The organism is Empedobacter sp. UBA5924 (assembly GCF_002431085.1).
Classification (GTDB): domain Bacteria; phylum Bacteroidota; class Bacteroidia; order Flavobacteriales; family Weeksellaceae; genus Empedobacter; species Empedobacter falsenii_B.
This window is the reverse complement of the sequence record NZ_DJDM01000007.1, coordinates 57,672-115,342: the sequence shown is the minus strand read 5'-3', so window position 1 is coordinate 115,342 and position 57,671 is coordinate 57,672. Positions and strand designations below refer to the sequence as shown.

The window sequence follows — 57,671 nt, the reverse complement described above, 5'->3', positions numbered from 1 at the left end:
ATGTCTATGCTTTTGATGTTCGGAGGAATGTTCGTAATTATGTACTTTTTCATGATTCGTCCTCAACAAAAGAAAGCGAAACAAGAAAAACAATTTCAAACGGATATCAAACGTGGTGATCAAGTTGTAACAACTTCTGGTATTCACGGGAAAATCAACGAAATTTATGACGACGCTGTTATCATCGAAACTGGAGCTGGAAAAATTAAATTCGAAAAAGCTGCAATTTCTCGCGAATTAACTGCTGCACGTTATTCAAAAACGACTGACAAATCAGAAAAAGCAGTTGAAGAAAAAAACTAAGTTTAAGGTTAACATATATTTAACTGATTGCCGGAGGAATTATTCTTCGGCATTTTTTTAACTTCAAACCATGAAAAACAACCAACCTTTTGTAGCAGGAATTACTGGCGGAATAGGCTCTGGCAAAAGTACAGCAGCAAAATTCTTCGAAGAATTAGGTATTCCGGTATATAATTCTGACACAAGAGCCAAAACGATTCAAAATGAAAACTCTGAAGTAAAAGTTAAAATTATTGCAGCTTTTGGTGAAGAAGCTTACAATGAAAATGGTTTGAATAAACCATATCTATCAAAACAAGTTTTTCAGAATAATGAAAAATTGAAGCTATTAAATTCAATTGTTCATCCAGCAGTTTTCCAAGATTTTGAAAATTGGAAAAAAGCTCAAAAATCGGATATTGTGATGAAAGAAGCTGCTATTTTAATAGAAAGTGGTAGTTATAAAGATTGCGATGTTGTGATAAGTGTAGTGGTTGATATAGAAACGCGAATTGCACGAACTATAGAAAGAGATGGTTTATCACGAGAAGAAATTCTTGCAAGAATAAACAATCAGATTTCGGACGAAGAACGAATTGCTAAATCAGATTTTATCATTGATAATAATGGCGATTTAGCTCACTTGAAAAATGAAGTGGAAGAAACGTTTATCAAAATCAAAAAAATGATTTAATCGTCCAAACTTTAACAAAAAGATAGAAATTAGAAAAGATTAAACTATTTTTAATCATTCAATAAAAAATAAATGAAAAAAGGATTTTATAAAATCTTAATCGTTATCATGAGTGTTGCCCTTATAGGATTGATAATCATTCAATTCTATTGGCTAAACTTAACAATTCAGAATGGTACAGACAGTTTTAACAACAACGTGTACCAAGCGATGAATTATACAACTGAAAAAATAAATAAAAACGAATTAGAACGCTATTATAAGAAATTCAATAATATACAATCAGATTTAAAGTCAAATAAAGATAAACCGCAAGTTGTAACCAATCAAGTCATCAAAGATTCGCTTGGTGTAACGTATGCTTATGTAACGCGTTATGTGGTCGAAAAATCGATGTTGCCGTCATCTGGAAAATACAATGATAGTTTGACGAAAGCGAATATTTATTCGCAGGAGCGAGTTTTCAAGATAGACAAAGATTCTTCTGCTAGAGGAATTCCGAATCTGAATCTGAATTTTGAGCACGCTTTACAAGACGGAACATTTACGCTGGAAAGCGCTGCGCGTTGGGATGCAGGCTCTACGCCGATCGACAAACGTGTGAATTATGCAATGTTAGATTCGATTTTGAAAAACGAATTACGTAACAGAGGAATTCATCAAGCAATGCCAATTTTGGCAGTTTTGAAAAAAGATTCGACAGAAACAAATGTCAAATCAAAAGATTTTGATCGCAATAAAATCGAATTTATGGTTCCGCTATTTTTGGACAGAAAGGATCATATCGAATATTATTTGGCAGCAAATTTTGTTAACCGAAATTTAGCCATTGTTGCGCCAACAGTTCCAGTTATTTCATTGACATTTATCTTAACCATGATTATTATTACGGTTTTCTCATTGTCAATTTATTACATGCAATTGCAACGCAAGAGTTCGGAAATTAAGACTGATTTTATCAATAATATGACGCACGAATTCAAAACGCCTATTGCAACCATTAATATTGCGTCTGATGCATTGCGTAACGAAAAAATATTTACTGATCCTGAAAAGGTGAAATATTATGCAGATTTGATCAAACAAGAGAACAAACGTATGAATGCTCACGTTGAGATGGTCTTACGAATGTCAAAGCTTGATCGCAATCAAATGGATATGAATTTTCAGGAAGTAAATTTGAATGGGATTGTACAAAAAAGTGTTGAGCCGATAAGATTTATTGTAGAAGAAAGAAATGGTACAATATTTGAAGAATACAACGCAGAACAATCATTTGTAAAAGGAGATCCGTTCCATTTAGAGAATATCGTTATTAATGTATTGGATAATGCTCGAAAATACTCTCCAAACACACCGGAGATTAGAGTAAAAACATACAACAAAGACAACAATTTTTTAATTGAAATTTCTGATAAAGGAATGGGAATGCCGCAAAACGTTCTGAAAAAAATATTTGAACAATTTTATAGAGAAGAAACGGGAAATATACACAATGTAAAAGGTCATGGACTTGGGTTGGCTTATGTCAAAAAAATCGTTCAGCTTCACGGTGGACAAGTTTGGGCAGAAAGTTCAGCAGGAAAAGGAAGTACTTTTTTCATTAAAATTCCTCTAAAATCATAGATCAATGAGTGATAAACAACGATTACTTTTAGTAGAAGATGATCCAAGCTTCGGAAGTGTATTAAAGGATTATTTGGTTATAAACGATTTTGACGTAACGCACGCAATCGATGGTGAAGACGGTCTTGCCAAATTTAAAGAAAGTGATTATGATCTATGCATCCTTGATGTAATGATGCCTAAAAAAGATGGTTTTACATTAGGAAAAGAGATCAAAGAACTAAAAAGTGAACAACCAATTATATTTTTAACAGCGAAAAACATGCGCGAGGATGTTTTGAATGGTTACAAAATTGGAGCAGACGACTATGTCTTAAAACCATTTGATTCGGAAGTTTTATTGTACAAAATAAAAGCTGTTTTACAACGTAATTCTGGTGAAGAAGAAAAATTTGAACAAGAAGATTTCAAAATTGGTAAGTTTACGTTCAATGCAAAATTGAGACAATTAATTTACGATGGTAAATCACAAAAACTTTCGCCAAAAGAAAACGAATTGTTGCGTTTATTAGCTGTTTACAAAAACGATTTAATGCCTCGTGAGATTGCCTTAACACGTATTTGGCACGATGATAATTACTTTACATCGCGTTCTATGGACGTATATATTGCAAAATTACGTAAGTATTTAAAGAAAGATCCTGCAGTAGAAATCGTGAATATTCACGGTGAAGGATTCCGACTTTTAATTCAGGAATAAGATTAATCTTTATAGAAAAAAACCTCAACATAGTTGAGGTTTTTTTGTGGTATTGTACCGTCATTTACAATAATACATTTCCAATTTTGATAGGTTTGATCTAAGACTGATTGTAGACATTCGTCCATATAAATAGACTGATTGTAGCAAGGAACAATAACCGAAATAAGAGGTTGTTGCATGATGTGTATATTAAGTGTTTCTAATTTAGCTGTTTACAATGTTACTTCATTTGTAAGAATATACAAGTTATTATTTGATGGCATTGCTCTTCTATTTTTTAAGCGTATTTATTTATCATTATTTATTTTATACGATAATTAAGATATTCTTAATGAAAAGTAGATTTACTAATTATAGCTTATGCTTTCTTATTTATAGGAATGTGGTGAGTGTATAGTGAAAAGGATGAAAGAGTTTAGCTTGTTCGTTGTCTTGTGTCACAATGGATATGCCGACAAAAGGAAAAATTGTTGATGAGTTTTGTTGTTCTTGTATTTGTGGTGATAATTTAATTTCTGCAAGTGGTGTAGCAAGGTTATCTATTGGAACATAGAAATTTTGAAAATTGATAAGATTTAACTCTAATTCTTCGGTGCAAACCAACCATCCTATACTGATTTCTAAAAAAGCGTTTGGGAATTTGGATTTGTGTTGAAATACTAGGCCTGCTTGTATTTTTAATTCATTTGTTTGGGCATTATATTCCACATAAAACGGGGATAGTTTGCACTTTTTGTTGAGTGAACGATGTTGTAATTTACCATTTTTGTAGGCTTCTACTAGTGCTGTGTACATGGTAGATTGATTGGTTTCTTTTTTTATAGTAGAAAAAAATGAAACCAATTGGTTGTGAAAAGTTCCGTCTTTTTGTTTCCAGTTGAATGGTAGTATGTGTTTCTTGAATGATGCGGAAAACATCGATAATTCTTTGAAACGTCTCTTAACTTCTATTGTATTTGGATGTTGTTGTGCTGAACTATTAACAAATCCGCCTGCATATTTTTTGACAAAAGATTTACCATTACGTTGAAAAAAAATTAAATTTCCTAATTTACCATTTATATTAAATTCATTATCTGTTTTAGCCATAAATTTACTATATTTAACTATTGAAAATCAATTAATTAAATTTAGCGAATTTATTTCTATTTTTCTCCTTTTTAATTATTTTTTACTTCTTCAACTGTATTCCTAAGTTATTTTTATAGTAGTTCTATGCTACCTCTGTGCTACCTTTATGTCGCCTCTAAGCCGACTTAAAGAGGAGGTTTGTTATAGGAATTTGTGATGATACTTCATGTATATTAGCTATAATGATGCTGAATAAATTTGTGGATTGCTTAATTTTGATTTTGATTTGTTTTATACAAACAGATTGTTTAGTGTTTCTTGCTAAATGTAGATTAGTAGAGGTTAGCTATTAGGTTTTGTTGTAAAGTAAAGTTGTTACCGATTAATATGAGCTTTTTCTAATTATAGGTATTTATATCCTTTAAATAGTCCTAATTTATATAGTAATTTTAGTAATCTTGATTTTTTTAGTAACTCTAATTTAGTAGAAATGTTGTCATTTCCATTTTATTAGTTTTAAAGATGTTCTAAAGCCAATATCTTTAATATAATTTATATACGAAATATCAAACGTTGAGTATTTCAAAATAAAAAAAATATGATTTTTAATTCTTTTATGAATTAGTTTCTTTTGTGAATTATTTAGCTTTTTTTTTAAAGTTTCTTTAATTTGCTAACCTCCTTATTATTAATATTTATAAGATTTGAATGATTTTTTGCTAACTGTGAATATATTCGGAAAAAGTATAAACGGCAGTAATCTGATTGATATAATAAACTGGGATATTGTTGATAGCAAAGCTAAAAATTAAAAGTACCACCAATAGAAATGGAAAGTAGAGAAAATTAATATCTAAATTAACACCGAAATAAATTAAAAAGACGACTAACAAAATAAGTTTCAATCCTAGATTGAAACTTATTTTATACATACCAGCCATTAGAAGCGCTTCTTTAGGGAAATTAATTTTAGAAATAATTCCCTTTCCTGCGTTTACAGAAACCATAGAGCTTTGAACTGTATCAGCAAATACACTCCATAAAATTGTACCAATCACAACAAACAAAGGATAAGGAATACCAACTCCTTGTACTGAAACAACACCTGATCCATTTAAAAACAGCCACACTAATTAGTTAATAATAACTGGAGCAAATGCCAAAAAATACCCAAATAAGACTGTCTATACTGTGCTTGTATGTCCCTTTTAGCCATCTGAAAAGCTAAAAAGTGAGAATTTGATATATCTTTAAATATATTTTTTAATTCCTTGAGGAAATGTGTTTTTTTTGTCAGAAGAGTAAACTACTGTTTTTAAACTCATAAAAACTTTTTAGGTTAAGGTTTTAAGTTTATAGATTAATTTCTTCATTAACCTATAAAACCCTTTTTTAATTATATTGTTTTTCGTAATAATTTTGGTAATCACCAGACGTCACATTGTCTAGCCATTCTTGGTTCTCTAAAAACCAATCGATAGTTAGACTCAAACCTTGCTCAAAAGTCACACTTGGTTTCCAGCCTAATTCTTCGTTGATTTTAGTCGCATCAATTGCATAACGCAAATCGTGTCCTGGACGATCTTTCACAAATGTGATTAATTGTTCTGAAGTTCCTGCTTCTTTACCCAATTTTTCGTCCATTTGCTTGCACAATTCTTTTACCAAATCGATGTTTTTCCATTCGTTGAAACCTCCTACATTATAAGAACCTCCATTTTTTCCTTCGTGGAAAACTAAATCAATCGCTTTTGCATGATCGATCACAAATAACCAATCGCGTGTATATTTTCCATCTCCATAAATTGGAAGTGGATTTCCATTCAAAATATTATGAATACACAACGGAATTAATTTTTCTGGAAAATGATTTGGTCCGTAATTGTTTGAGCAATTTGTCATTACAATTGGTAAACCATACGTATCATGATATGCTCTCACAAAATGATCTGAAGATGCTTTTGATGCCGAATAAGGCGAATGTGGATCATAAGAAGTTTCTTCTGTAAAAAAACCTTCGTCTCCCAAAGCACCAAACACCTCATCTGTCGAAACATGATGAAAACGTTTCCCCTCAAAATTATCTTTCCAAATATGTTTTGCAGCATTCAATAAATTAACTGTTCCAATCACATTGGTCATCACAAATTCTAATGGATTCGTAATCGAACGATCCACATGCGATTCGGCAGCTAAATGAATGACACCATCGGGTTGATAGTGTTCAAAAATTTCTAAAATATGTTTTGCATCAACAATGTCCGCTTTTACAAATTCGTAATTTGGATACGATTCGATATCTTTCAAATTCTCCAAATTCCCAGCATATGTCAACGCATCAAGGTTGATAATCTTCATTTCAGGATATTTTAAGACAAATTCTCTTACAACGTGAGAACCGATAAATCCAGCTCCACCTGTAATTAAAATAGTTTTCATAGTATTTTATAGTTGTTATTTTTAATCGTTTCCAAACAAATCTCGGGTATAAACTTTCTCTTTCACGTCAGCTAATTCAGGTGCATTTCGATTCGAGATAATCACATCACATTCTTGTTTAAAAGCTTCAAAATCATTCATCACTTTCGATCCAAAGAAAGAATCTTCTTTCAGAACCGGTTCATAAACCACCACTTCAATTCCTTTTGCTTTAATACGTTTCATTACTCCTTGAATTGCTGATGCTCTAAAATTATCCGAACCTGACTTCATAATCAAGCGATAAACACCAACTTTTTTAGGATTTTTTGCGATGATAGAATCTGCAATAAAATCTTTTCGCGTTCTGTTTGCGTCAACAATTGCTTGAATAATATTATTCGGAACTGCATCATAATTAGCCAATAATTGCTTCGTATCTTTTGGCAAACAATATCCACCATAACCAAACGATGGATTGTTGTAATGTGAACCGATACGAGGATCTAAGCCAACTCCTTCGATAATTTGTTTACTATCCAAGTTGAATGTTTGTGCATAGCTATCTAACTCATTAAAATAAGCGACACGCAAAGCTAAATAGGTATTCGAAAATAATTTGATTGCTTCTGCTTCTGTTGAATGAGTAAACAACGTCGGAATATCTTTCTTAATTGCTCCTTCTTTTAACAAATTCGCAAAAACTTCTGCTCTTTCACTTTGTTCACCGATAATAATTCTTGATGGATACAAATTGTCGTATAAAGCTTTTCCTTCTCGCAAAAATTCAGGAGAAAAAATAATATTTTGATATTCTAATCGTGATTTTAAATCTTCAACAAAACCAACCGGAACAGTCGATTTTATAATAACTACAGCATTCGGATTATATTGTTTGACATCTTTTATAACCGATTCTACGCTTGATGTATTAAAATAATTTGTTTTTGGATCGTAGTCCGTAGGCGTTGCAACAATCACATATTCTGCATTTGCATACGCAGTTTCTTTGTCTAAAGTCGCAAGAAAATTAAGCTCCTTATTCTGCAAAAAATCTATAATTTCTTTATCTTCAATTGGAGATTTTTTTGCATTGAGCATTGCAATCTTTTCTGGAACAACATCTAATGCCACTACCTCATTATGCTGAGCTAATAAAATTGCGTTAGACAGACCAACATAGCCTGTTCCCACTATTGCTATTTTCATTTATGGTTATTTAAAATTAGTTTAAGAGAACAAATTTAGTAAAATTCTCTCAATTCGTACACCAATTTACTAAAAATGAGCAAATAGACAAGTATATTTACGTTTATAAAATTGTAAAAATTGTTATTTCATTTTCAACGAACCGTTTATCTTGTTCTTCATTTGTCAAACTGTAAAAAATATCAGTCAAAATTAGTTCTGTTTTAATATTCAAATTAACTTTACAAAAGTTAAAAATATAAACGTAATGTCTGTAAATAAAGAAATCAAACGTATCACTACCGAAACTGTGCGTAACATGAAATTTACCGGAGAAAAAATTTCGATGTTAACGGCTTACGATTTTACAATCGCTTCGCTTGTAGATGCGGCTGGAACTGAAGTTATTTTGGTTGGTGATTCTGCTGCTAATGTAATGGCTGGTCACGAAACTACTTTGCCAATTACTTTGGATCAAATGATTTACCATGCTCAATGTGTCGTTCGTGGTGCTAAACGCGCTTTGGTTGTCGTTGATTTACCTTTCGGAACTTATCAATCTGATCCGCAAAAAGCCTTAGAATCTTCTGTTCGAATCATGAAAGAATCTGGTGCACATGCGATCAAATTAGAAGGTGGAAAAGAAATCGAAGAATCTATTCGTCGTATCGTAAATGCTGGTATTCCTGTTATGGGACATTTAGGTCTTACGCCACAATCTATTTACCAATTTGGTTCGTATAAAGTACGTGCAAAAGAAGATGCGGAAGCAGAAAAATTAATTAGTGATGCTAAATTATTAGAAGAATTAGGATGTTTTTCATTAGTAATGGAAAAAATTCCAGCCGATTTAGCTGCTAAAGCAACAGCCTCTGTTAATATTCCAACAATCGGAATTGGTGCAGGTGCAGGTTGCGACGGTCAAGTTTTAGTTGTACATGATATGTTGGGATTAAACAACGAATTCAAACCAAAATTTGTTCGTAAATATTTAAACTTAGAAGATCAAATTCACCAAGCAATTGGACAATATGTTGCGGATGTAAAATCGGGCGACTTTCCAAATGCGAATGAACAATATTAAATAAGTCATGAGTAATAAGTTTTGAGTAGTGAGTTTTTCAATAACAACTTGAGGAAATTCTAACTCAAAACTTTTATCTCACCACTCAAAACTCACTCATGAATCCAAAAATTTTATTCGAAGATAATCATTTGTTAATCATCAACAAAAAAGCAGGTGAATTAGCACAAGGAGACGAAACAGGCGATATTCCGCTTATCGATAGTCTGAAGAACTATATAAAAGACCGCGATAACAAACCTGGAAATGTTTTCTTAGGATTAGTTCACCGTTTGGATCGTCCAACTTCTGGTGTGTTGATTTTTGCTAAAACTTCGAAAGCCTTAACGCGTATGAACGAAATGTTTCAGAAACGAAACATTGACAAAGTTTATCGCGCGATTGTACAGAGTAAACCTCCAAAAGACTTCGAAAGATTGGAACATTATCTAAAGAAAAATCCAAAAAATAATAAAACAACGGTTTATTCTAAACCAACGCCTGATGCTAAAAAAGCAATTTTAGAATACACCTATTTAGGCGCTTTGGATACTTTTCATTGTGTCGAAGTGAAGTTATTTACAGGTCGTTCGCATCAAATTCGCGCACAACTTTCTTCGGTTGGTTGTCCTATCAAAGGCGATTTGAAATACGGTGCTAAACGTTCTAATCCTGATGGAAGCATTTGTTTACATGCGCATCGCATTACATTTGAGCATCCTGTAAAAAAAGAAGAAATAACAATCGTAGCTCCAGTGCCGAAAGATGTAATTTGGCAAGCAACGAACAAATTTAATTCGTAAATTTGTCGCTTATTTGTTTGTCGAATGAACAGCATTTTTTATTTCATAATTTTTCAAATTTCGCGTTTACCTCTTTCGGTTTTATACAGATTTTCGGATTTTTTGTTCTTTCTGTTGTACACAGTTATTGGTTATAGAAGACGTGTCATTAGAACAAATTTAGAAAACTCTTTTCCCGAAAAATCTCAGGAAGAAATCAAAACTATTCACAAGAAATTCTATGCTAATTTTTGTGATTATTTGGTTGAAACCTTAAAAAGTTTTTCTATTTCTCAAGAAGAATTGGACAAACGATTTACATATTCTAATCTCGACATTTTTAATGAAATAAAAAATGAAAAACGAGATGTCATGATGATGTGTGGGCATATTTTCAATTGGGAATGGTTTATTGGAACGGTAAAACATTTACCAACAAAAGAAAGTTCAGCGGTTTATCATAAAATTCGAAATCCTTTTTGGAACGATAAAATCAATGCTATGCGTGGTCGTTTTGGCACAAAAGCGTTGGACATGAAAGATGTGTTGCGTTTTATGATGAAAACTCCAAATGATGGAGAATTAGCGTATTTATTTGTTGCTGATCAAAGTCCAAAACAATCAGCTGTTCACTATTTTATTGATTTCCTCAATCAGAGAACTCCCGTTTTTAATGGTTTTGATAAAATTGCACGCCGCAAAGATATGGCTGTTGTCTTTTGTCAAACCGAAAAGATAAAACGCGGTCATTATCACACAACTTTTATTCGACTACAACCTCAACAAGATAAATTTGAAGAAAATGAAATTGTTCATCAATTTTTTCATCATTTAGAACAAACCATTCAACAACATCCAGATAATTGGCTTTGGAGCCACAAACGTTGGAAATATGCCGATTTGTAATTTTAAATATTCATGAAAACAGCAATTGCAATCCTAAATTGGAATGGCGAAAAATTATTGCCTCAATTTTTACCTTCAGTTATTAACAATTCTAAAAATGCAACAATTTATGTAATTGATAATGCGTCGACTGACAATTCAATCGAATTGTTGACAACTCAGTTTCCTTCTGTCAAAATCATTCAGAACAAAGGAAATTATGGTTTTGCACAAGGCTATAACGAAGGTTTAAAACAAATTGATGTAGAATATTTCTGTTTATTAAATTCGGATGTCGAAGTAACTGAGAATTGGATAGAACCAATTGAAAAGTTATTCGATAATAATTCTGATATTGCGGCTATTCAACCCAAAATATTAGACTACAAAAACAAAGAATATTTTGAATATGCTGGTGCCGGAGGAGGTTTCATCGATAAGTTTGGTTATCCATTTTGTCGCGGACGTGTTTTTTCAACTTTAGAAAAAGATAACGGACAATATAATGATTCCACACAAATTTTTTGGGCAACTGGCGCAAGCTTATTTATTCGAAAAAAAGATTTCTTTGAACAAAATGGTTTTGACGAAGAATTCTTTGCACACATGGAAGAAATCGACTTGTGTTGGCGATTAAACAATACTGGACGAAAAATTTATTATTGTGGAGAATCGACTGTTTATCATTTGGGCGGTGCAACTTTGGATAAAGCCAATCCAAAAAAATGGTATCTAAATTACCGAAATAGTTTGTGGATGATGCTTAAAAATCTACCTGCAAACAAACTTTTTCCAATGCTTTTCACACGTCTTTCCATGGATGGAATTGCCGCTGTTGCCTTTTTACCAAAACAAGGACTTCCACATGTTTGGGCCGTTTTCTTATCGCATATGCATTTTTATTTTGGCTTTATAAAAATGTATAAAAAACGTCAAAAGCATCAAATTAAAAACTATTCTGATAAAGAATTATTGCCTTTTCAGTATTTTATCAAAAAACGTCAATACTTTAAGGATTTGAAATAATCAGTCATCAAATATTAAATCATTTCTTAAAATTTCTATAATTTTTTTAATTCTATTATTGTAGAATATAAAAATATTACTATCATTGTACAACAAATCAAACTACAATGAAAAAATTATTTACATTATTTACTTATTGCGTTCTACTTACAACTTCGTCTTTTGCACAAAAACTTGAAGTGAATTATCAAGAAATTGTAAAAGTAAATGCAGAAGAATTTAAAGGTTCTGTAAAATTTTCTACAAATGGTAAAGAAAGCCAAATTCCGACTGATGTCTACAATGACATGATTAAGAATATGCAAGAACCAAAAGATTTTATCTTAACAATCAATGAAAACGAATCGTCTTACAATAAAGTTGAAAAAATAGATAATCAACAAGGAGGAAACGGAATGAGAGTTTCGATGAGTTTTGGAGATTCAGGAAATGGGTTGTTCAAGAATTTGAATACAAAAGAATATTTGAAAAGTGTAAAATCATTTGACAAAACTTATACAATAAAAGATAAATTAACTGAATACAAATGGCAATTGACACGCGAAACAAAGAAATTAATTGGTTTTGATGTCAAAAAAGCAATCGCAATTGTGGATAGCACAACAACTGTAACTGCATGGTATACTCCAAGTATTGCGATAAAAGATGGACCTGGAGTTTACAATGGTTTACCCGGGTTGATATTAGAAGTAGAAATCAAAAATTCAAAAAATAAAGGAATAGAAAGCAGTATTATTCGCGCAACAGAAGTCAAAGAAATCCCAAACCTCAAACCAATCGAAAAACCAAAAGATAAGAATACAATCACCAACGAAGAATATAAAGCGTTGAGTGCAAAAGCCATGGAAAGATTAAAACAGATGAGTTCTGAAGGTGTGAGTAAGGATTAAAGAAAATATTTTTTATCAATCGTTAAACATTTCATACAATTTCTTGTCTAAGAACTATAAGCACATTTAAAATGAAAAAAATAATTTCAGTTTTTGTTTTACTATTTAGTTTTTCGGCCTTTGCGCAACAAGAAAAAGTAGAAGTTTCGTACACAACACGTATCATTTTACCAGACGATTTTACGTTTCAACCTCCTAGTGGTGGTAATGGACGTACGATGCCAAAAGAAATGCAAGAGCAATTCAAGAAAAACATTCAAGAGCCGCAAGAAGCTAAGTTGACTATTTTGGGAGACGAATCCTTGTATAAAATGGTTGAAAAAATATCAAATGATCAAAGTCAAGGATTACGAGGTCCACGTGGTGGCGGGATGCGAATGATGTCGATGAATGGAGATAATATTTATAAAAATAGTACAAATCATTTGCTATTAAAAGAGCAAAGCATGATGGGAAAAAACTATGTTGTAAAAGATTCTTTGCAAAATTATGATTGGAAATTAACACGAGAAACAAAAACAATCTTAGGGAATGAAGCTAAAAAAGCAACTGCTATTATCGATAGCGTTCAGACAACAGTTTGGTACATTCCAACATTAAAATATAAAACTGGTCCAGAAAATTATTGGGGATTACCAGGTTTGATTGCAGAAGTACAAACAGAAATTAACAGAGGCATGTTTAAAGGCTCTAAAATTATTTCTTTGACGGATATCAAAACATCAACGAATTCAAAACCAATCGAAAAACCAAAAGATAAAGGTGCTATTTCGCAAACAGAATTTGATAAATTGATGCAAGAACAACGCTCACGTTTTGAAGAAATGCGAAATTCTGGCGTAAATAAACGAGATTAAGGTTTCTTAAAATTCGATTAATTTTCATAAAAAATTGGTTCAATTTCATATTATAAAACTTATATTTAATTCTAAATTAATCTTAAGAAATAAAATACTATGAAAGCTTTAATCATCGTAGATATGCAATACGATTTTTTACCAGAAGGTTCCTTAGCTGTGAATGATGGAGATAAAATTATCGAACGCATAAACAAATTACAAGAAAAGTATGATGTTGTTGTGGCAACGCAAGATTGGCATCCTGCAAATCACAAAAGTTTTGCTTCTCAACATACAGATAAACAACCTTTTGATGTAATCGAATTAGGTGGAAATCGTCAGGTTTTGTGGCCAGATCATTGTGTACAAGGCACTAAAGGAGCAGAAATACACAAAGATATCAAGCAAAATAAAATAAGTGCAATCATCCGAAAAGGTATGAATCCAGAAGTTGATTCGTATAGTGCTTTTTTTGATGTGAATAAAAAGAATCCAACAGGGCTAAATGGATTCTTAAAAGATCATAATATAACGAGTGTATACATTTGCGGCTTAGCAGCAGATTATTGTGTATATTACACAGCAAAAGATGCTTTAGCATTGGGATATACAACATATATTTTAGAAGGAACAACAAAGGCTATTAACCAAGAACTTTTTGATGAATTGAAAGAAGATTTTATCAAAAAAGGAGGAAATGTCTCGACGTATTTATTATAATATTATCAATAAATCGCTAGATAAAAATGTCATTTGAAAATCCTTAACTTTTTGAATGACATTTTATTTTTTAAATAAATTCAAAAATTATCTGTAACATTAGTCTACAAAAGCAGACTAATTAGACAAATACAACAATTATGAAAAAAGCAATCTTAACATTTGCCTTAGGAATTATTACAGCTACAATTTCTATCGCGCAAGACAATAAAACACAAAATATCGATGCAACTTATGTAATGGAAGTTAAAATGGACTACGAAAAAACCATGAAAACTATTCCAGAAGCATACAGAGCTCAAGTTGGAGGAATGCTAAAAGCTGAAATTGATGCAGGAATTTTTATGACTTACTTCTTTAAAAGTAATTCCAAAAATTCAACATTTACATTAGAAGAAAAAGTAAATAACGGACAAGGTGGATTAGGAATAATTGCTCAACAAATGGCTGCAATGGATAATAAACCAACTTATAAAGACTTTACTGTAACTCCAAATTTGTATTACAAAGAAGTTGATATGGGTGTAAAACAATATTTGATTAAAGATCAAATTCCAGATTACAAATGGAAAATCTCGCGTGAAAAAACTGATATAGCTGGTTACAAAGCGACAAAAGCAGAAGGCGTTATGATGGATTCTATTCCTGTGACAGCTTGGTATGCGCCAGAAATCCCTATAAAAGATGGACCAACTTCATTAGCTGGATTGCCAGGTTTGATTATAAAAGCTGAGTTTGAAATGAATGGAGCTAAATTAATTTACACATTGAAAGATTTAAAAATTTCTGAAAAAGAATTGAAAATTGCTTTACCTACAAAAGGAGAAGTTGTTACACAAGATCAATTTATGAAAATCGTAATGGATATTCAGAAAAAAATGCAAGAACAAATGAATGGAGGTCTAGACACTAAATAATTCATTCAAAACATATAAAAACACATCTGTTTCTAACACATAAACAGATGTGTTTTACAAAAAACTCTATTTGAGTCATCAACTAAAAAATACATATGAAGAAATTACTCTATCTAATTTTATTTACTTCTGCAGCTCAAATCTCGTTTGCGCAAGAATGTAAATTAAAAGGATCTGTTGCAAATGATGCTGGAATTCCTGTTACAGACGCTTCTGTCTCTATTTTTGATAGTAAAAACGAAGGCAAAGGTTTTGTTTTTACAAGTAATATGGGTGAATTTGAATTCAAATTGCCTTGTGGACAAAAATATGACATCGAAATTGAGCAAGCTGGTTACGAAACATATGTTGAGAATGTTGATTTGACTGAAAATGTCAACAAAAAAATAAAGCTTAAACAAGGAAAAGAAATTTCCTTAAAAGAAACAATTGTAAAAGCTCAACAAGCAATCAAAGTAAAAGGTGATACAATTGAGTTTGATGCAGATTCTTTCAAAGTTGGAAATGAGGAAACATTAGAAGATATTCTTAAAAAATTACCTGGAATTGAAGTTCAGAATGGTAAGGTAATGTACAAAGGTAAACCAATGTCGCAAGTAACAGTTGGTGGACGTGAAGTTTTGGGTGGTAACGAAAAATTATTGAACAAAAATTTACCTTCGGATGCGGTTTCTAAAATACAATTAAACACGAAGTTTAAATCAAATCCTTTTGCTTCTTCATTACAAGAAGATGACGAACAATTCTCGTTAAACATCGAACTAAAAGATGATATGAAACGTCTTGCATTTGGTAATGTAACACTAGGTGGAGATGCGGACAAACATACAGATGCACAAGCAAAGATTTTCTATTTCTCAGAAAAAACAGACGGGACATTAATCAATGATTTTAATACATTCGGGAAACAAGTTTTTGATCAAGATGATTATATGAGCTTCTTTGGTGGGTACTCTGAATTTAATTCTGAAGGAAGTATCTATTCATTAAGAGGAAATTCGAACAATCTAAACTTAATGACAAAAAATGATGCGCCGAGTATGAATACCTATAATGGTGCTGTGCATTTTGGTGTTGAACCAAATAAGAAACTAAAAATCTCTGGGTTTGGTTTACTTAATACAAATAACATTCGTTACAATTCTAAATCAGAACGTTATTACAACAACATCGAAACACCTTATACAACTGTCGATCAGGAACAAAATAAGAGCAATATTTTGATGGGAATGTCGCGTTTGCGTTTAGATTATAATCCGAATGATAAAGGACAAATTAAATATCGCTTAAACTTTAATTATTTAGATAGCGAAAACGAACAATTGGTTGATAGCTATTATAACGATCAAAAAAATAGCTTTAGAAATGTAAATTCTGAACAAAAGAATTACTCTTTATCACAAACTTTATCTTACATCCGTAAAGTTGGACGCGATGATAATGTTGGTTTATATTTCCGTCATCAATATCAAAAAGATACGCCAGATTACAATGTTTTATCAACAGCAAATCCGTTCTCGTCTTTTAATTTGTTCAAGAATTTATCTCAAGTAAATAATCAATATAATATCAATCAAGATCAAAATTTTGTTTTGAACACTGTTCAATTATACGGAATCTACAATCACTTGTTGACAAATACATCTAACCTTAAAATTAAGGTTGGAACAAATTTTAGTACGCAAGATTTTGAAAATAAAATCTATGATTTTCAGAAATTAATGAATGATAATTCATTAATCACTAATACAGATTTAGATTACAACGAGACCTTTGCTGATGTAACTTTGACAAAGAAACTAGGAAACTTTCAAGTAGATGCGGGAGCTGGAGTTTCGTTCTTTAATGAGAAATCGAAATACCAAGATGGTGAAAAATTAAATCGTTCGGAAACGAAATTTTTACCTCACCTGAATTTGCAATACAAGTTCAACAATGCAACAAGTGTTCGCGCAAGTTATTCACAAAGCTATAGCTATCCGTACACAAAAGATTTTAATGATTCGTACACCATTCAAAGTTACCAATCTATTTTCTACGGAAATAGAAATTTAAGACAAGCTTTGACACATACAGCAAGTCTTAATTTTAGTCATTTTAACTCATTCACATTCTTTAATATTTTTGCGAATTTGAGTTATACATTACAAGAAAAAAGTATACAAACGCAATCTGTTTTAAACCGTGATTTTATCATCTCTGGAAACGATACAATTGTAAATAACTATCAATTCAATACCTTAATTAATTCTGGTAATAACCAAGAAACTTATTCAGGATATTTCATGATTGGGAAGCGTTTTGCTAAATGGTACAATGCACGATTAACAGGTAATATTTCTACTTCTAATTATTATACCATTACACGAAATATTGAATATGAAAATGGAGTTGTTAAAAATGATGATTTGAAGGATGTTAACAATAAAAGTTTTAATCAAACATATAATTTAGAGAACTCATTTACATTCAAAAAGAAATTTGAATTAAAGGCTGGGGTTAATTTAAACCTAAGTAAATATCAATCATTATCTGAACAGAAATTTACGAACTGGCGTCCATATGGGGAAGCTGCTTGGTCCGCTACAAGTAAATTATTAGTTCAGACCGATTTCTCTTATCGCTTACAATACCGTGATGGAGTAGAAATAAACACAGCAAAAGAGTGGAATGCTTCTGCACGATACAATATTGCGAAGAAAACTTATTTGACTCTTACAGGTGGAAATTTATTAGGAAACAACGTAATTGTTTCGAATGGATTTAATGATAACTACATATCGACTACAACTAAAAATGTTTTGGGAAGATATTTTATCGTGAGTTTACGATATAAGTTCTAAAATAAATGAATTAAATAGTAAAAGCCCTTCTATAGAAGGGCTTTTACTATTTAATCACTTGTGGATAATCAAACAAATTATTTGGATCATATTTCTTTTTTAATTGCTGCAATCGAGCCAAATTATTTCCGAAATAAGCATTATTTGCATCAGGAAAATTAATATCCGGGTAATTTCGGTATTGTTTTATATTCCCAATATTTCTTAATAATTGTTGTATTTCTTCAAATGATTTTGTCAACTTTTCTTCTTGCGAAGGCAAATCCCAATACGCTTGTAACTCGCTCAAATAATTAATATCGCGATGTGGATAAGCAGAATCTGAAGCTTTGACTTCATTGATTTTTCCACCCAAAGTATTTATCTGATAAATCATTCCTTTAGAAGCGACAACTTTTGCAAAAATATCTTCCAAACCTTTCTCAATATCTTCAATTCCTGTGTACAAACCAGCAGAAGAATTTTTGAAATAAATCGGCTCTGTTACGCCATAATAATTTTTGAGCGCAGCAGCCAGATTTCTATTTTTCATCGGTTTATAATCATTCGATAATGGAATTAAACTCGAAAATATTTTCTCAAAATCTGTTTGATTTACTGCAAAATTGGTAAATAAAATGGTCAAAAACTTTCCATTCAACACAAAAGCAGAAAAAGCTTCTTTAGGTAATTTTTCCGTTGCTTGGAACCAAAGTCGAATTAATTTGACAAATTTATCTGATGTTAGATTTGTAAACTTCATACGATATCCGCTGAAAGATTGTGGGACTGGATAAGTTTTGAAATGTAATTCCGTTACAACGCCAAAATTTCCATTTCCGCCGCCTTTACACGCCCAAAGTAAATCGGGATCTTTATCAGAGTCGATTGTATTTCCTTTGTAATCGATCATTTTTACACGAAGCAGATTATCACAGGTCAACCCATATTTTCGGCTAAAAAAACCATAGCCACCGCCCAAAGTCAAACCACCAATAGCCACAGTTCCACATGATCCAGCTGGAATAATTCTTTTCTTAGGTAAAAAATTAGCATAAATTTCCTGCAATAAACAAGCTGGTTGTAATTTCACTTTATTCTCTTGCAACCACGTAATTTTGTTCATCAGTCCAAGATGAATCAACAATCCGTTATCAACATTCGAAAAACCTTCAAAACTATGCCCTCCACTTCGAATTGCAATTTTTAGTTTCTTTTCGTTTGCTAATGCAATTGCTTTTTTTATTCCAGTTTCTGATTTACAAACTGCTATAATCTTAGGAAATTTCTCAATTCTTTTATTGAATGATTTTCGGTATTGATTATACTTTTCATCATCTTTTGTCAAGATTATTAAATCATCATCCAAAAAATCATCAAACGAATAAAAAGACATAAAAAAAATCCCTAAACTACCTGTACCAAGTAGTTTTAGGAATTCTCTTTTTGTATAATTTGGTTGTTTCATCGCTAAAATTGGTTTAGCTAAAGATACAACTATTTAATATTATTCTCTTTTAACCAATTTCTATAATTCTCAGCATTTTTCAAATGTTCCTGATAATCGTTGGTATAAATGTGATAACCTGGTTTTTTAGGATCTGCAACAAAGAAAATAAAATCGTGATTTGCTGGTGATAAAACCGCATCAATTGCTCCTAAATTTGGTAAACAAATTGGTGCTGGTGGCAAACCTTTGTTACGATAAGTGTTGTACGCATTCGACGACCACGTCCATTTTTTGTACACACGTTGCACTTTTTGATCCCAACCATTTTCCATTTTATATGCATAAATAGAAGTTGGATCGGCTTCTAAACGCATATCTTTTGCCAAACGATTCATATATGCTCGTGCAACCTTTTGTTGTTCATCCATATTATCAGACGATTCTAATTGAACAATAGATGCTAATGTTGTAACTTGTAAAGGTGTCATGTTAAGCGCTTTTGCTTTTGCTAAACGTTCTGCATTCCATACTTTGTCGTGTTGCGCTACCATTTTATCAACAAATTTTTCTGGTGTTAATCCCCAATACACGAAATACGTTTCTGGAATGAAATATTGCTTTACCGTTTCGTCGTTTAACGTTGTATCGTTTTTTTCTTTCACAAAATCACGAATAGCTGTCAAAACTTCGATAGAATCCATATCAATTTGTTTGGAAACTGATCCCGCCAAATGGTAAATTGTTGGTTCATTTTTGATACGAAGTTTCACTTCTTCTTGCTCTCCTCCTTGCAAACGATCAATAATATCGCGGTTAGAATCTGAGCTTGAGATTTTATATTTTCCAGATTTTATCGTTGCTGGATAATCTGCATCTTCTGCATATTGTTTGAACAATTTTTCATCCTTCAAAAATGGTTTTAAAGAATCTAAAACTTGCTCAAATTTAGCTCCACGAGAGATATAGATATAACCATCTTTGGTTGCATTTCCTTTGAAACCGTCTATAAATGTACATCCTACAAATGCGAATGAACAGATTAATATTAATACTAAATTTAATTTTTTCATTGGATTGAATTAAATTTCAATTTCACCTTCAAAAACTTTTACTGCTGGTCCATTTAACCAAACATTGACAAAGTTATGATTATTTTCTTCAAAATTTACAGATAAATCTCCTCCCATTGCTTTTACTTTGATATCTTTTTTGTCTACCAAATTTTTAACATAAGCAGAAATCGCAGCAGCTGTAATTCCTGTTCCGCAAGCCAAGGTTTCGTCCTCAACTCCACGTTCATATGTACGTATCGTAAGACTTTTATCTGGCATTACTTCAACAAAATTTACATTAGAACCTTTCTCAAAATAGGGCGCTCCATTGCGAATCGCTTTTCCTTTTTTATAAACATTAACATCTTTTACATTTTCCACAAATTCTACGTGATGCGGCGAACCTGTGTTCATAAATAAATATTTGTCGTGATCTTCTACTTCATTTACATCAATCATCTGTAAACGAATAACTTCTTGATCTACGATACCATGATGCAAACCATCAATCGCATTAAATGTCATTTTGTCATTAGCCACATCCAAATCATTTGCAAATCGAATAATACAACGTCCTCCGTTTCCGCACATTGTACTTTCGTTTCCATCCGAATTGAAATACACCATTCTGAAGTCTGAATTTTCATCATTTTGTAACAAAATCAAACCATCAGCTCCTATCCCAAAATTACGATCACATAGCCTATTAATCAATTCTGTAGAGATTGGAAACGTTTTTTCTCGATCATCAATCATGACAAAATCATTCCCAGCTCCTTGGTATTTATAAAATTTTAATTTCAACTTCTTAAATTTTAAACAAAGTAAAGACATTTTTGTCACTCTTAACTAATGTTATAAAAGATTTATAATATAGTGTTAACATGCGTTAAACGGTTTGAAATGTTAAAATTTTGGTCTTAAATTTGATTTAATCTAAAAACATTAAAAACTTATATAATTAAAGATGAAAAAATATACAGGATACTTATTAGTTGGATTAGTGAGCTCTATGACAACTATGGGAGGTTTTTATTTGATGAACGAAAATGGAAGTAATCCATTTATTACAAATGCAAGTAATCAGAAAAATGGAGACTTTGAATTTGTAGATTATAAAGGAAATTACAATTACGATGCGCCAAACTTTGTGCAAGCATCTAATAAAGCTGTACATACAGTTGTGAGTATCAAAAATTATTCGAATCAAAGACAGCAACAACAACAGCAATTCTTTGATCCTTTTGATTTCTTTTTCGGGCAACCAGAACAACAACAAAGAGGAAGACAACAGCAACCAGATCAAGATCAACCATCTGGAATGGGTTCTGGTGTAATTATTTCACAAGATGGTTACATTGTTACAAATAATCACGTGATACAAGGTGCTTCTAAAATTGAAGTGACTTTGAATAATCAAAAAAGTTATATTGCCGAATTAGTTGGTACTGATCCAAGTACAGATATTGCCTTATTGAAAATTAGCGAAAAAGGTTTACCATTCACAAAATTTGTCGATTCTGATGCGATTAATGTTGGAGATTGGGTGTTAGCAGTTGGTAATCCATTTGGATTGACATCTACTGTTACAGCAGGTATTGTTTCGGCAAAAGGTCGTAGCATTAATATTTTAGGTAAAAATTCTGAATCACCAATCGAGTCGTTTATTCAAACCGATGCAGCGATTAATCCAGGAAACTCTGGTGGTGCTTTGGTAAATGCAAACGGAGATTTAATTGGTATTAATACAGCTATTTCTTCACCAACAGGAGCTTATTCTGGTTACGGATTTGCTGTCCCTGCAAACTTGGTGAAAAAAGTTGTGGAGGATATCAAATCGTACGGAATTGTACAACGTGGATATTTAGGTATCAAAGGTTTTGATTTATCGAATGAAGATGCTGTAAAACAATACAACAAGCAATTCAAGAAAAATATTAAAACCGATAATGGAGTAATGGTAACTGAATTGGTTGCTAAAGGATCTGCAATTGATTCTGGAATCGAAGAAGGAGACATCATTACAGCTGTAGATGGAAAACCAATTACATCTTTCTCTTCGTTATCGTTCATCGTAGGTAGCAAACGTCCTGGTGACAATGTTGCACTTACTGTAAGACGTGGAAACTCTGAGAAAACATACAACATTACATTGAAAGATGCTAAAGGAAGCACTAAAGTGAGAAGCAAATCTGACTTAACGCCAACTGAAGTTCTTGGAGCAGAATTTGAGCCATTAACAGAACGTCAAAAAGATAGTTTCGGAATTAATTATGGTGTGATGGTAAAACATCTTGATAATTCAGGAAAATTAGCTGCAGCAGGTGTTCAAGAAGAATTTATTATCTTATCGATCAATGATAAAAATGTAAGTTCACAAGACGATATCGAAAAAATATTAAAAAATTATAAAGGTCGCGTATCAATTAAATTTGCAGATTATTACGGACGAATCTATACAAAAGGATTCACGATGGATTAAAATTTTGAGTCGATTTTAAATTTTAATAAATCATTATAAATAGCTACAACAAGATAAGTTGTAGCTATTTATATTTACATTATATTTGTTTAACGAAAAACTATCCCATATTTATTAAAAAAATTATTCTTTCACTCTTTCTTTTGTTTAGTTCTTTTTCTTATTAACAAGAAGTTCTATGGGGACCAACCTTAAGCTACTCTAATCAATCTGGAAACTTTGGTAAAGCAGGTTTATTTTTTCTTTTCGGCTTAGGTGATAATATGGTTGATTTTAAATTAGACTCAAATGCTAATATGGGATATATGCGAGATAATTTTCACGTAATTCCTGAAGTTGGCATTACAGGATATGTTGCCGCGAGCCAGTTGATGTATATTTTTCCATTTGTAGAAAGTGAATTTACACCTTATACAATTACTCCAAAAGCTGGTATTTCATTAGCTTCTTTTGTAGATTTTGGTTTTGGATATGGTTTTAAGATTAATAAAAAAGATAGTTTTAAACCTATCAAAGGTTTTCAATTTTCAATTGGAGTAAATATACCTCTCAATTTGAAATAAAAAATCATTAATGATGATGAAAATTTATTTTTTGGGAGAAAGCTAAATAATTCATTAATTTTATCACATGAAAAAGTTCATCGCAATCTTTGTTTTTATCATTAGTTTTCAAGCGAAAGCACAACAAAATTTATCCGATTATTTTACAATTAATCTTGGTTATGAATATTGGAACGGAAATTACGGAAAAGTTGGAACAGATTTGTTCTTAGTACAAGATAATAACAATATTTTGACGTTTAGCGCCAATGCTAATTTGGGTTATATGAAAGACAAATTTCGTGTAATTCCAGAAGTTGGAGCTGGATATATGTTCAATTTTCGCAACAATACTGGTGATCCATATAGCTCTAACTTTAACTCTGCTTTTTATGTTATCCGTACTGAAGTTTCTCCGTGGACAATTACTCCAAAAGCTGGTATCGCAGTTTTGAGCATTGTAGAGTTAAATGCTGGCTATTCTTTCGAGTTTAGAGAAAATAAGGATTTTAAAGATATGAGCGGTTTCCGAGCTGGATTAACTATTCACTTGCCGACTCAGCTTTTTTAGCATTTCTAATACTTTTACGCAATTCTTTCAAACGAATATATAAATCTGAAGTCGACGCATTTTCTTCAATTGCATTAAAAATAAAGACACCTTTATCAATATAAAAGAAGATGATAGCTTCGTGATCTGCTACTTTAAAAGCATTTGTAATCCCATTTATTTTGTTCTCAACCCAAGATAATTTGCATGTTTTCAAATCAAAAATATGATCTTCATTACCCAAAATATCTTTGAAGATTAATTGTTCTCCTTGCGCATACAACACACCACTTCCTTGAAAAGATTTCATTTTAAGAAATCTACCTTGCGGACGCCCAATATTATAACGTACAACAGCCTTTAGATCTACCTGATCTGGTAAACTTTTCAGCGTATGTTGTTCATTTTTCTCTCTGACTTTCGCATCAGATACGGCAATAACAAAGAATATCGAAACAAAAATTCCGAAAATCAAAAATATTATTAGGATTGATATGATTGGTGCCATAATATATTAAATGTTAAGTAAAGTTATAAAAAAGCTTGAATTAATATCTAAATAAACCTTTTTTTTTACCTTAGCTTCGCAAACTGATAAAAATTACGAATGAATAAATTAATTTGGTTGTTATTTCCCGCCACAATCTTTGCTCAAAAAGGAGAAACACAAATAAAAGTTAATGCGTTAACAATGCCACTTGCAATGGTAAATCTTGGTGTTGAACATGCAATCACAGATAGAATAACTTTACAAGCTGACGGTTTTATCTCTCCTTGGAAATCATTTGCAGGTAATCATTTACAAATGTATATGGCTTTTGGTGAAGGTAGATATTACTTTGATAAATCTTTTAGTAAATTTTATATAGGTCCAAACATTGGAGTTGGTTTCTTTGATATTCAAAAATGGAATTATTGGAACACTGATAAATATCAACGTGGAGTAGCAATCTTAACAGGAGCTACAATAGGTTATCAAGTAAAAATTAACGAACATTGGGGATTAGATGTTTTTGTTGGTGGAGGACACTCTCAAGGAAATTACAAAGGATATTATAAAGAAGATTCTCCTAATTTGGGACGATATGATTCTGCGCAATCATTTAATAAAAGTGGGGAGTGGCTGCTTTACAAAGGCGGTGTAATGCTTACTTATAAATTTAAACGAAAAAAATCCAACTAAAATTAGTTGGATTTTTTATATCTAGTATTATTTTACTCTTACACAGGCGTATTCATATCGAAAGCCTCTAGATATTCGGCAACACGTTTTACAAACATACCTCCTAAAGCTCCATCCACAACACGGTGATCGTAAGCATGAGATAAGTACATTTTATGACGAATTGCAATCATATCTCCTTGCGGAGTTTCGATAACAGCAGGTTTTTTCACAATTGCACCAACAGCCAAAATAGCTACTTGAGGTTGAGGAATAATTGGCGTTCCTAATGTATTTCCGAAAGAACCAATATTTGTAATTGTATACGTTCCTCCCTGTATTTCTGCTGGTTTCAATTTATTATTACGCGCACGATTTGCTAAATCATTAACCTGAGAAGCTAACCCCGCTAAATTAAATTGATCTGCATTTTTGATAACAGGAACAATTAAATTTCCACTTGGTAAAGCAGCCGCCATTCCAATATTGATATTTTTCTTCTTAATAATTTTATCTCCAACAACCGAAGCATTAATCATTGGGAAATCTTGAATTGCTTTTGCTACAGCTTCGATAAAAATTGGCATGAAGGTAATTTTCTCACCATGTTTTTTCTGAAATTCATTTTTATTTTTATCTCTCCACAACACAATATTCGTCATATCAACTTCTACGAAAGACGTTACGTGAGGAGCAATTTGTTTTGCTTGTAGCATATTTTGCGCAATAATTTTACGCATTCTATCCATTTCGATAATTTCGTCTCCTTCACCAACAGAAATTGGCGCAGATTGCACTTGCGGTGCTTGAGGTTGAGCAACTGGTGCAGCAACAGAAGTCGTAACAACTGTTTTCGCTGGTTGATTTCCTCTATTTTTAACGAAATCCAAAATATCATCTTTCGTTACACGTCCGTCTTTTCCTGAACCTAAAATTTGATCTAACTCAGCCTGAGAAACACCTTCTTCTTTCGCAATAGATTTTACTAAAGGAGAATAAAATTTATCATCTGACGAAGTAATAAGCGTTTCAGTTTTGATTGTTGCAACTTCAGCTTCGATAGATTTTGCTGCATCAGCAATTTCCTGATCGCTATTTGTATCTACTTCTTCTACCGAATCAGCTTGTTCTACAACTCTATCAACAGACAAAATTGCGATAGGCTCACCTACTTTTGCAATTTTGTCTACTGGAACTAAGATTTCTTTTAAAACTCCTGCAACTGGCGAAGGAACATCAGAATCTACTTTATCTGTTGCGATTTCTACAACCGATTCATCTTCACTAATCGAATCGCCAATATTTTTGATCCAATTTGTTACAGTAGCTTCCATTACACCTTCTCCCATAGAAGGTAGAATTAATTTATAGTCAGACATTCTTGTGTTATTTGCTAAATACAAATCTAAACATTTTTTCGATTCAAAAAAATACTGTTAAAAAGATTAATGTATTTTATTTTTAAATTATTCGCATTAATATCATAAATAATTATCAATTTAATAATTGATCTAACATTTATAAGATTATTTTTAATGATTTGATAGTTTTGATTGCATAAAAAAATCCCCCAATCTAAGATTGAGGGACTTTTTGAAATATTAAGAATGATTCTTAAGCTTCGTAAGTTGCAGTACCGTTGTTTACTTGAGGTTCTTTGATTTCACCAAAGCTTTTCTCAAAGTTAGTTACGTTTTCTGCTAACGATTGAGATAATTGTTTTGCTTGTAATGGAGACAAAATAATTCTTGATTTTACTGATGGTCTAGCACCTGGTAAAAATTGAACGAAATCTACAACGAACTCAGATGGTGAGTGGTTGATGATTGCTCCTGTAGCATAAACACCTTGAGCTACTAATTCGTTTAACTCAATGTTTAATCCTTCGTTTTGTTGATTTTCTGACATTATAATTCTTGTTTTGCGTTTATTAATTCCTCGTATTCACGGTTAGATCCTACGATGATGTTTTGATACTCTTTTAATCCAGTTCCGGCAGGAATTAAGTGTCCAACAATAACGTTTTCTTTTAATCCTACTAAACCGTCTACTTTACCAGCTACAGCTGCTTCGTTAAGAACTTTTGTAGTTTCCTGGAACGATGCCGCAGACATGAAAGATTTAGTTTGTAAAGATGCTCTTGTAATACCTTGTAAAACGGCTTCTGCTGTTGCAGGTAAAGCCTCACGAGCTGTCACTAAGTTTTTGTCTTCACGTTTTAATTTAGAGTTTTCGTCACGTAATTCGCGAACTGTGATGATTTGTCCTGGACTTAATGTGTCAGAATCACCAGCATCTTCTACGACTTTCATTCCAAATAAACGATCGTTTTCTTGCATGAAATCGTCTTTGTGCTCTAAACTATCTTCTAAGAATCTTGAATCTCCTGAGTCTACAATACGAACTTTACGTAACATTTGACGTACGATAATTTCGAAGTGTTTGTCATCAATTTTTACCCCTTGTAAACGGTATACATCTTGAATCTCGTTTACTAAGTATTCTTGAACCGCTGTTGGCCCTAAGATTCTTAAAATATCTTCTGGTGTAATTGCTCCATCTGATAAAGGCTCACCTGCACGTACGAAGTCATTTTCTTGAACTAAGATCTGTGCTGATAATTTAACTAAGTAACGACGGATTTCACCATTTTTAGATTCAACGATGATTTCACGGTTACCACGTTTTATTTTACCAAAAGAAACAACTCCATCCATTTCACAAACAACTGCTGGATTAGATGGATTACGAGCCTCTAACAACTCTGTAATACGAGGTAAACCTCCTGTAATATCGCCAGATTTAGCTGACTTACGAGGAATCTTAACTAAGATTTTACCTGCATTAATTTTTTCACCATCATTTACCATTAAGTGTGCACCTACTGGTAAGTTATATGTTTTTTCTTCACCATCAATCGTGATAACTCTTAACGCTGGAACTAATTTTTTATTACGTGATTCAGAAATAACTTTTTCTTGGAATCCTGTTTGCTCATCGATTTCAATTTGGAAAGTTACCCCTTGCTCTAATTGTTCGTATTCGATTTTACCAGTAGATTCTGCGATGATTACCCCGTTATAAGGGTCCCAACTTGCAATCTCTTGACCTTTTTGAACTTTAGCTCCGTTTTTAACAGATAAGATAGTACCATAAGCGATGTTAGTTTGTTGACGAACGTTTCCTAAATCGTCAATTACTTTCATCTCTGTAGAACGAGAAACAACTGTATCTACTTTGTTACCTGCATCATCTGTCGATTCAACAGTACGTAAGTCATCAAACTCAATTGTACCATCAACTTTAGCATTAATTGTATTTTGCTCAGAAACGTTACCCGCAGTACCCCCAACGTGGAAAGTACGTAATGTTAACTGTGTACCAGGCTCACCAATAGATTGCGCAGCAACTACACCAACTGATTCACCTTTCTGAACACCTTTACCTGTAGCTAAGTTGCGTCCGTAACATTTAGCACAAATTCCAGTTTTTGCTTCACATGTTAATGGAGAACGAACTTCTACATTTTCAATACCAGCTGCTTCTAAGGCATCACCAATATCTTCTGTAATAATGTTACCAGCAGAAATGATTAATTCACCATTATCTGGGTTGTAAATATCATTTAATGAAGTACGACCTAATACACGAGAAGATAAACTTTCGATGATTTCTTCTTTTTTCTTAAGTGCAGATACTTCTAAACCTCTTAATGTACCACAATCTTCGTGCATTACGATAACGTCTTGCGCAACGTCAACTAAACGACGAGTCAAGTATCCAGCATCGGCAGTTTTTAAGGCAGTATCGGCAAGACCTTTACGCGCACCGTGCGAAGAAATAAAGTACTCTAAGATAGACAGACCTTCACGGAAGTTAGAGATAATTGGGTTTTCGATGATATCCCCACCAGTAGAACCAGCTTTTTGAGGTTTAGCCATCAATCCACGCATACCTGATAACTGACGAATTTGCTCTTTAGATCCACGTGCTCCAGAATCAAGCATCATGAATACAGAGTTAAATCCTTGTTGATCTTCTGTCATACGTTTCATTACAATTTCTGTTAATGTCGCGTTTGTTGTTGTCCAAACATCAATAACTTGGTTGTAACGTTCGTTATTTGTAATAAGACCCATGTTATAGTTCATCTTAATGTTCTCAACTTGGTTGATCGCACCTGAGATAAGGTCTTTCTTTTGTTCTGGGATTAAGATATCTCCTAATGAGAATGATAAACCACCCTCGAAGGCATTACGGTATCCTAATTGTTTCATATCATCTAAGAAAGCAGCCGTTGTAGGGAAATCTGTAATCTTGATAATTTTATTAATAATTGTACGTAACGATTTTTTCGTTAATACTTCATTAATATAACCTACTTGTTTCGGAACGATTTGGTTGAATAACACACGTCCTACAGAAGTTTCGATTAATTGATTTTCTATCAACTCCTCTCCTACACGAATTGTTCCTTTTACACGAATTGGCGCGTTTAAGTCAACAGCTCCTTCGTTGTATGCAATTTGAACTTCTTCATCTGAATAGAAAGTTAATCCTTCTCCTTTTACTGTAAATTGGTGGTCTGTACGACGAATTTTCGTCATGTAGTAAAGACCTAAAACCATATCCTGAGAAGGTACAGTAATTGGAGAACCATTTGCAGGATTCAAAATATTTTGAGAAGCCAACATTAATAATTGTGCTTCTAAAACAGCTTCTGGTCCTAATGGTAAGTGAACAGCCATCTGGTCACCATCGAAATCGGCATTGAAGGCAGTACACACTAATGGGTGTAAACGAATTGCTTTACCTTCGATTAATTTCGGTTGGAATGCTTGGATACCTAAACGGTGTAACGTAGGGGCACGGTTTAATAAAACTGGATGACCTTTGATTACATTTTCTAAAATATCCCAAACAACTGGCTCTTTTCTATCGATAATTTTCTTAGCCGATTTAACTGTTTTTACAATTCCACGCTCGATTAATTTACGAACTACGAATGGTTTGTATAATTCAGCTGCCATATCTTTTGGTAAACCACATTCGTGTAATTTAAGTGTTGGTCCAACAACAATTACAGAACGAGCAGAATAATCTACACGTTTACCTAATAAGTTTTGACGGAAACGACCTTGTTTACCTTTTAATGAATCAGATAATGATTTTAACGGACGGTTACCATCAGCTTTTACAGCAGATGCTTTACGCGTGTTATCAAATAATGAATCAACCGCTTCTTGTAACATACGTTTTTCATTACGTAAGATTACTTCTGGCGCTTTGATTTCCATTAATCGTTTCAAACGATTGTTACGGATAATTACACGACGATATAAATCATTTAAATCTGATGTTGCAAAACGACCACCATCTAATGGAACTAACGGACGTAATTCTGGTGGAATAACCGGAATAACGCGCATTACCATCCATTCTGGACGGTTTACGTGGTGCATATTTGACTCACGTAACGACTCAACAACTTGTAAACGTTTTAACGCTTCTGTACGACGTTGTTTAGAAGTTTCGTTGTGTGCTTTGTGTCTTAATTCGTAAGATAACTCATCTAAATTGATACGAGATAATAGGTCTTCTAATGCTTCAGCACCCATTTTCGCAACGAATTTATTAGGATCTGTATCTTCTAGATATTGATTCTCGATTGGAAGAGTTTCTAAGATATCTAAATACTCTTCTTCTGATAAGAAATCTAATCTATTTAATTCTTCACCTTCTGGTCCTTTTGCGATACCTGGTTGAATCACTACATATCTTTCATAGTAAATTACCATGTCTAATTTCTTAGATGGTAATCCTAAGATGTAACCAATTTTGTTTGGTAATGAACGGAAATACCAAATATGTGCAATTGGCACAACAAGATTGATGTGTCCAATACGCTCACGACGAACTTTCTTTTCAGTAACTTCAACCCCACAGCGGTCACAAACGATACCTTTATAACGGATTCTTTTATATTTTCCGCAGGCACATTCGTAATCTTTTACAGGTCCAAAGATACGCTCACAGAATAACCCGTCACGCTCTGGTTTGTGCGTTCTATAGTTAATCGTTTCAGGTTTTAAAACTTCACCTTTAGATTCTTGAAGAATCGATTCTGGAGAAGCTAACCCGATACGGATTTTTGAGAATTGACTTGTTTTATTTTTTGTTGACATATAGAAATGTATCTAACAATTATATTATTATAACGAAAAAGGTAGAATAATAGGTTGCCCTATTATTCTTCCAAGTTTATGTCTAATCCAAGACCTTGTAATTCATGTAACAATACGTTAAATGATTCTGGAATACCAGGTTCTGGCATTGGCTCTCCTTTTACGATTGCTTCGTAAGTTTTCGCACGTCCAATTACGTCATCCGACTTAACTGTTAAGATTTCGCGTAAGATATTAGATGCACCGAATGCTTCTAATGCCCAAACCTCCATCTCTCCGAAACGTTGTCCACCGAATTGTGCTTTACCTCCTAATGGTTGTTGAGTAATTAATGAGTATGGTCCGATAGAACGCGCGTGCATTTTGTCGTCAACCATGTGTCCTAATTTCAACATGTAAATCACCCCTACAGTAGCTTTTTGATCAAAACGTTCTCCAGTATTACCGTCATATAAATATGTTGTACCGTGTTTTGGAATACCTGCTTCTTCTGTGATGCGATCGATATCAGCGATTTCAGCACCATCGAAGATAGGTGTAGCAAATTTTTGACCCATTTTAAGTCCAGCCCATCCTAATACCGTTTCATAAATCTGACCGATATTCATACGAGATGGTACCCCAAGTGGATTAAGTACGATATTTACTGGCGTTCCGTCTTCTAAGAAAGGCATATCTTCGTCGCGAACGATACGTGCAACAATACCTTTGTTACCGTGACGTCCTGCCATTTTATCCCCTACTCTTAGTTTACGTTTTTTCGCAATGTAGATTTTTGCTAATTTAACGATACCTGCAGGTAACTCGTCTCCAACAGAGATTGTAAATCTTTCGCGGTTAAGTGCTCCTTGTAAATCATTGTACTTAATTTTGTAATTATGTAACAATTCTTTTACTAATTCGTTCTTATCCTCGTCTGTTGTCCAAAGAGACTCTGCTCCAGTTAAATTTAAGAAATCTTCAACATTAGATAAGATTTTTTGTGTGTATTTTACACCTTTCTTGATTACTTCTTCGTTCAAGTCGTTGTAAATACCTTGAGAAGTTTTTCCGTTTAATAAAACGTATAATTTCTCTAATAAAATCTCTCTTAATTCGTTGAATTTAACGTCGTACTCAGCTTCTACACTATCAATAATAGCTTTGTCTTGAGAACGTTTACGTTTATCCTTAATACTACGTGAGAATAATTTTTTGTCGATAACAACACCACGTAATGATGGAGAGGCTTTAAGAGAAGCATCTTTTACATCACCTGCTTTGTCACCAAAGATCGCACGTAATAATTTTTCTTCTGGAGTTGGATCAGATTCTCCTTTTGGAGTAATCTTACCAATCAAGATATCACCAGGTTTTACTTCTGCTCCAATACGGATCATACCGTTTTCGTCTAAGTCTTTTGTAGCCTCTTCCGAAACGTTAGGAATGTCTGAAGTTAATTCTTCCATACCTAATTTTGTATCACGTACATCTAATGAATACTCATCGATGTGGATAGATGTAAACCAGTCTTCGCGAACAGCTTTCTCAGAGATTACAATGGCATCCTCGAAGTTGTATCCTTGCCAAGGCATAAAGGCAACAACCATGTTACGACCAATTGCTAATTCTCCTCCTTCTGTTGCATAACCTTCAGATAAAACTTGTCCTTTCTCTACACGATCACCAACTTTTACAATTGGTTTCAACGTAATTGTAGTTCCTTGATTCGTTTTTCTGAATTTTGTTAAATTATATGTTTTCTCAGCAGTATCGAAGCTTACTAATTCTTCGTCTTCTGAGCGATCATATTTAATTGTTATAATGTCAGCATCAACATAAGTTACTGTACCTTCACGTTCTGCATTTACTAAGATTCTTGAATCTTTTGCAACTTGTTTTTCTAATCCAGTACCTACAATTGGTGCTTGAGGTTTTAATAATGGAACTGCCTGACGCATCATGTTCGATCCCATTAACGCACGGTTGGCGTCATCATGCTCCAAGAAAGGAATTAATGATGCTGAGATAGATGCAATCTGGTTAGGTGCAACGTCAATTAAATCAACTTCTGCTGGCGTTACAACAGGGAAATCCCCATCTTCACGAGCAGTTACACGTTCAGTAGCAATAGTACCATCGTCTGTCATGTCGATATTGGCTTGAGCAATTACTTTTGATTCCTCCTCTTCCGCAGTTAAATAGATTGGTGCTGATTCGACGTCCACTTTTCCATCTTCTACTTTTCTGTACGGTGTTTCGATGAACCCTAAGTTATTAACTTTAGCGAATACACATAATGACGAAATCAAACCAATGTTTGGTCCCTCAGGAGTTTCAATTGGACATAAACGTCCGTAATGAGTGTGGTGTACGTCACGTACCTCGAATCCCGCTCTTTCTCTTGATAAACCTCCAGGTCCTAATGCTGATAAACGACGTTTGTGTGTAATCTCTGATAATGGATTTGTTTGGTCCATGAACTGAGATAACTGGTTCGTTCCGAAGAATGAGTTGATAACAGATGATAATGTTTTAGCATTAATCAAATCGATTGGTGTAAACACCTCGTTGTCACGAACATTCATTCTTTCACGGATAGTTCTAGCCATACGAGCTAAACCTACTCCGAATTGGCTAGCCATTTGCTCACCTACCGTTCTTACACGACGGTTAGATAAGTGGTCGATATCATCCACCTCTGCTTTAGAGTTGATTAATTCGATTAAGTATTTAATAATCGAAATGATATCTTCACGAGTCAATACTTGTACGTCCTCGCTAATGCTTAAGCCTAATTTTTTATTTAATCTGTAACGACCTACTTCACCTAATGAATAACGTTGATCAGAGAAGAATAATTTGTCAATAATTCCTCTTGCTGTTTCCTCATCTGGTGGCTCAGCGTTACGTAATTGTCTATAGATATACTCTACTGCCTCTTTTTCAGTATTAGTAGGGTCTTTTTGTAAAGTATTATGGATAATTCCATAATCAGCAGAATTGATGTCTTCTTTGTGTAATAAAATCGTCTTAACACCAGAATCTACGATTTGATCGATGTGATCTTTCTCTAAGATTGTTTCACGGTCTAAGATAATTTCATTACGCTCGATAGATACAACTTCTCCTGTATCTTCATCTACGAAATCCTCGTGCCATGTATTTAATACACGTGCAGCAAGTTTACGACCTACAACTTTCTTTAAATTAGCTTTATTAACTTTTACTTCTTCTGCTAAGTCGAAAATTTCTAAGATATCTTTATCTCTTTCGTATCCGATAGCACGTAATAAGGTAGTTAATGGTAACTTTTTCTTACGATCGATGTAAGCGTACATTACGCTGTTGATGTCTGTTGCGAACTCAATCCAAGATCCTTTGAAAGGAATGATACGAGATGAGTACAATTTTGTACCATTCGCGTGGAAAGATTGTCCGAAGAATACCCCAGGAGAACGGTGTAATTGAGATACAATAACACGCTCTGCACCATTAATAATGAATGATCCTGAAGGAGACATATAAGGAATTGTTCCTAAGTATACGTCTTGCACTACAGTTTCGAAATCTTCGTGTTCTTCGTCCGTACAGTACAATTTAAGACGAGCTTTCAATGGTACGCTGTACGTTAATCCTCTTTCGATACACTCATCAATTGTGTAACGTGGTGGATCTACGAAATAATCTAAGAATTCTAAAACAAACTGATTGCGAGTATCCGTAATTGGAAAATTCTCAGCAAATGTTCGGTAAAGACCTTCATTTTTTCGTTGGTCAGGTCTTGTTTCCAACTGGAAAAAATCTTCAAACGATTTGATCTGAATGTCAAGGAAATCTGGGAACTGAGCGACTGCTTTTGCAGAAGAGAAGTTCAATCTTTCTTTTTTCTCAGTCGAGTTGCTTAATGTTGCTTTAGTGGCCAATTTCGAATGAATTTTGGTTTATATAATGACTTTATGCGTAAAAAGGTTTAGACCTAACACGTCCTGTGTTAGGTCCAAACCTATATTTTTGAGTAATAAAAATTACTTCAATTCTACTACTGCACCAGCTTCTTCTAGCTGTTTCTTTAAAGCTTCAGCTTCGTCTTTAGAAACTGCTTCTTTAACTGTTGCTGGAGTTGAATCTACTAAATCTTTAGCTTCTTTTAATCCTTTTCCAGTTAATTCTTTAACTAATTTAACAACTGCTAATTTAGATGCACCTGCTTCTTTTAAGATTACGTCGAATTCTGATTGCTCTTCAGCAGCTTCACCTGCTCCACCTGCAGCAACAACTACAGCAGCAGCAGCTGGTTCGATTCCGTATTCATCTTTTAAGATTGTAGATAATTCATTAACTTCTAAAACTGTTAAGTTTACTAACTCTTCAGCTAATTTTTTTAAATCTGCCATTTTAATGCTTTTTGTTTTTTAAACTTTTATTTGATATGAGTGTGTCTTATTCTTCTGAAGCTCCTTCTTCTGCTTTTGCAGCCTCTTTGTTCTCTAATTGAGAAACAACAGTTTTGATTGGAGATTGAAGTAACATGATGATGTCTGCGATTAATTCTTCGCGAGATTTCAATGCTACTAATTGTGGTAATTTGTCATCACCTACGAATGTATTATCTTCAATCCAAGCTCCTTTTAAAATAGGTTTTTCAGATTTTTTTCTGAAAGTATCGATTACTTTAGCTGGTGCATTACCAACTTCAGCAGTCATTAATGCTGTATTTCCTTTTAAAGATCCGTAAAGCTCTTCGAAGTTTTTGTCTTCGATTTGCTCCATAGCTTTCTTTAATAAAGTGTTTTTTACTACGCGTAAAGATACATTGCTTTTGAAGCAAGCTCTTCTTAATTCAGTAGTATTAACAGCGTTTAATCCGTCGATATCTGCTAAGTAGATGATTTTTGCTTCTGCTAATACAGCTTGCAATTCATCTATCATATTTGCTTTATCTTGTTTTGTCATTGCCATAATCTACTAATTTTAAGCGTTTACACTTTTTGGATCTACTGATACACCTACAGATTGAGTTGTAGAAAGCGTGATGCTTTTTACATATGTTCCTTTAGCAGCTGTTGGTTTTAATTTAATTAAAGTTTGAATTAACTCATTCGCATTTTCTTTAATTTTATCAGCATCGAAAGATACTTTACCAACTGCAGCGTGGATGATTCCGTAACGATCTACTTTGAAGTCGATTTTACCTGCTTTTACTTCAGAAACGGCTTTACCTACTTCTAAAGTTACAGTACCTGATTTTGGGTTAGGCATTAATCCACGAGGTCCTAAAACACGTCCTAATGGTCCTAATTTACCCATAACAGCTGGCATAGTAACGATAACGTCAACATCTGTCCAACCTTCTTTAATTTTTTGTAAGTATTCGTCTAATCCTACATAGTCTGCACCTGCTGCTTTAGCTTCTGCTTCTTTGTCTGGAGTAACTAATGCTAATACTTTTACATCTTTACCTGTTCCGTGTGGTAATGAAACTACACCACGAACCATTTGGTTAGCTTTCTTAGGATCTACACCTAAACGAACTGCTATATCTACAGAAGCATCAAACTTAGCGTAGTTAACTTCCTTTACTAATGATGATGCTTCATCAATAGAGTAAAGTTTGTTTTTTTCTACTTTAGCTAATACTTCTTTTTGTCTTTTTGTTAACTTTGCCATTTCCTAAAATGTTTTAATTATTCTGGAGCTTGCCCACCTTTTACAGTTATACCCATAGAACGTGCAGTTCCAGCAACCATTTTCATAGCAGATTCAACAGTAAAACAGTTCATGTCCGCTAATTTGTCTTCAGCAATAGCTCTAACTTGATCCCAAGTAACAGTACCAACTTTTTGACGGTTTGGTACACCTGATGCTTTTTTCAATTTCGCAGCTTCCATTAACTGAATAGCAGCTGGTGGAGTTTTAATTACGAAATCGAATGATTTGTCTTGATACACAGTAATAACAACTGGTAACACTGCACCTTGTTTTTCTTGTGTACGTCCATTAAATTGTTTACAAAACTCCATGATGTTAACACCTGCAGCACCTAAAGCTGGCCCTACTGGTGGCGAAGGATTTGCTTGTCCTCCTTTAACTTGAAGTTTTACAACTTTTTCAATTTTTTTTGCCATTTTTTTAATTCTTAAAATTAAGCGTTATGTGGAAGCAGCCTAAATTTCTACTTTTAATTTGTTGATAGATTGATTATGCAATCTTTTCAACTTGGTTAAAACTTAACTCTAGTGGTGTTTTACGTCCGAAGATTAAAACCATCACTTCAAGTTTACGTTTATCTTCAATGATTTTTTCAACTGTTCCGTTGAAGCCATTGAATGGTCCGTCGATTACTTTTACAGTTTCTCCTACGATGTAAGATATTCCTAAGTTTGTATCAACGTTTTCTGCTAATTCGTCAACTTTACCTAACATTCGGTTAACTTCCGATTGTCTCATTGGTACAGGATCACCTCCTTTCGTTGCACTCAAAAAGCTAATTACACCTGATGTATTCTTTACCATGTGAGGAATTTCCCCTACAAGTTCGGCTTCTATCATGATGTAACCAGGAAAGTGTACTTTTTCCTTTTGATATTTTTTACCGTTACGGATTTGAATCACTTTTTCCATAGGAACAACAATTTGTCCTACATAATCATTCAAATTTTGGTACTGAATTTCTCTTTCAATATAATCCTTAACTTTCAGCTCTTGTCCAGCTACAGTCTTGATTACATACCATTTCTTTTCACTCATGATTCTAATTACTAAACGGGATATTTTACAAACTAAAAAGCGCCGTAGATAAAGTTAAGCACTTGTGTGAATAATGTATCTACCGCATATAAAAATATAGCTAACAAAACTGTAGCTATTGCAACAATAATTGTGTCTCTTTGTAGATCTGAGAATGATGGCCATGTAACATGATCTTTAAATTCTACAAAGGAATCTTTAAAATATTGTACGACTTTCATATCGTTTTCATTTAGCACGGGCACAAGGATTCGAACCCTGATCAACGGTTTTGGAGACCGCTATTCTACCATTGAACTATGCCCGTAGATAAAAAGAGTGGTAATCATTGAAGATTACCACATCTTCTATATTATATTTTGACTAATTAGTCTAAAATTTCAGTTACCTGACCAGCACCAACTGTACGTCCACCTTCACGGATTGCGAAACGTAAACCTTCGTTTAATGCGATTGGTTGTAATAATTCAACTGTAATAGTTAAGTTATCTCCTGGTAAAACCATCTCAACTCCTTCTGGTAAGTTGATTTCCCCTGTTACGTCAGTTGTACGTACGTAGAACTGTGGACGGTAACGGTTATGGAATGGAGTGTGACGACCACCTTCTTCTTTAGTTAAGATATAAACCTCAGCTTTGAATTTTTTGTGTGGTTTAACAGATCCTTGTTTTGCGATAACCATACCACGACGGATGTCAGTTTTATCAACACCACGTAATAATAAACCTACGTTATCACCAGCTTCACCTCTATCTAAGATTTTACGGAACATTTCAACACCTGTTACAGTAGAAGTTAATTTTTCTTCTCCCATACCAACGATGTCAACTGGATCCCCAGAGTTAATTACACCAGCCTCGATACGTCCTGTAGCAACAGTACCACGACCTGTAATAGAGAATACATCCTCTACTGGCATTAAGAATGGTTTATCTTGATCACGAACTGGTTGCTCAATCCACTCATCAACATTGTTCATTAAGTTTAATACAGTTTCAACCCATTGAGGCTCACCGTTTAATGCACCTAAAGCAGATCCTTGGATAACTGGAGTGTTATCTCCGTCATATTCGTAAGAAGATAATAAATCTCTTACTTCCATTTCTACTAACTCTAATAACTCAGCATCGTCAACCATATCAACTTTGTTTAAGAAAACAACGATACGAGGAACGTTTACTTGGCGACATAATAAGATGTGCTCACGAGTTTGAGGCATTGGACCATCAGTAGCAGCTACTACTAAGATACCACCATCCATTTGAGCAGCTCCTGTAACCATGTTTTTTACGTAATCCGCGTGACCTGGACAGTCAACGTGTGCGTAGTGACGGTTAGCAGTTTCATACTCTACGTGAGATGTATTAATTGTAATACCACGCTCTTTTTCTTCTGGAGCATTATCGATTTGATCGAAAGCTTTTGCTTCTGAATAACCAGCATCAGCTAATACTTTAGTAATCGCTGCAGTCAAAGTTGTTTTACCGTGGTCAACGTGACCAATAGTACCAATATTTAAGTGCGGCTTATTACGGTTGAAAGTTTCCTTTGCCATTTTACTTTTTATTAATTTCTATTGTTATACTTAAATTAAAAAAATAACTTTAAATTATTTTCAAGTGTAAAAGTACACTTTTTGATTTATATAAAGATATTAATTTTTGACTCGCGTTAACCTTGGTTTAAATGAGTTTCAACAACTACTTAAAAGATTAACTATACTGGACGAACCAGAATTTGAGCGGGAAACGGGACTCGAACCCGCAACATTCAGCTTGGAAGGCTGACGCTCTACCAATTGAGCTATTCCCGCATTCACTTCTAAAAAGCTTTGCAAATTTAAAGATTAAATCCTAAACCACAAAAAATTTTAAAAATTAAGTTTGTGGGGAGAGCAGGATTCGAACCTGCGAAGGTTACCCAACGGATTTACAGTCCGTCCTCGTTGGCCGCTTGAGTATCTCCCCGCCTTATTTTTTTGTTCTTCTAAAAACCTTGAGCCGATAGAGGGACTCGAACCCACGACCTGCTGATTACAAATCAGCTGCTCTAGCCAGCTGAGCTACATCGGCATTTTTGTTTTTAAAAGCGTTATTTAAAAGAACAGTCCGTTAAATATGTTTGTTTAACGGACTGCAAATTTACGTTGTTTTTTGAATTAACCAAATTTTTAGGTTCTTTTTTTAGTCAATTCCCTATTTTTTATCTTTCGCTAATTTTTTCTTTTTTTCTGATAATTAATTTTTTTAATGTATCTACCGCTAAATCAATACATTCTTCAAAAGATTGTCCTGTTTTACTTACAACAATATCATCTCCTGGTACTTCTAACTTAATATCAACTGTCTTGTTATTTTTTTCTGCAGTATTCTCTAATTTAAAAGAAACATTCGCTGCAATGATTTTGTCTGACAAAGTTTCTAATTTTTCTAATTTTTTCTCTAAATACTCCTCTAAACCTGGTTTAGTATTGAAGTTTACTGCTTGAAAGTTAATTGTCATAATTACTCTTTTTTGTTCTCACGCGGGTGAGCTTTGTTAAACACTTTTTTTAAATTTTCTATACTCCCATGTGTATAAATTTGAGTCGATGACAAACTTGAATGCCCTAAAATATCTTTTACTGCATTCAGATCTGCTCCTGAATCTAACATATGAGTCGCAAATGAATGCCTCAACATATGAGGACTTTTTTTATGTTTTACACTTATAAGACTAAGATAGTATTTTACTTTCGAATAAACAAGATTATCGTACAAAGGTTTTCCTTTTTCTGTTACAAAAACATTCGTACATTGTAAAGTAATTTCGTTATGTTTTCTAGTGTTATAATTCGCCAAATCCTCTAACAGAAAGGTAGAAATAGGAATTATGCGTTCTTTATTTCTTTTTCCAAGAACTTTTATAGAAAGTGTATTCGGATCGATATCATTTTCTTTCAAACCAATTAATTCGGCACGTCGAATTCCTGTTTGATACATTACATCAATCATTAATCGATCACGTAAACCTTCGAATGTGTCAGGGAAAAATTCATCATTATTCAACAAATCATTCAATTCTGCTTCTGTAAAAGGTACTAAAACTTGTTTATTTTGTTTAAGTGAATGAATTTGCTCGATTGGATTAATGGAAAGATGATTTTCTTTGACCAAATATTTATAAAACGTTCGTAAAGCGCTTAATTTGCGATTAACTGTTTTCTCAGACTTTTCTAATTCTGATAAATGCATCACAAATGCACGAATATGATTTTTTGTTGCAAGTTGTATTTCTGACGAATTTTCTTCTTGTTGATAGAACTCAACAAAATCGTCCAAATCTCTTTTGTAGCTAGTAATTGTTAGCGTAGAATAGTTTTTCTCGAGCGCTAAATAATCTAAGAATAGTTGAATAAATTCCATAAAAAAACCTATTCATCAAAGTTACAACTTTAATAAATAGGTCAACAGAAATTAATTTCTTTATATCGTTTAAAACGGCAATTTATGCTTCCTCCTTTTCGATTAAGGCTTGTTTGTAGATTGCTCTACTCATCTTAATTCTATTTGTAACAGAAGGTTTTGTAAATTGTTGACGTGCTCTTAACTGACGTACAACACCTGTTTTATCAAATTTTCTTTTGTATTTTTTTAGAGCTCTTTCGATTGACTCTCCGTCTTTTACTGGTATAATCAACATAATTTTATCTATTTCTTTTTGAGATGGCAAATATACAACTCTTTAGTAATTAAACAAATCGTTTTGTATTAATCTTTCAAAATATTTCTTCCAATCACTAATTTTTGGATCTCAGTTGTTCCTTCACCGATTGTACACAACTTAGAATCACGGTAGAATTTCTCTACTGGAAAATCTTTTGTATATCCGTATCCACCAAATATTTGAACTGCTTCATTCGAGATTTTAACACACGCTTCCGATGCATAATATTTTGCCATTGCACCTTCTGTCGTCATTGGTTTTTTATGATTTTTTAAATAAGATGCTTTACGAATTAATAATTCTGAAGCTTCGATTTCTGTAATCATTTCAGCCAATTTAAAGTTAATTGCTTGGAAATTTGCAATTGCAGTTCCAAATTGATGACGCTCTTGTGCATATTTCAATGCTGCTTTGTATGCTCCTTTCGCGATTCCTAAAGATAAAGCTGCAATCGAGATACGACCACCATCTAAAATCTTAAGTGCTTGCTTGAAACCATCACCAACATTTCCTAAACGATTTGCATCCGAAACACGTACGTTATCGAAGATTAACTCTGCCGTTTCCGAAGCACGCATTCCTAATTTATTTTCTTTTTTACCCGATGTAAAACCTGGCGTTCCTTTTTCTATTACAAAAGCTGTCGCGTTATTTTTAGCTCCTTTCTCTCCTGTTCTTGTCATCACAACCGCAACATCACCAGAAATTGCATGTGTAATAAAGTTTTTTGCTCCGTTAATCACCCATTCATCTCCATCTTTTACAGCTGTTGTAGACATTCCTCCTGCATCAGATCCTGTGTTGTGCTCTGTTAATCCCCAAGCACCAATCCATTCTGCTGTTGCTAATTTTGGTAACCAACGTTGTTTTTGTTCTTCGTTACCGAATTCTAAAATATGATTTGTACAAAGTGAATTATGTGCCGCTACAGACAAACCAATAGAAGGATCAACTTGTGAAATTTCATCTACAATTGATACATATTCATCATATGACAAACCACTTCCTCCATATTCTTCTGGAACAACGATTCCCATGAATCCCATTTTTCCAAGTTCTTTGAAAACTTCAACTGGAAAAGTTTGAGCTTCATCCCACTCCATTATATTCGGTTGAATGTATTGTTTTGCAAAATCTCTTGCCGATTGCGCGATTAATGATAAATTTTCATTTTCTAAGAAATCCATTTTTTTGAGTTTTTTTGTTTTTTTATGACTTTCCTCCAAAAGTAATAAATTTCTATTAAGTGAAAAGTTTTTCTTTTACGATTATTTTTACTCATTAAAAATAATTGACTATCAGCGTGTTTAAGTTAATAATATCCTTAAAAAAAACAAATGTTTAAAGTCATTTTCGGAAATGATATTTGACATTTTAATTCGGATGAATTAATCCGAGTTTTGTTTCGAAAAATAAAATAAACATTATGAAAAAAGGACTATTAATATTAGGAGCAATCTTTGCATCAACAATTTCATTTGGACAAGAGGCTAGTGAATTACATATGCGTGTAAGAGCAACTGGTGTAGTTCCTATGGAAGATGCTAAAATAGAAGCAATAGGTGGAAATGTAGCAGTTACAAACAATCTTATTCCAGAAATTGACTTTACCTATTATATTACAAAAAATATCGCGGCCGAATTAATCTTAGGAACATCTAAACACGAAGTTGTAGCGGTAAATACTGCATTAGGAAATTTAGATTTGGGACGAGTAATGCTGTTACCTCCAACTCTTAATGTACAATATCATTTGTATCCAACCAAAAACCTAAAACCTTATGTTGGTGCTGGAATTAATTATACAATCTTCTATGATCAAGGGCAAGGAAAAGGGAGAAACGCAGCCGTAACTAGTGTAGATTACAAAAACAATGTAGGTTTCGGATTTCAATTAGGATTTGATTACAAAATCAATGATAAATTATACTGGAACGTAGATGTTAAAAAATTATACTTAAACACAGACGTTACAGTTGGTGCAGCTTTAGACAAACAAGTTTATGTACCAGCAGATGTAGATCTTAATCCTTGGTTAATCAGTACTGGTATTGGTTTCAAATTATTCTAAAATCGACCTTTTATATATATTATGATTTTTTATTAACCAACTAAAAGATCAAAAAGAGAAGCAATTGCTTCTCTTTTTTTATTTAATATAATTTATTTTTACTCCTCCACTCTTTTATCTTCGATGTGATTTGTTCGAAAATATTCTCGAACCGAGACAAAAGTAGGCTCTATATGCACTAATACATCTTTTACTTGTGGCATTTTAGCTTGTACAGCATCTTTCAGATCATGACTAATTTTATGTCCTTCCACCACCGAAATCGTTCCATCGACTATTGCATGTAAATCGACATAATAATTCATTCCATTCTTACGCACATTACATTTTTCAGTCGCCATAACACCCGGAACATGCGAAGCGATTTCTCTAATTTGTTCAATTTCATTTTCGTACAATTGCTCATCCATAATTTCTCCCAACGCAGGTCGAAGGATTTTGTACGCATTATATAAAATAAAACTTGATGCAAAAAGTGCTGCAACATCATCTGCTGCCTCCCAACCTGGTCCCATTACCAATGAAATCGAAATTCCGATAAACGCCATTAACGATGTAATTGCGTCCGAACGATGATGCCAAGCATCTGCTTTTAGAGAAGAACTATTGGTTTCAACACTTTTTCGCATTACATACTGAAACGATAATTCTTTGAATAAAATAATTCCTCCAAGAACTAATAAGGTAAATGGTTTGGGCTGATGATGTGGTGTAATAATATTGTTAATACTTTCTTTTGCAATGATAATCGCAGAAACAATAAGGAAAGTAACCACTAAAAATGTGATTAACGCTTCTGCTTTTCCGTGTCCATAAGGATGATTTTCATCTGCAGGTTTTGCAGAATACTTTAGTCCAAAGAAAACAAATATAGAAGAAAAAACATCTGCCGAAGACTCGATTGCATCTGCAATAAGTGCGTAAGAATTCCCAAAATAACCAGCCAAAAACTTAATTCCAGCCAAAGAAGCGTTTCCTACAATACTAAAAATTGAAGCTTTGATTGCTTTTTCCGAATTATCATTCATACCAAAAAAATAAGCCCTACAAATGTAAGGCTTATTCTAATTTTGTATCTCGAAAATATTATTTTTCTAAGAATGGGTATTTGTAATCTTTTGCAGGAACAAATGTTTCTTTGATTGTTTGAACAGAAGTCCAACGTAACAAGTTCATTGCAGAACCTGCTTTATCATTTGTACCAGAAGCACGCGCTCCACCAAATGGTTGTTGACCTACAACTGCACCTGTTGGTTTATCGTTGATGTAGAAATTTCCACAAGCATTTTTCAATGCTTTAGCAGCTAATTCTACAGCAGCACGATCTTTCGCGAAGATTGATCCTGTTAATGCGTAAGCAGAAGTTTCGTCAACTAATTTTAAAGTTGCTTCAAATTCATTTTCATCATAAACATAAACTGATAATACAGGTCCGAAGATTTCTTCTACCATTGATTCATATTTAGGATTCGTTGCTTTGATAACTGTTGGTTGAACAAAATATCCAACTGAATCATCATAAGTACCACCGATTACAACTTCAGCTTCAGAAGATGCTTGTGCACGATCGATATATGCTTTAGATTTTTCGAAAGAGTTTTTATCGATAACCGCTGTCATGAAATTAGAGAAATCCTCTGGAGATCCTAATCTAACAGTTGCTAACATTTCTTTCATTTGTTTCTCAACTTCGTTCCATAAGTTAGATGGAATATAAGCACGAGAAGCAGCAGAACATTTTTGTCCTTGGTATTCAAATGCTCCACGAACTAAACCTACAGCAACTTCTGTTGGACAAGCTGATTTGTGAACCATTACGAAATCTTTTCCTCCTGTTTCTCCTACGATACGTGGATAAGTTCTGTAATTGTTGATGTTATCTCCAATTTGTTTCCATAAAGTATTGAAAACTTTTGTAGAACCTGTGAAGTGTAAACCTGCGAAATCTTTGTGTTCTAAAACTGTTTTTGCAGTTTCTGCTCCATCAGTTAAGATCATGTTGATTACACCATCTGGTAAACCAGCTTTTTTGAACACTTCCATTGTTACTTTAGCAGCTAAAGTTTGTTTATCAGAAGGTTTCCAAACTACAACGTTCCCCATCAAAGCCATACAAGATGGTAAGTTACCAGCGATTGCAGTAAAATTGAATGGAGTAATTGCGAAAGTAAATCCTTCTAATGGACGATAATCTACACGATTCCAAATTCCAGGAGAAGAAATTGGTTGATCTGCATAAATTTCTGTCATGTATTGTACATTGAAACGTAAAAAGTCAATCAACTCACAAGCTGAATCAATTTCTGCTTGCATTGCATTTTTAGATTGACCAATCATTGTTGCAGCATTTATTTTTGCACGGTAAGGACCAGCAATCAAATCTGCAGCTTTCAAGAAAATTGCCGCTCTATCTTCCCAAGGCATTGCAACCCAAGCTTCTTTTGCAGCTAAAGCTGTATCAATCGCTTTTCTTACATCATCTTGTGTTCCTTCGTGGAAATAACCAACAACTTTTTGGTGGTCATGTGGAGGACGAATTTCTTTTTTATTTCCTGAAAAAATTTCTTCAGAACCAATGTATTGAGGAACTTCAGTTACCTCGTTAAACATTTTTTTGTAAGCGTCTAATAATTGCGCACGCTCTGGTGTTCCAGGAGCATATGATTTTACCTCTTCGTTAACAGCGTGAGGAATTTGAGCAAATGATTTTGACATTTTGATTATTTTGTTTGTTTATACTTTTCAAAGTTCAAATTTAAGAAAAATAAATGGAAATGTTTCAGTTCAGATAATTAAGTCTTTTACCACTTTAAACATAAAATCATCCATTATTCTTCCTTTTTATTTTCTTTTTTATCTTTTGTATGAAGAATTTGATTTTCGATATTCTCTAAATATTGGATTTGCATTTCCTGTATTTCTAATAATTTCTTATTCTGATGAACCAATAAATGATCTATTTTTTCGCTTAATAATTTTATTTCCAATTCAGCTTTCAAGTTAATTTTATAATCATGTTCGGCTCTATCACGGTCTTTATCTTCTTGACGATTTTGACTCATCATAATAATTGGAGCTTGTATTGCTGCTAAACAAGACAAAATCAAATTGAGTAAAATAAATGGATAGGGATCAAAACCTTTGTTGTGCAACATCCAAAAATTAAGAAACATCCAAACCAATAAGAAAATAAAAAACGAAATAATAAATGTCCAACTTCCTCCAAAAGACGCTACTTTATCTGCGATTCTATCGCCTGTTGTCAATGGCTTTGATGTATTTTCTTTTATATTTTCGGAAAGAATAGAATTATCACGAATTGCTTCTACTACATCTTGATCCAATTTTTCCATTTCACCTTTTTCTTGCGAAATCAAATTTGCAAAAAATTGACGACGATATTTGTTCAATATTTTTATCGAAACATAATCTTCTTCGGTAATTGCTGGATAATCTTGCTCAATCAATTTAAAAATCTCTTGCTGAATTTCTTTTCCTTTTACAGCTTCGTAGCGATTAATTGGTTCTTGAGTTACAAAACATTTCATAATAATCTATTTTAGTCAAAAATCACATCACAAAAAACGCTCCTAAAATTAGAAGCGTTTTAATTATTAAAAGTTATTTGTGTAATAATCGAAATATTTACAATTTGATTTTATTTCTTGATATGTTTTCGTGTCCGAATATTGTTTCAAATTTTTAAAATTAGAACGATAATTTGCCACTTTAAACCCTAAAATTTTATCTTCGTTATCATATTGATTTTCGTACAAACGTTTCAACACAGGGTCTTTTGCATTATAAAATCTTCCTTGTTCATTCTTAGACAATGCAAACAAAATTTGCGCTTTCATTTCTTTGTCTATTGTCGAATCAAAAGCTTTTTTCAAATAATTTTCTGACGGCGTAAAATTATCTACGTAGTTTCCACCCCAACCGAAACTTTTGTAAAAGAAGTTGCTTGTCGCTTCATATTGATCACCATAATTATTAAATTTTGGTCCATTATCATTGTTTCGATCAAATGTCAACAAATAACGATAATAGCCTAAAGTCGTCGTATTGTAAAAGAAATTCACCAACAAATAATTCGCTTTTGCAGCTTCTTCGGTATTCTTCTTTGCTATTTTATTCAATTCAATCATCGCATTTGTCAATTCTAATTTTGACATTTTTGGTTTGATAAATTTGAATTCATTCAAATATGGTGTTGCGATCACTTGATTTTCGTCACAATTGAAACATTCAATCTTATTATATCCAAAGATTTTATTCGGAATATTATGATAACCATCAAACTGATTTTCTACCCAAGTTTTGCTTTCTTTTTCTGTTGTATAATCGTAATCATAAACAAAATAAGCACTTTCTGACGTGTGATATTTTTGATCAATCTTCTCAAATTCTTTTTTCGCCAAATCAAATTTCATTTCGCCTAAATACAATGTTCCTTTGAAATCGGCTAAATAATCTGATAATTTAAACTGAATTTCTTTTGATTTTTCTGTTCTCCAATCCCATGAACTCGATTTTACTTTTGCATTAATCAAATACTTTTCGAAAGCTGTTTTATTCGATTTTTTATCCAATTTATCCAAATCATTGATAATCGCCCAATCCGGATTTGAGCCTAATTGTGTAATTTCATTGTGAATCAAAAATGCTTTTCCTTTGTCACCTTGCAGAAAATATCGATTTGCCAAAACATCTAAAATCACATTTTTCAAGTTCATTTTTTGATCATCTTCATCCGAATAATCATAAACATCTTCTGGCAATTTTGGATATTCATAATTCAAAATCGACGCATATTTTTGCATCAATTGATTCTCGAAACTATCTGAAATTTTCTTTTGTTCGAAAATCTCTAATAAAATTTCAATCACTTTTTTCTGTTGTTGAAATTCTTTCGAAGTTGAATTCACTTTGGCTAAATACGTTTTTGTTTCCGAAAAATTTTTGTTCAATAAATTAAGATACGCCACCGATAAATTCCAATATTCTTTGTCATTAGCTTTTGTTGCTTGCGATTTTGCCAAAGAAATTAATTCATTAATCTGAATTTCATCTTTCGAATTTTCATCAGAACTTCCATAATAATCGTTATTCGCTTTTACAGGCAAATACAAATCCGTGTATTTTTTTCGCACTTGCGACGAATCCCAATAATAATCTTCAGGATTTTGTTGCAAATATTCGCGCTCAATTAAATTGATAGAACGCGCAAATAAAATTCTCGCTTGTGGCGCATTTACATCATTTGCAATAATTTTTTTTGCAGGCGCCAACGGATTCGAAAAATCGTTGTAACCAATTAACAAATACAAATCATTTTTCTCTTGAATCGTTTTGGCATTGGCTAACATTTTCTCATAATTCAAATCTTCTGTCACTCGCATCGATTGATAAGCACTCATTTTTCGATCATTCGAATGAGAAAAAACTTCGAAAAAGTCATAATTCGCCTGAATATAATTTCCAAGCGCACGCTCCGCACCACCTTTTTGATCTAATGCATAATAGTACATCGAATTTTTGAGTCCTTGCGAAGCCACATACATATTAAAATAGTTGATGGCATCTTTATATTCGTGGAAATAATGCGCAAAACGTACCAATTGATAACCATAACGGATTTTTAATTCTTTGTCCGTTTCTGCATTCCAACTTTTCTTTAGAACTTCAAGAACTTTTTTATAATTTAGATTATTGACATTTTTTTCGGGACGATCGACATACGACCATTCACCATTATCGATGTAATAAAAAGCCATGTAAGGCTCTAAATACTTAGCATACGACAGATAAAGTAAACTTTGTTTATTCTTTTTTACCCAATCTGTTGTTGCAAAATTATAGTTCGAATTCGACGATTTTCCATTCTTTACCATCATATCAATTTCTTGTTTCGATGCTTTAAAAACCAACTCAAATGCTTGTTGATAGCTAATTCCCAACGTTTTTTGCCAATCCAAAATATTTTCATTCTTTTGATTTGCATCCATTGTATAATATGGATTATCCAAAGTCATCAAAAATGGCTGATATTGCGGTGCTTCGCTTAATGTTTGCGAAAAAAGATTGTAGTAATAATAATCTTCTCCACCACCATCAGCACACGCAAATACTTTGGTTAAACCAAAAGTTAAGCATAAAGTAAGTACTATTTTTTTCATAATTGTGTTGGTATTGTTTTCAAAAATTTTGAGTCTAAATGATAATAAATCAAGCGATAATTGTAAGATAATTTTGTATCGATAAATGATTTTGTTTCAACTAATAATTCGGGAGAAATCCTTTCAACTTTTATTGTAAAACCTTTACTCACATAAAAATTTCGAACAAAAAAATCATCTTCCACTTCATAAAATCCATTTCTGATTTTCTTTACAGGTTTTCATATCAAATCTTGCTCCGAAAAGGAATTGATTAATTTTATTCTTCCTTGATGATTTGTCAAAATTGCCCACGAATAAATTGGCAAAGCAACATCTAATCTGATTGGATAATCGTTCAAGTTTTTTAAATAATCTTTTGCTATTTTCAAATCTAAAATCGAATTATTTTCAGATTGATCAGTTGGATTTTCGGTTGCATAACACATCAAAACCATTTTATCCAAAGGCGGAACTCCTTCTTTGTCTTTAAATTTGACTTGATGCAAACGCAAAGTTGCCGAAAGTTTTTTGCCCGAAATATGTTTCAATTCCGACAAAAACATAAAATAATTTTCGCGCGTAGATTTCGTCCAATCACAATCTATCTGAATTTCATTGAAACTTTTTAGATTTCCTCTTTCAGCCGTTTCACTCAAAAAATTATACACATCTTTTGCTAAAATTTTGATTTGATCTTTTGATGTATTCAGAAAAGTTTGATTGGTAATAAAAACCGTCGGAATATAATTGACATTGAGTTTCGTTGCATCAAAATTCTGAATAATTCCAACTGGAGAAATTTTATTCAACTTTTTATCCACATCAAAAAAACGAACATAAATATTTTCCACTTTTAGTGAATCAACCGCTTTTTTCTCTGTTTCATTCACCGAATAATTACTTCGCCAATAATAAAAATCAATTGGTGATTTTTTGGTTTCAGAAGTACATCCAACCAAACTAATTATCGTAAACAGTATTAAAAATCTAAATAAAAATTTCATACTCAAATTTAACTCAAAATCTATAAATCACAATCGATGAAAATAGTGAGATTTTATCAAATTAATTGTCGAAATTTATCCTCTATAATATTCTTAAAAAATGAATGATAAAAATTTTCAGCGTGTAATCGAAATGTCTTTTGCAAATGTTTATCCGCATTACATCACAAAAGCAGAAAAGAAAAACCGAACAAAAACGGAAGTTGATCAAATTATTTTTTGGTTAACAGGTTATACTGAAAAAGATTTGGAAGAAATTTTAACGAAGAAAACTAACTTTCATGATTTTTTTGAAAATGCACCAAAGTTTAATCCAAATGCAACTAAAATAAAAGGTGTGATTTGCGGTTATCGTGTGGAAGAAATTGAAAATCCATTGATGCAAAAAATTCGATATTTAGACAAATTAATCGATGAATTAGCCAAAGGAAAAATAATGGAAAAAATTTTGAGAAGTTAAGCTACTTATCTCCTCGAATTTCCAGTTCCATATCCCATCAACACATCGTATCGTTGTCCCCAAGGGCGATAGTAAAACAATGCTTGATATTGATTTTCGGTTTGCCAAAAACTTCCGCTCACATAACTTGGATCGATTTTGCCTGTTTTGGTATTTTTTACGACATATTGATAATTGTAATAACCTTGTTTCAAGAATAATTCGGTTACCCAAAATCCTGCATCGTCTTTTTCTAATTTCGAATTTTCATCAATTTCCCAATTATTAAAAGCACCTACAACATACGGAACGTATAATCCATTTTGATCTTCGAAAGCATCTAAGGCAAAATAAACCCATGAATAATCTGCTTCAGAATTTGCTGCATATTCGTTTCCATAACGGTTATTTCGGATATAAAAATTACCATTAATGTCTGGATAATCATCATAAGGTAAATTATATTTCGGAATATCTGCACGCAAAACAGTGTGATAAACACTATCTTTTCTGAATGTTTTTTCTGTTGTTAAACTCGGAACTTCTAAATTTTTGTTATCAAACCAATTGTATTCTGCACCACCGTCAAACAAAATATTAGTATCATTATATGTTAATTGATTTGGACGAGAAAAAGATGGTCGATTGACAAAATAACCTTCGTTCCAATTGTTATTTTTCATCAAAAATAATCTTGCACCATCAGGAACTTCAGTTAAATTTTGTGTTCCACTCGAAACTTGAACTTGCAAACGCTGATTCAATTCTTTTACGGTTGGATTATTGTAACGAGAAACCATCACTCCAACATCCGCAATTGGTTGATAAACGGCAAAACGTTTCGTGAAAATTGGGTTTGAATCATTTTCTAAATACACTTTTAACACATAATTTCCAGGTAATTTTACATTCATTTGATCATTCGGAAATTGAATTTGATAATTGGTATATTTTTGATACGTATTGAATGAATTCTTATATGTTCGCGCATAATCAGCATTAACACCATTTAAAAATTCGGTTTGAAAAATATTCGATTCTGACCAATCTGCATTTCTGTGTTCAATAGAATATTGATAACGCTTATAACCTGCACTGATATCATCAAAAAGAAAAATTAATCTTTCGCTAGAACCTAACTTGATAACGGGTGTATTATCGTTTGTTTGCGGATTAAAAACTTGAACCGTCTTGATATTCTTTGGAGGAATTACATCTTGAAATTGCCCAAAAAGAATTGAAGTCAATAGACAAAGTATAATCGAATAGAATTTCATTTTCATTATAATTTTGATTGTTAAAAATACAAAAAAAGCGCATGCCTTTTTGAAAAAGACATACGCTTATATAACTCTAAAATTTATTTTTTAGTACAAAGCAGGAAACTCGTTTGGTTTCGCTTCGCGCATTAGTTCATAGACTTGTTCTGTAATATCATCAACAGAAGGTTTTGAAAAATAATCTCCATCAGTCGCATACGCAGGACGGTGAGCTTTCGCTGTAATCGTCAATGGTGCGCTATCTAATGTAAAATATCCACCTTGTTTCTCGATAATTTCTTGTAACAAGAATGCACTTGCTCCACCTGGAACATCTTCGTCAACAATAACTAAACGATTCGTTTTGTTCAAACTTTTTGCAACATCTGCATTGATATCGAAAGGCAATAAAGATTGTGCATCAATTACTTCAACAGAAATACCTAGTTGCTCCAATTCTTTCGCAGCATCCATCACAATTCTCCAAGTAGAACCGTATGTTAATAACGTTACATCTTTTCCTTCTTTTGTAATTTCTACTTCACCTATTGGCGTTGTAAATTCTCCAATATTAGTTGGTGCAGGTTCTTTCAAACGATAACCATTCAAACTTTCTACAACAATTGCAGGCTCATCTGCTTGCATCAATGTATTGTAAAAACCTGCGGCTTTTGTTAAATCACGTGGAACTAAAACATTCACGCCACGAACCAAATTCAAAATTCCTCCCATTGGCGAACCTGAATGCCAAACACCTTCTAAACGGTGACCACGCGTTCTGATAATCACAGGCGCTTTTTGACCTCCATTCGAACGATAAAGCACAGTTGCCAAATCATCAGAAATTCCTTGTAAACAATAAAGGATATAATCTAAATATTGAATTTCTGCAATTGGACGTAAACCACGCATCGCTAATCCAATTCCTTGACCAAGAATTGTTGCTTCGCGAATACCTGTATCCGAAATACGATCGATACCATATTTTGCTTGAAGACCTTCTAAACCTTGGTTTACATCACCAATATTTCCAGCATCTTCACCAAAAACTAATGCCTTTGGATATTTTTCGAAGATTTTATCAAAGTTATCACGAACAATTACACGACCATCTTCTAACGCTGGATTTTCTCCAAACTCAGGTTTTACTTGTGGTACTTGAGTTGCCGTTCCTGAAACTAATTTAGTCGAATAGATTTCTTCTTCGCGCTTCATTTTGGCATCTAACCAAGAAATTAATTCAGCTTTTGTAACTAAATTTTCTGAACGTATTAAACGAATTACTTTACGAACAGCTCCATAAACATCACGTTTGAAAGGACTTTTCTTTGATTTTAGATTACTAATTTCAATGTTGATAAAAGCACCGTTTGCACTTTCTAAAGCAATTTTCGTTAATAATTCTAACGCTTCATTTTTCAAATCCAAAATTGGATTCAAATAATCGTCCCAACATTGTTTTTGAGAAGCTTTTACTTCAGCTTTTACTTCAGCTTCTAATTGATCCAACTCTTCCGCAGAAATAATTGCTTCTGAATGATCTGCAAATGCTAAAATATATTCACGGAATTTTGAGATTCCATCAAAATCTTTTTCCCATGTCAAACGCTCCTCTGATTTATAACGCTCGTGCGAACCAGAAGTCGAGTGACCTTGTGGTTGCGTACATTCTTGCACGTGTACAATACACGGAATGTGATGCTCACGCGCAAATCTTTCTGCACGTGTATACGCTTCAATCAAAGCAGGATAATCCCACGCTTTTACAGTAATAATTTCGTAACCTCTTTCCTCTTCCGTTCTTCCGAAACCTGATAATAATTCAGAAAGATTCGATTTTGTGCGTTGAAATTTAGCTGGTACAGAAATTCCGTAACCATCGTCCCAAATAGAAACAACCATTGGCACTTGCAAAACTCCACCTGCATTTATCGTTTCCCAAAAATGACCTTCAGAAGTACTTGCGTCACCAATTGTTCCGAAAGCAATTTCATTTCCGTTTACAGAAAATTGTTGATCTTCGTCTGATTGAGGAACATTTCTAAAATATTTTGAAGCTTGTGCTAAGCCTAACAAACGTGGCATTTGACCAGCTGTTGGCGAAATATCAGCACTCGAATTTTTTTGTTCTGTTAATTTTTTCCAAGAACCATCTTCATTTAAAGAACGTGTTCCGAAATGAGATGTCATTTGACGACCTCCTGATGAAGGTTCTTTCTCTAAATCTGTTAAAGCGTATAATTGTGCAAAAAATTGTTCAACAGTTAATTGACCAATTGCGAACATAAATGTTTGATCGCGATAGTATCCAGAACGGAAATCTCCATTTTTGAATACTTTTGCCATTGCAATTTGTGGTAATTCTTTTCCATCACCAAAAATCCCAAATTTTGCTTTCCCAGTAAGTACTTCTCTTCTTCCTAAAAGACTTGCTTCACGAGACATAAAAGCCGTCTTGTAATCATTAATGATTTGACTTTTAAACTCTTCGAAAGTAATTTTATTTACCTCTTTTGTTTCCATTTCTTTTGTTTGTTGCATCACAAATTTAACAAAAGATTTGTAACTTACACCATACAATTTGCGTCTAACGAATAGATTATAGAATTGTATCATCCAATTAATAACTATAAAAATAAATACATGAAAAAAACTTTACTGAGTATATGTCTGGTTTTTGCCTTTGCAAATTCACCATACTTAATGGCTCAAACGAAATCTGGAAACGCAACTTTTGTGACGCAAGTAGAAGGAATTAAGGAATACAAACTACCAAATGGATTACAAGTTTTATTAGTCTCTGATCAATCGCAAAGTAATGTTGTAGTAAATATTGTTTACAATGTTGGTTCTAAACACGAAGGTTACGGTGAAAAAGGAATGGCGCATTTGTTAGAACATATGTTGTTTAAATCAACAAAAAACTTAGGTGATATCAAGAAAATGTTATCTGACAAAGGTGGACGTGCAAATGGAACGACATATTATGATCGTACAAATTATTACGAAGTTTTCCCATCAAGCGACGAAAATTTACGTTGGAGTTTGGAAATGGAAGCTGATCGTATGATTAATGCAACCATTAAACAAGAAGATTTGGACAAAGAATTTTCGGTTGTACGTAATGAATTTGAAATTGGTGAAAATGATCCGTCAAGTGTTTTAATGGAACGCGTTATTTCTGCTGGCTATTTATGGCACAATTACGGAAAATCTACAATTGGATCTAAAGAAGATATTGAGCGTGTAAAAACACCACAGTTGCGCAAATTCTACGAAAAATATTATCAACCAGATAATGCAACCTTAATTATTGCTGGAAAATTTGACGAGAAAAAAACGATGGAATATGTGAATCAGTATTTTGCTTCGATTCCAAAACCAACTCGTGTTTTAGACGAAATTTTAACAGTTGAGCCAGCGCAAGATGGTGAAAAATTTGTTGAAGTAAAACGTGCAGGAGATTCCCAATCTGTTGGTGTAATGTATCACGTTGCAGCATATAGCGATAAAGATTATGCAGCAATTGATGTTTTAAATAATATTTTAACTTCAGATCCTTCGGGATATTTGTACAAATCTTTAGTTGACACACACAAAATTGCTTCAATTTGGGCGTATAGTCCAGAAGTTCGTGATGCAAGTTTCTTCTATATCGGAACTGAAATTCCAAAAGAGAAAAACATCGAACAAACGAAAAATGATATTCGTGCAGAATTAGACAAAGTTGCTACAATTAATTATACTGATCAAGATGTACAACGTGCGAAAGCAAGTATTGTGAAAAACATCGAAAATCAAAAAAATAATACGATTAATTATGCCATTGGTTTAACAGAAATTGTTGGTGCGGGTGATTATCGTTTAGGTTTCTTATACCGCGATAATATCGAAAAAGTAACCAAAGAAGATGTAAAACGTGTAGCTGAAAAATATTTTAAAGCGAATAATAGAACAGTTGGAACTTTTATTCCGACAAAAGATGAAATTCGTGTAAAACCAGCTGAATTAACGAATAAACAGATTACAGAATTAGTTTCGAATTACAAAGGTCGTGCAGTTGAGAAAGAAGCAAAACCATTTGAAGCTTCAATCAAAAACTTAAAAGCTCATTATGCAGAAGGAAAATTGAACAATGGTCTAAAATATGGAATCATCGACAAAGAAATTAAAGGTGAAAAAGTAATTCTTTCATTTAATTTACCTGTTTCGAATGAAAAAGATTTGGCAAACAAAGGAATGATCGGTCAATTAACGGCTGAATTGTTAATGTCTGGAACGAAGAATTTAACAAAAGAACAAATCAAAGATCAATTAGATGCTTTAAAATCTTCGGTTGGATTTAGATTTGGAGGACAAAATTTATCTGTAACAATTAATACGTACAAAAATTCATTAGACAAAACAATGGATATCGTGCGTCAAATCATTACAGAACCAACTTTTCCTGAAGCTGAATTAGCAAAATCTGTAAATGAATACACAACATATTTAGATGCAAATACAAACGATCCGCAAGCATTAGCCTTCAACGAAATTAGTCGTTTAACATCTAATTATCCTAAATCTTCTATTTTTTATACAGCTTCTTTTGCTGAAACAAAAGATGATTTAAAGAAAATCAAACAAGCTGATTTAGTTGATTTTTATAAAAATATTTTAGGTGCACAAAATGGTGTTGTTTCTATTATTGGAACAAATGACAAAGCGAAAGTTGAAAAATTATTAAACGATACTTTTGGTAAATGGAATAGCAAATCGAAGTACGAAAAAGCGTATCCAACTTTTACAGCAACGAAAAAAGAGGATAAACTTTATAACATTCCAGACAAAGAAAATGCTGCTGCAGTTGGATCAATTAACTTCAAAATGAATCGTGAGAGTGCTGATTACGCCGCAATGGTTATGGCAAATGAAATGATTGGAAGTGGAGGATTTTTATCTGCTCGTATTC

Annotated in this window: 51 protein-coding genes and 4 tRNA genes (2 of these 55 cut by a window edge); 20 read left to right on the top strand and 35 right to left on the bottom strand. The window is 33.0% G+C overall.

What is annotated here, in order from left to right; genetic code table 11:
- The 4 genes from yajC to B3792_RS01875 form a co-directional block, all read left to right on the top strand.
- Positions 1 to 303: the 3' portion of a preprotein translocase subunit YajC gene (yajC, locus tag B3792_RS01890; protein WP_038331124.1), read on the top strand. Its footprint begins 45 nt before the window's first position; only the last 303 of its 348 coding nucleotides appear in the window; its start codon lies off the left edge, out of view; it ends in the stop codon at positions 301 to 303.
- Between the two features lie 70 nt (positions 304 to 373).
- On the top strand, positions 374 to 976 hold the full coding sequence (coaE, locus tag B3792_RS01885; protein ID WP_038331123.1) for a dephospho-CoA kinase: 603 nt from the start codon (positions 374 to 376) through the stop codon (positions 974 to 976).
- Between the two features lie 72 nt (positions 977 to 1,048).
- The gene (locus B3792_RS01880; RefSeq protein WP_114998924.1) at positions 1,049 to 2,602 is read left to right on the top strand and encodes a sensor histidine kinase; all 1,554 of its coding nucleotides are present in this window, start codon (positions 1,049 to 1,051) and stop codon (positions 2,600 to 2,602) included.
- A 4-nt stretch (positions 2,603 to 2,606) separates the two neighbouring features.
- The gene (locus B3792_RS01875; protein WP_019974263.1) at positions 2,607 to 3,302 is read left to right on the top strand and encodes a response regulator transcription factor; all 696 of its coding nucleotides are present in this window, start codon (positions 2,607 to 2,609) and stop codon (positions 3,300 to 3,302) included.
- Positions 3,303 to 3,304: 2 nt separating this feature from the next.
- On the opposite strand, the gene B3792_RS01870 is transcribed toward B3792_RS01875, so the two are convergent.
- The 5 genes from B3792_RS01870 to B3792_RS01850 all read right to left on the bottom strand — a co-directional run bounded on the left by B3792_RS01870 (position 3,305) and on the right by B3792_RS01850 (position 8,003).
- On the bottom strand, positions 3,305 to 3,484 hold the full coding sequence (locus tag B3792_RS01870) for a glycosyltransferase family 2 protein (protein WP_221853959.1): 180 nt from the start codon (positions 3,482 to 3,484) through the stop codon (positions 3,305 to 3,307).
- Between the two features lie 193 nt (positions 3,485 to 3,677).
- Complete coding sequence (locus B3792_RS01865; protein WP_221853960.1) at positions 3,678 to 4,394, bottom strand: hypothetical protein; 717 nt, start codon at positions 4,392 to 4,394, stop codon at positions 3,678 to 3,680.
- Positions 4,395 to 5,095: 701 nt separating this feature from the next.
- Entirely contained in the window at positions 5,096 to 5,506 is a 411-nt protein-coding gene (locus B3792_RS01860) for an ABC transporter permease (protein WP_221853961.1), read from the bottom strand.
- 262 nt (positions 5,507 to 5,768) lie between these two features.
- Entirely contained in the window at positions 5,769 to 6,815 is a 1,047-nt protein-coding gene (gene rfbB / locus B3792_RS01855; RefSeq protein ID WP_291068698.1) for a dTDP-glucose 4,6-dehydratase, read from the bottom strand.
- Positions 6,816 to 6,836: 21 nt separating this feature from the next.
- Complete coding sequence (locus B3792_RS01850; protein WP_286479103.1) at positions 6,837 to 8,003, bottom strand: nucleotide sugar dehydrogenase; 1,167 nt, start codon at positions 8,001 to 8,003, stop codon at positions 6,837 to 6,839.
- Between the two features lie 247 nt (positions 8,004 to 8,250).
- Here B3792_RS01850 and panB point away from each other — a divergent pair, with 247 nt between their 5' ends.
- From panB to B3792_RS01805, 9 genes are all read left to right on the top strand, one after another.
- Positions 8,251 to 9,066, top strand: coding sequence for a 3-methyl-2-oxobutanoate hydroxymethyltransferase (panB, locus tag B3792_RS01845; RefSeq protein WP_180905833.1), 816 nt, complete (start codon positions 8,251 to 8,253; stop codon positions 9,064 to 9,066).
- A 98-nt stretch (positions 9,067 to 9,164) separates the two neighbouring features.
- Positions 9,165 to 9,848, top strand: a complete 684-nt coding sequence (locus B3792_RS01840) for an RluA family pseudouridine synthase (RefSeq protein WP_291068694.1) — start codon at positions 9,165 to 9,167, stop codon at positions 9,846 to 9,848.
- A gap of 24 nt (positions 9,849 to 9,872) precedes the next feature.
- The gene (locus B3792_RS01835; protein WP_291068692.1) at positions 9,873 to 10,733 is read left to right on the top strand and encodes a lysophospholipid acyltransferase family protein; all 861 of its coding nucleotides are present in this window, start codon (positions 9,873 to 9,875) and stop codon (positions 10,731 to 10,733) included.
- A 12-nt stretch (positions 10,734 to 10,745) separates the two neighbouring features.
- On the top strand, positions 10,746 to 11,738 hold the full coding sequence (locus B3792_RS01830) for a glycosyltransferase family 2 protein (RefSeq protein WP_180905829.1): 993 nt from the start codon (positions 10,746 to 10,748) through the stop codon (positions 11,736 to 11,738).
- 107 nt (positions 11,739 to 11,845) lie between these two features.
- Positions 11,846 to 12,628, top strand: a complete 783-nt coding sequence (locus B3792_RS01825) for a GLPGLI family protein (protein ID WP_180905828.1) — start codon at positions 11,846 to 11,848, stop codon at positions 12,626 to 12,628.
- Positions 12,629 to 12,699: 71 nt separating this feature from the next.
- Positions 12,700 to 13,485 carry a GLPGLI family protein gene (locus tag B3792_RS01820; protein WP_038331089.1) on the top strand — a complete coding sequence of 262 codons (786 nt, stop codon included), beginning with the start codon at positions 12,700 to 12,702 and terminating at the stop codon, positions 13,483 to 13,485.
- A gap of 99 nt (positions 13,486 to 13,584) precedes the next feature.
- Positions 13,585 to 14,187 carry a bifunctional nicotinamidase/pyrazinamidase gene (gene pncA, locus B3792_RS01815; RefSeq protein ID WP_038331088.1) on the top strand — a complete coding sequence of 201 codons (603 nt, stop codon included), beginning with the start codon at positions 13,585 to 13,587 and terminating at the stop codon, positions 14,185 to 14,187.
- A gap of 140 nt (positions 14,188 to 14,327) precedes the next feature.
- Positions 14,328 to 15,104, top strand: a complete 777-nt coding sequence (locus B3792_RS01810; RefSeq protein ID WP_291047757.1) for a GLPGLI family protein — start codon at positions 14,328 to 14,330, stop codon at positions 15,102 to 15,104.
- Between the two features lie 95 nt (positions 15,105 to 15,199).
- Positions 15,200 to 17,947, top strand: coding sequence for a TonB-dependent receptor (locus tag B3792_RS01805; protein ID WP_114998873.1), 2,748 nt, complete (start codon positions 15,200 to 15,202; stop codon positions 17,945 to 17,947).
- Positions 17,948 to 17,993: 46 nt separating this feature from the next.
- On the opposite strand, the gene B3792_RS01800 is transcribed toward B3792_RS01805, so the two are convergent.
- From B3792_RS01800 to dapF, 3 genes are read right to left on the bottom strand one after another with little or no spacing between them, the layout of a single operon-like run.
- The gene (locus B3792_RS01800) at positions 17,994 to 19,394 is read right to left on the bottom strand and encodes an FAD-binding oxidoreductase (RefSeq protein WP_291068687.1); all 1,401 of its coding nucleotides are present in this window, start codon (positions 19,392 to 19,394) and stop codon (positions 17,994 to 17,996) included.
- Positions 19,395 to 19,423: 29 nt separating this feature from the next.
- On the bottom strand, positions 19,424 to 20,446 hold the full coding sequence (mltG, locus tag B3792_RS01795) for an endolytic transglycosylase MltG (protein WP_125349426.1): 1,023 nt from the start codon (positions 20,444 to 20,446) through the stop codon (positions 19,424 to 19,426).
- Between the two features lie 9 nt (positions 20,447 to 20,455).
- The gene (dapF, locus tag B3792_RS01790) at positions 20,456 to 21,232 is read right to left on the bottom strand and encodes a diaminopimelate epimerase (protein WP_125349427.1); all 777 of its coding nucleotides are present in this window, start codon (positions 21,230 to 21,232) and stop codon (positions 20,456 to 20,458) included.
- 163 nt (positions 21,233 to 21,395) lie between these two features.
- Between dapF and B3792_RS01785 the strand changes: the two genes are divergently transcribed.
- From B3792_RS01785 to B3792_RS01775, 3 genes are all read left to right on the top strand, one after another.
- Positions 21,396 to 22,910, top strand: a complete 1,515-nt coding sequence (locus tag B3792_RS01785; protein ID WP_291068685.1) for a Do family serine endopeptidase — start codon at positions 21,396 to 21,398, stop codon at positions 22,908 to 22,910.
- A 263-nt stretch (positions 22,911 to 23,173) separates the two neighbouring features.
- Positions 23,174 to 23,473 (top strand): hypothetical protein, encoded by a 300-nt coding sequence (locus tag B3792_RS01780; protein WP_286495066.1) that lies wholly within the window; start codon positions 23,174 to 23,176, stop codon positions 23,471 to 23,473.
- A gap of 67 nt (positions 23,474 to 23,540) precedes the next feature.
- Positions 23,541 to 24,023: a hypothetical protein gene (locus tag B3792_RS01775; RefSeq protein ID WP_286495068.1), complete on the top strand. Its 483-nt coding sequence runs from the start codon at positions 23,541 to 23,543 to the stop codon at positions 24,021 to 24,023.
- Here the strand turns inward: B3792_RS01775 and B3792_RS01770 are convergent.
- Positions 23,995 to 24,510 (bottom strand): hypothetical protein, encoded by a 516-nt coding sequence (locus B3792_RS01770; RefSeq protein WP_291047749.1) that lies wholly within the window; start codon positions 24,508 to 24,510, stop codon positions 23,995 to 23,997. The genes B3792_RS01775 and B3792_RS01770 overlap by 29 nt on opposite strands.
- A gap of 99 nt (positions 24,511 to 24,609) precedes the next feature.
- On the opposite strand from B3792_RS01770, the gene B3792_RS01765 reads away from it, so the two are divergent.
- Complete coding sequence (locus tag B3792_RS01765; protein WP_291047747.1) at positions 24,610 to 25,185, top strand: DUF3575 domain-containing protein; 576 nt, start codon at positions 24,610 to 24,612, stop codon at positions 25,183 to 25,185.
- A 38-nt stretch (positions 25,186 to 25,223) separates the two neighbouring features.
- Here the strand turns inward: B3792_RS01765 and B3792_RS01760 are convergent, their stop codons facing one another.
- The 19 genes from B3792_RS01760 to B3792_RS01670 all read right to left on the bottom strand — a co-directional run bounded on the left by B3792_RS01760 (position 25,224) and on the right by B3792_RS01670 (position 42,970).
- Entirely contained in the window at positions 25,224 to 26,543 is a 1,320-nt protein-coding gene (locus B3792_RS01760; protein ID WP_291047745.1) for a dihydrolipoamide acetyltransferase family protein, read from the bottom strand.
- A gap of 235 nt (positions 26,544 to 26,778) precedes the next feature.
- The gene (locus B3792_RS01755) at positions 26,779 to 27,072 is read right to left on the bottom strand and encodes a DUF3467 domain-containing protein (RefSeq protein ID WP_038331074.1); all 294 of its coding nucleotides are present in this window, start codon (positions 27,070 to 27,072) and stop codon (positions 26,779 to 26,781) included.
- A complete protein-coding gene (gene rpoC, locus B3792_RS01750) occupies positions 27,072 to 31,349 on the bottom strand; it encodes a DNA-directed RNA polymerase subunit beta' (RefSeq protein ID WP_291047741.1) in 4,278 nt (1,425 codons plus the stop codon). Before rpoC ends, B3792_RS01755 begins: the two co-directional genes overlap by 1 nt.
- 62 nt (positions 31,350 to 31,411) lie before the next feature.
- Positions 31,412 to 35,254 (bottom strand): DNA-directed RNA polymerase subunit beta, encoded by a 3,843-nt coding sequence (gene rpoB, locus B3792_RS01745; RefSeq protein ID WP_125349434.1) that lies wholly within the window; start codon positions 35,252 to 35,254, stop codon positions 31,412 to 31,414.
- Positions 35,255 to 35,356: 102 nt separating this feature from the next.
- Positions 35,357 to 35,725, bottom strand: coding sequence for a 50S ribosomal protein L7/L12 (gene rplL / locus B3792_RS01740; protein ID WP_019974307.1), 369 nt, complete (start codon positions 35,723 to 35,725; stop codon positions 35,357 to 35,359).
- Between the two features lie 46 nt (positions 35,726 to 35,771).
- Positions 35,772 to 36,284, bottom strand: a complete 513-nt coding sequence (gene rplJ, locus B3792_RS01735) for a 50S ribosomal protein L10 (RefSeq protein WP_125349460.1) — start codon at positions 36,282 to 36,284, stop codon at positions 35,772 to 35,774.
- 18 nt (positions 36,285 to 36,302) lie between these two features.
- Complete coding sequence (gene rplA / locus B3792_RS01730; protein WP_038331070.1) at positions 36,303 to 36,998, bottom strand: 50S ribosomal protein L1; 696 nt, start codon at positions 36,996 to 36,998, stop codon at positions 36,303 to 36,305.
- A 17-nt stretch (positions 36,999 to 37,015) separates the two neighbouring features.
- Positions 37,016 to 37,456 (bottom strand): 50S ribosomal protein L11, encoded by a 441-nt coding sequence (gene rplK, locus B3792_RS01725; RefSeq protein ID WP_038331069.1) that lies wholly within the window; start codon positions 37,454 to 37,456, stop codon positions 37,016 to 37,018.
- Positions 37,457 to 37,529: 73 nt separating this feature from the next.
- Positions 37,530 to 38,078: a transcription termination/antitermination protein NusG gene (gene nusG, locus B3792_RS01720; protein WP_219033762.1), complete on the bottom strand. Its 549-nt coding sequence runs from the start codon at positions 38,076 to 38,078 to the stop codon at positions 37,530 to 37,532.
- A 32-nt stretch (positions 38,079 to 38,110) separates the two neighbouring features.
- The gene (gene secE, locus B3792_RS01715; protein WP_038331172.1) at positions 38,111 to 38,299 is read right to left on the bottom strand and encodes a preprotein translocase subunit SecE; all 189 of its coding nucleotides are present in this window, start codon (positions 38,297 to 38,299) and stop codon (positions 38,111 to 38,113) included.
- A gap of 15 nt (positions 38,300 to 38,314) precedes the next feature.
- Positions 38,315 to 38,385 (bottom strand) — tRNA-Trp (locus tag B3792_RS01710).
- 60 nt (positions 38,386 to 38,445) lie between these two features.
- Positions 38,446 to 39,633, bottom strand: a complete 1,188-nt coding sequence (tuf, locus tag B3792_RS01705) for an elongation factor Tu (RefSeq protein WP_038331067.1) — start codon at positions 39,631 to 39,633, stop codon at positions 38,446 to 38,448.
- Positions 39,634 to 39,818: 185 nt separating this feature from the next.
- Positions 39,819 to 39,891, bottom strand: a tRNA-Gly gene (locus B3792_RS01700).
- 73 nt (positions 39,892 to 39,964) lie between these two features.
- Positions 39,965 to 40,045, bottom strand: a tRNA-Tyr gene (locus B3792_RS01695).
- A gap of 31 nt (positions 40,046 to 40,076) precedes the next feature.
- Positions 40,077 to 40,150, bottom strand: a tRNA-Thr gene (locus B3792_RS01690).
- A 130-nt stretch (positions 40,151 to 40,280) separates the two neighbouring features.
- A complete protein-coding gene (gene hpf / locus B3792_RS01685; RefSeq protein ID WP_038331066.1) occupies positions 40,281 to 40,580 on the bottom strand; it encodes a ribosome hibernation-promoting factor, HPF/YfiA family in 300 nt (99 codons plus the stop codon).
- 2 nt (positions 40,581 to 40,582) lie between these two features.
- Positions 40,583 to 41,482 (bottom strand): tyrosine-type recombinase/integrase, encoded by a 900-nt coding sequence (locus B3792_RS01680; protein WP_125349436.1) that lies wholly within the window; start codon positions 41,480 to 41,482, stop codon positions 40,583 to 40,585.
- 82 nt (positions 41,483 to 41,564) lie between these two features.
- Complete coding sequence (gene rpsU / locus B3792_RS01675; protein ID WP_038331168.1) at positions 41,565 to 41,759, bottom strand: 30S ribosomal protein S21; 195 nt, start codon at positions 41,757 to 41,759, stop codon at positions 41,565 to 41,567.
- 68 nt (positions 41,760 to 41,827) lie between these two features.
- Positions 41,828 to 42,970 carry an acyl-CoA dehydrogenase family protein gene (locus tag B3792_RS01670; RefSeq protein ID WP_038331167.1) on the bottom strand — a complete coding sequence of 381 codons (1,143 nt, stop codon included), beginning with the start codon at positions 42,968 to 42,970 and terminating at the stop codon, positions 41,828 to 41,830.
- Positions 42,971 to 43,209: 239 nt separating this feature from the next.
- Here B3792_RS01670 and B3792_RS01665 point away from each other — a divergent pair, with 239 nt between their 5' ends.
- On the top strand, positions 43,210 to 43,854 hold the full coding sequence (locus B3792_RS01665) for an OmpW/AlkL family protein (protein ID WP_286495079.1): 645 nt from the start codon (positions 43,210 to 43,212) through the stop codon (positions 43,852 to 43,854).
- Between the two features lie 98 nt (positions 43,855 to 43,952).
- Here the strand turns inward: B3792_RS01665 and B3792_RS01660 are convergent, their stop codons facing one another.
- From B3792_RS01660 to B3792_RS01640, 5 genes are all read right to left on the bottom strand, one after another.
- Entirely contained in the window at positions 43,953 to 44,882 is a 930-nt protein-coding gene (locus B3792_RS01660; protein WP_125349438.1) for a cation diffusion facilitator family transporter, read from the bottom strand.
- A gap of 58 nt (positions 44,883 to 44,940) precedes the next feature.
- On the bottom strand, positions 44,941 to 46,569 hold the full coding sequence (pruA, locus tag B3792_RS01655) for an L-glutamate gamma-semialdehyde dehydrogenase (protein WP_219033765.1): 1,629 nt from the start codon (positions 46,567 to 46,569) through the stop codon (positions 44,941 to 44,943).
- A gap of 113 nt (positions 46,570 to 46,682) precedes the next feature.
- Entirely contained in the window at positions 46,683 to 47,402 is a 720-nt protein-coding gene (locus B3792_RS01650; RefSeq protein ID WP_291047729.1) for a DUF1003 domain-containing protein, read from the bottom strand.
- Between the two features lie 66 nt (positions 47,403 to 47,468).
- Complete coding sequence (locus B3792_RS01645; protein WP_291068683.1) at positions 47,469 to 50,033, bottom strand: hypothetical protein; 2,565 nt, start codon at positions 50,031 to 50,033, stop codon at positions 47,469 to 47,471.
- 221 nt (positions 50,034 to 50,254) lie between these two features.
- On the bottom strand, positions 50,255 to 51,019 hold the full coding sequence (locus tag B3792_RS01640) for a hypothetical protein (RefSeq protein WP_291068681.1): 765 nt from the start codon (positions 51,017 to 51,019) through the stop codon (positions 50,255 to 50,257).
- Positions 51,020 to 51,119: 100 nt separating this feature from the next.
- Here B3792_RS01640 and B3792_RS01635 point away from each other — a divergent pair, with 100 nt between their 5' ends.
- Positions 51,120 to 51,479, top strand: a complete 360-nt coding sequence (locus tag B3792_RS01635; RefSeq protein ID WP_291047723.1) for a DUF2200 domain-containing protein — start codon at positions 51,120 to 51,122, stop codon at positions 51,477 to 51,479.
- Between the two features lie 5 nt (positions 51,480 to 51,484).
- Here B3792_RS01635 and B3792_RS01630 read toward each other — a convergent pair whose 3' ends face one another.
- Together B3792_RS01630 and B3792_RS01625 are read right to left on the bottom strand one after the other, a co-directional pair.
- On the bottom strand, positions 51,485 to 52,741 hold the full coding sequence (locus B3792_RS01630; protein ID WP_286495085.1) for a type IX secretion system plug protein domain-containing protein: 1,257 nt from the start codon (positions 52,739 to 52,741) through the stop codon (positions 51,485 to 51,487).
- 84 nt (positions 52,742 to 52,825) lie between these two features.
- Positions 52,826 to 55,240, bottom strand: a complete 2,415-nt coding sequence (locus tag B3792_RS01625) for an alpha-ketoacid dehydrogenase subunit alpha/beta (RefSeq protein WP_291047720.1) — start codon at positions 55,238 to 55,240, stop codon at positions 52,826 to 52,828.
- 120 nt (positions 55,241 to 55,360) lie between these two features.
- On the opposite strand from B3792_RS01625, the gene B3792_RS01620 reads away from it, so the two are divergent.
- Positions 55,361 to 57,671: the 5' portion of a M16 family metallopeptidase gene (locus tag B3792_RS01620; RefSeq protein WP_291068679.1), read on the top strand. Its footprint extends 431 nt past the window's final position; the window shows 2,311 of its 2,742 coding nt (coding positions 1–2,311); its start codon is at positions 55,361 to 55,363; its stop codon lies off the right edge, out of view.

What these genes read in the sequence shown, in the direction of transcription:
- coaE (WP_038331123.1), top strand. Translation starts at nt 374, where the DNA reads ATGAAAAACAACCAACCTTTTGTAGCAGGAATTACTGGCGGAATAGGC.
- B3792_RS01880 (WP_114998924.1), top strand. Translation starts at nt 1,049, where the DNA reads ATGAAAAAAGGATTTTATAAAATCTTAATCGTTATCATGAGTGTTGCC.
- B3792_RS01875 (WP_019974263.1), top strand. Translation starts at nt 2,607, where the DNA reads ATGAGTGATAAACAACGATTACTTTTAGTAGAAGATGATCCAAGCTTC.
- B3792_RS01870 (WP_221853959.1), bottom strand. Translation starts at nt 3,484, where the DNA reads ATGCAACAACCTCTTATTTCGGTTATTGTTCCTTGCTACAATCAGTCT.
- B3792_RS01865 (WP_221853960.1), bottom strand. Translation starts at nt 4,394, where the DNA reads ATGGCTAAAACAGATAATGAATTTAATATAAATGGTAAATTAGGAAAT.
- rfbB (WP_291068698.1), bottom strand. Translation starts at nt 6,815, where the DNA reads ATGAAAACTATTTTAATTACAGGTGGAGCTGGATTTATCGGTTCTCAC.
- B3792_RS01850 (WP_286479103.1), bottom strand. Translation starts at nt 8,003, where the DNA reads ATGAAAATAGCAATAGTGGGAACAGGCTATGTTGGTCTGTCTAACGCA.
- panB (WP_180905833.1), top strand. Translation starts at nt 8,251, where the DNA reads ATGTCTGTAAATAAAGAAATCAAACGTATCACTACCGAAACTGTGCGT.
- B3792_RS01840 (WP_291068694.1), top strand. Translation starts at nt 9,165, where the DNA reads ATGAATCCAAAAATTTTATTCGAAGATAATCATTTGTTAATCATCAAC.
- B3792_RS01835 (WP_291068692.1), top strand. Translation starts at nt 9,873, where the DNA reads ATGAACAGCATTTTTTATTTCATAATTTTTCAAATTTCGCGTTTACCT.
- B3792_RS01830 (WP_180905829.1), top strand. Translation starts at nt 10,746, where the DNA reads ATGAAAACAGCAATTGCAATCCTAAATTGGAATGGCGAAAAATTATTG.
- B3792_RS01825 (WP_180905828.1), top strand. Translation starts at nt 11,846, where the DNA reads ATGAAAAAATTATTTACATTATTTACTTATTGCGTTCTACTTACAACT.
- B3792_RS01820 (WP_038331089.1), top strand. Translation starts at nt 12,700, where the DNA reads ATGAAAAAAATAATTTCAGTTTTTGTTTTACTATTTAGTTTTTCGGCC.
- pncA (WP_038331088.1), top strand. Translation starts at nt 13,585, where the DNA reads ATGAAAGCTTTAATCATCGTAGATATGCAATACGATTTTTTACCAGAA.
- B3792_RS01810 (WP_291047757.1), top strand. Translation starts at nt 14,328, where the DNA reads ATGAAAAAAGCAATCTTAACATTTGCCTTAGGAATTATTACAGCTACA.
- B3792_RS01805 (WP_114998873.1), top strand. Translation starts at nt 15,200, where the DNA reads ATGAAGAAATTACTCTATCTAATTTTATTTACTTCTGCAGCTCAAATC.
- B3792_RS01800 (WP_291068687.1), bottom strand. Translation starts at nt 19,394, where the DNA reads ATGAAACAACCAAATTATACAAAAAGAGAATTCCTAAAACTACTTGGT.
- mltG (WP_125349426.1), bottom strand. Translation starts at nt 20,446, where the DNA reads ATGAAAAAATTAAATTTAGTATTAATATTAATCTGTTCATTCGCATTT.
- B3792_RS01785 (WP_291068685.1), top strand. Translation starts at nt 21,396, where the DNA reads ATGAAAAAATATACAGGATACTTATTAGTTGGATTAGTGAGCTCTATG.
- B3792_RS01780 (WP_286495066.1), top strand. Translation starts at nt 23,174, where the DNA reads ATGGTTGATTTTAAATTAGACTCAAATGCTAATATGGGATATATGCGA.
- B3792_RS01775 (WP_286495068.1), top strand. Translation starts at nt 23,541, where the DNA reads ATGAAAAAGTTCATCGCAATCTTTGTTTTTATCATTAGTTTTCAAGCG.
- B3792_RS01770 (WP_291047749.1), bottom strand. Translation starts at nt 24,510, where the DNA reads ATGGCACCAATCATATCAATCCTAATAATATTTTTGATTTTCGGAATT.
- B3792_RS01765 (WP_291047747.1), top strand. Translation starts at nt 24,610, where the DNA reads ATGAATAAATTAATTTGGTTGTTATTTCCCGCCACAATCTTTGCTCAA.
- B3792_RS01760 (WP_291047745.1), bottom strand. Translation starts at nt 26,543, where the DNA reads ATGTCTGACTATAAATTAATTCTACCTTCTATGGGAGAAGGTGTAATG.
- B3792_RS01755 (WP_038331074.1), bottom strand. Translation starts at nt 27,072, where the DNA reads ATGTCAGAAAATCAACAAAACGAAGGATTAAACATTGAGTTAAACGAA.
- rpoC (WP_291047741.1), bottom strand. Translation starts at nt 31,349, where the DNA reads ATGTCAACAAAAAATAAAACAAGTCAATTCTCAAAAATCCGTATCGGG.
- rplL (WP_019974307.1), bottom strand. Translation starts at nt 35,725, where the DNA reads ATGGCAGATTTAAAAAAATTAGCTGAAGAGTTAGTAAACTTAACAGTT.
- rplJ (WP_125349460.1), bottom strand. Translation starts at nt 36,284, where the DNA reads ATGACAAAACAAGATAAAGCAAATATGATAGATGAATTGCAAGCTGTA.
- rplA (WP_038331070.1), bottom strand. Translation starts at nt 36,998, where the DNA reads ATGGCAAAGTTAACAAAAAGACAAAAAGAAGTATTAGCTAAAGTAGAA.
- rplK (WP_038331069.1), bottom strand. Translation starts at nt 37,456, where the DNA reads ATGGCAAAAAAAATTGAAAAAGTTGTAAAACTTCAAGTTAAAGGAGGA.
- nusG (WP_219033762.1), bottom strand. Translation starts at nt 38,078, where the DNA reads ATGAGTGAAAAGAAATGGTATGTAATCAAGACTGTAGCTGGACAAGAG.
- secE (WP_038331172.1), bottom strand. Translation starts at nt 38,299, where the DNA reads ATGAAAGTCGTACAATATTTTAAAGATTCCTTTGTAGAATTTAAAGAT.
- tuf (WP_038331067.1), bottom strand. Translation starts at nt 39,633, where the DNA reads ATGGCAAAGGAAACTTTCAACCGTAATAAGCCGCACTTAAATATTGGT.
- hpf (WP_038331066.1), bottom strand. Translation starts at nt 40,580, where the DNA reads ATGACAATTAACTTTCAAGCAGTAAACTTCAATACTAAACCAGGTTTA.
- B3792_RS01680 (WP_125349436.1), bottom strand. Translation starts at nt 41,482, where the DNA reads ATGGAATTTATTCAACTATTCTTAGATTATTTAGCGCTCGAGAAAAAC.
- rpsU (WP_038331168.1), bottom strand. Translation starts at nt 41,759, where the DNA reads ATGTTGATTATACCAGTAAAAGACGGAGAGTCAATCGAAAGAGCTCTA.
- B3792_RS01670 (WP_038331167.1), bottom strand. Translation starts at nt 42,970, where the DNA reads ATGGATTTCTTAGAAAATGAAAATTTATCATTAATCGCGCAATCGGCA.
- B3792_RS01665 (WP_286495079.1), top strand. Translation starts at nt 43,210, where the DNA reads ATGAAAAAAGGACTATTAATATTAGGAGCAATCTTTGCATCAACAATT.
- B3792_RS01660 (WP_125349438.1), bottom strand. Translation starts at nt 44,882, where the DNA reads ATGAATGATAATTCGGAAAAAGCAATCAAAGCTTCAATTTTTAGTATT.
- pruA (WP_219033765.1), bottom strand. Translation starts at nt 46,569, where the DNA reads ATGTCAAAATCATTTGCTCAAATTCCTCACGCTGTTAACGAAGAGGTA.
- B3792_RS01650 (WP_291047729.1), bottom strand. Translation starts at nt 47,402, where the DNA reads ATGAAATGTTTTGTAACTCAAGAACCAATTAATCGCTACGAAGCTGTA.
- B3792_RS01645 (WP_291068683.1), bottom strand. Translation starts at nt 50,033, where the DNA reads ATGAAAAAAATAGTACTTACTTTATGCTTAACTTTTGGTTTAACCAAA.
- B3792_RS01640 (WP_291068681.1), bottom strand. Translation starts at nt 51,019, where the DNA reads ATGAAATTTTTATTTAGATTTTTAATACTGTTTACGATAATTAGTTTG.
- B3792_RS01635 (WP_291047723.1), top strand. Translation starts at nt 51,120, where the DNA reads ATGAATGATAAAAATTTTCAGCGTGTAATCGAAATGTCTTTTGCAAAT.
- B3792_RS01630 (WP_286495085.1), bottom strand. Translation starts at nt 52,741, where the DNA reads ATGAAAATGAAATTCTATTCGATTATACTTTGTCTATTGACTTCAATT.
- B3792_RS01625 (WP_291047720.1), bottom strand. Translation starts at nt 55,240, where the DNA reads ATGGAAACAAAAGAGGTAAATAAAATTACTTTCGAAGAGTTTAAAAGT.